Below are 57,671 nucleotides of genomic sequence, written 5' to 3'. Positions count from 1 at the left end.
GGACCTGCGCCTTGTCGGCAGCGGCATCCTTGATGAAGCCATAGCCGCGGATCTCCTGCGGCAGGGCGGCCAGTTCGCGGGCGATCTCCATCGTGGCCGGCGTCACGTTCGGCAGCACCTCGGCCATGTCGCGTTCGTAGGCGGCGATCAGGGCGCGCTCGCGCCGGCGCTCTCCCTGCCAGCCGAAGACGTCCAGCGGCGTGCCGCGCAGGCCGCGCATCGCGGCAAGGCCCCGGAACACCGGCAGCATCCACGCGCCGAACTCGCGCTTTTTCGGCCGCCCCTCTGCGTCCTTGCCGCCCATGAAGGGCGGGGCAAGGTGAAAGGTCAGCCGCGTGTCGCCGTCAAAGGTGCGGGCGACGCCCTCGGCGGTGGTCAGGTGCAGGCGCGCGACCTCGTATTCGTCCTTGATCGCCAGCAGCCGGTAATAGCTTTCGGCCACCGTCTCGCGCAGTTCCGGTGGCGCGGTCTCGACCAGCGTCAGAAAGCGCCGCTTCAGCCGCTCGCCCTGATAGCCGACCAGCCGGTTTGCGCGATAGGCGACGGGGTCGAAGATCTGCTGCAGCACGGGCGCGGGCGCGGCCTGATCGGGCAACAGCACGGCCCAGCGGCCGATGTGGAAGGCGCGCTTGTTTTCCTCGGCCTTGGCGCCGTTCAGCTCGATCGCGCGCAGGATCGCCGCCTCGGACAAGGGGATCAGCCCCTGCTGCCAGGCCGCGCCCGTCACCAGCATGTTGGAATAGATCGAGTCGCCCAGATAGCGTTCCGCCAGCCTGGACGCGTCAAGAAAGGCCACCCGGTCGCCCAGCCGCGCCTGCAGCGACAGCTTCAGCCGGTCGGACGGCACGTGAAAGTTGCGGTTGCGCGTGAACTCGCCGGTGATGATCTCGTGGTCGTTGACCACCGCGCCGGTGCGGCCGTTCGTCATCAGGCCGATGGTCTTGGCGCCCGCCGTCACCACCAGGTCGCCGCCGATGATGGCGTCGGCCTCGCCGACCGCGACGCGGATGGCGCTGATGTCGGCGGGGTCGTTCGCCAGCCGCAGGTGGATGTGGACCGCGCCGCCTTTTTGCGCCAGGCCCGCCATCTCCATCATCCCCGCGCCCTTGCCGTCCAGTTGGGCGGCCTGCGCCAGCACCGCGCCGATGGTCACGACGCCGGTCCCCCCGACGCCGGTGATGACGAGGTTGTGGGTGCCGTCGATCACGGGCAGCGCGGGCGCCGGCAGGTCGGGCAGGTGCAGCGCCTCGGCGGCGGGCTTGCGCAGCGTGCCGCCCGAAACGCTGACAAAGCTGGGGCAGAAGCCCTTGACGCAGCTGTAATCCTTGTTGCACGACGACTGGTCGATGGCCCGCTTGCGGCCCAGTTTCGTGTCGAAGGGCACGACAGACACGCAGTTCGACTGCACCGAGCAGTCGCCGCAAGCCTCGCAGACCTCGGGGTTGATCCAGACGCGGCGATCGGGATCGGGGAACTTGCCCTTCTTGCGGCGGCGGCGCTTTTCGGCGGCGCAGGTCTGGACATAGACGATGGCCGTGACGCCGGGCTGCTGGGACAGTTCGCGCTGCACCGCCATCAGGTTGGCGCGTTCCTCGAAACGCAGGCCCGACGGGAACAGATTGCGGTCGATCTCTTCCTTTTCGTCATAGACCAGCACCACCGGCACGCCGATCGCCTGCAATTCGCGCACGATCTGGGGCGCGGTCAGCTCGCCCTCGTTCGGCTGGCCGCCGGTCATCGCGACGGCGTCGTTGAACAGGATCTTGTAGGTGATGTTGGTGCCAGCCGCCTTGGCCGCCCGGATCGCGAGAGAGCCCGAATGGTTGTAGGTTCCGTCGCCAAGATTTTGAAATACATGGGGACGGTTGGAAAACGGCGCCTCGCCGATCCAGTTCGCGCCCTCGCCGCCCATCTGGGTGAAGCCGGTGGTTTCCCGGTCCATCCACTGGACCATGTAGTGGCAGCCGATCCCCGCATAGGCACGGCTGCCCTCGGGCACCTTGGTCGAGGAGTTGTGCGGGCAGCCCGAGCAGAACCACGGCGTCCTGACCGCAATCTCGGGGGCATTGTCGTTGCGCCGGGTTTCCGTCAGGCGCGTCATCGCGGCCTCAAGCCGGTCGGTGCGGCGGCCTTCCTCGATCAGGATGTCGCCTAGGCGCTGTGCGATCAGCACCGGGTCCAGCGCATAGCGGGTCGGGAACAGCTCCAGCCGCCGCCCGTGTTCCCAGGTGTCGCCCTTGTGCCAGCCATAGACGCGGCGGCCGCGGCGGTCGTCGAAGATCGCCTCCTTGACCTGCACCTCGATCAGCTTGCGCTTTTCCTCGACCACGATGATCAGGTCCAGCCCCTCGGCCCATTCGTGAAAGCTGGTCATGTCCAAGGGCCAGGTCTGGCCGATCTTGTAGGTGGTGATGCCCAGCCGCTCGGCCTCGGCCTGGTCAAGCCCCAGCAGCGACAGCGCATGAACCACGTCCAGCCAGTTCTTGCCCGCGGCGCAGATGCCGATCCGTGCGCCCGGCTTGCCCCAGACGCGGCGGTCGATGCGGTTCGCGCGGGCAAAGGCCTCGGCCGCGAACCGCTTGAAGTCGATCATCCGCGCCTCTTGCGCGACCGGCGTGTCGCCCAGGCGGATGTTCAGCCCGCCGTCCGGCATCACGAAGTCGTCGGGGATGACGAAGTTCATGCGGAAGGGGTCGCCGTCCACGACGCTGGTCGCCTCGACCGTGTCCTTCATGGTCTTGAGGCCCGTCCAGACGCCCGCGAAACGGCTCAGCGCCCAGCCATAAAGGCCGAAGTCCAGAATCTCCTGCACGCCCGCGGGCGACAGCACGGGGATATAGGCGTCCACCATCGCCCAGTCCGACTGGTGCAGCACGGTCGAGGATTCGCCGGTGTGGTCGTCGCCCATCGCCATGACGACGCCGCCATGTTTCGATGACCCCGCCATGTTGGCGTGGCGCATCACGTCGCCGGTGCGGTCCACGCCCGGACCCTTGCCATACCACAGGGCGAAGACGCCGTCGTATTTCCCCTCGCCGCGCAGTTCGGCCTGCTGGCTGCCCCAGATGGCGGTCGCGGCCAGATCCTCGTTCAGGCCCGGCTGGAACAGGATGTTCGCAGGCTCCAGCAGCGTTCTTGATTTCATCATCTGCAGGTCGACCCCACCCAGGGGCGAGCCGCGATAGCCGGTGCACAGACCGGCGGTGTTCAGCCCCGCGGCCTTGTCGCGCGCCGCCTGCATCAGCATCAGACGGACCAGCGCCTGCGTCCCGTTCAGCAGGACGTGGCGCTTGGACAGGTCGAAACGATCGGTCAGCGAAATATCCTGGACGCTCATCTGATCCCTCCCGAGGCGGCTGGTGCAGTATAGGTCAGAATTGCTGACCGATAAAGCATTTTGTTTTATGCCCTCACGCCTGTATGCGCTGCGTCGAATGCATGGCTGGCCCGCGCCGGCCGAATGGCGGGGTTCGAGAATGGACTGGGACAAGCTGCGGATATTCCACGCGGTTGCGGATGCAGGCAGCCTGACCCATGCTGGCGATGTCTTGCACCTGTCGCAATCCGCCGTCAGCCGGCAGGTCCGCGGGCTGGAGGAGTCGCTGGGAACGACCCTGTTCCACCGCCATGCGCGCGGCCTGATCCTGACCGAACAGGGCGAGATGCTGTTCGAGGCCACAAAGGCCATGGCCCGCAAGCTGGACACGACCGCCGCGCGAATCAAGGACAGCGAAGAGCATGTCTTCGGCGAGCTGAAGGTCACGACGACCACCGGCTTCGGCACGCTGTGGCTGGTGCCGCGCCTGGCCAAGCTTTACGCGCGCTATCCCGATCTCAAGATCGACCTGCTGCTGGAGGAGCGCGTCCTGGACCTTCCGATGCGAGAGGCGGACATCGCCATCCGCATGAAGGAGCCCAGCCAGGCCGACCTGATCCGGCGACGGCTGCTGAACATCCGCATCCGGCTGTTCGCATCGAAAGAATATCTCGACCGGGTCGGCACGCCCCGGACCATGGCGGACCTGTCCCCCCACCGGCTTATCTGCCAGAACCCGGCCACGCCCCAGGTCTCGGCCGGCGCGGTGCTTGCACAGACGCTGCTGGCGCAGAACATGGCCTCGACCCTGCTGATCAACAGCTATTTCGGGGTGCTGCAAGGGGTGCTGAACCACGTCGGAATCGGCATCCTGCCCGACTATCTGGTGACGGACTTTCCCCATCTGGTCAGGGTCCTGCCCGACATCGAAAGCGCCGAGGTGCCGGTGTTCCTGGCCTTCCCGGAAGAGTTGCGCAGTTCACGCCGCGTCGCGGCATTCCGCGACTTCGTTCTGGAGGAAATCCAGTCACTTCGGCGCAATCTGGGCGAATGAGCCTGCCTCGCCGCGCATCAATCCGTTGCACCCATGCAACATCTGCATGGCCGGAATGCTGCACCCGCATCATGTTCGCGCTTGCACGATGGGCAGCTTGCCCATATTTCCGATCTCGAAGGGTGACGGCAAGGCAACTTCCGTTCCTTCAACCTCCCTGTTGGACTTGAGCCGGGCATATGCCCGGCTTTTTTTTGCCCGGCGGCGCGAATGGCCCGGCGCGCGGGTGCGCTCGCATCCTCCCTTCCCTCGTGCCCCCCCAAGCCGTAAAAGCCGGGCATCACGGGCAGGGCAAAGGCGCAGGATCATGCAGGAACCGACCATCACCGACGATCTGATCGCCGCCCACGGTCTGAAGCCCGACGAATACCAGCGCATCCTTGACCTGCTGGGACGCGAGCCGACCTTCACCGAACTCGGCATCTTCTCGGCGATGTGGAACGAGCATTGTTCCTACAAGTCGTCCAAGAAATGGCTGCGGACCCTGCCCACCACCGGCCCGCAGGTGATCTGCGGCCCCGGAGAGAATGCGGGCGTCGTGGACATCGGCGACGGGCCCGATGGCCAAAAGCTGGCCGTCGTCTTCAAGATGGAAAGCCACAATCACCCCAGCTATATCGAGCCGCATCAGGGCGCCGCAACCGGCGTCGGCGGCATCCTGCGCGACGTGTTCACCATGGGCGCGCGCCCGATCGCGGCGATGGACGCGCTGTCGTTCGGTCGTCCCGAACATCCCCGCACCGCCCATCTGGTCAAGGGCGTGGTCGAGGGGATCGGCGCCTATGGCAACGCCTTCGGCGTGCCGAACGTCGGCGGAGAGGTGCGGTTCCACCGCGCCTATGACGGCAACTGCCTGGTCAACGCCTTTGCCGCCGGGCTGGCGCAGGCCGACCGCATCTTCTATTCCGCCGCGTCTGGCGTCGGGATGCCGGTCGTCTATCTCGGCGCCAAGACCGGCCGCGACGGCGTGGGCGGGGCCACCATGGCCAGCGCCGAGTTCGACGACACGATCGAGGACAAGCGTCCCACCGTGCAGGCCGGCGACCCCTTCACCGAGAAATGCCTGCTCGAAGCCTGCCTCGAGCTGATGCAGACCGACGCGGTGATCTCGATCCAGGACATGGGCGCTGCGGGACTGACCTGCTCGGCGGTCGAGATGGGCGACAAGGGCGGTCTCGGCATCCGGCTGGACCTGGACCGGGTGCCCACCCGCGAGACGGCGATGACGGCCTATGAGATGATGCTGTCGGAGTCCCAGGAACGGATGCTGATGGTCCTCAAGCCCGAGAAGGAGGCCGAGGCGCGCGCGATCTTCGAGAAATGGGACCTTGATTTCGCAATCGTGGGCGAAACCATCGCCGAGGACCGTTTCCTGATCCTGCACGGCAACCACGTCAAGGCCGACCTGCCGCTGTCGAAGCTGTCGTCGAGCGCGCCGGAATACAACCGTCCCTGGGTCGAAACCCCTGCTGCCGCCCCGATGCCCGCCCTGCCCGACATGGCGCCGATCGCGGCCCTGCGGACGCTGATCGGCTCGCCCAGCTACGCCCACAAAGCCTGGGTCTGGGAACAGTATGACAGCCAGGTCGGCGGCGACACGATCCGCAAGCCGGGCCTTGGCGCGGGCGTCGTGCGCGTCCACGGCACGAACAAGGCGCTGGCCTTCACCAGCGACGTGACCCCCCGCTATGTCAAGGCGAACCCCGTGCAGGGCGGACGCCAGGCCGTGGCCGAGGCGTGGCGCAACCTTGTCGCGGTGGGCGCCCGGCCGCTGGCCGCGACCGACAACCTGAACTTCGGCAATCCCGAAAAGCCCGAGATCATGGGCCAACTGGTCGGCGCGATCCGGGGGATCGGGCAGGCCTGCGAGGCGCTGGACATGCCGATCGTGTCCGGCAACGTCAGCCTTTACAACGAAACCGACGGCCAGGCGATCCTGCCCACCCCCACCATCGGCGCGGTCGGGCTGATCGAGGATCTCGACCACCTGATCGCAGGCCGGCCCGGCCCGGGCGACGTCGCGGTGATGATCGGGGCGGCCGCCGGGCACCTGGGCCAGTCGGCGCTGGCCGCCGAGGCCTGGGGGATCGAGGCCGGAGACGCCCCGCCCGTGGACCTCGAGGCCGAGCGCCGCAACGGCACGTTCCTGCTGTCCAATCGCCGCCAGGTCCATGCGGCCTGCGACCTGTCCGACGGCGGGCTGGCGCTGGCGGCCTTTGAAATGGCCGAGGCGGCGGGCATCGGCGTCACGCTGGACAGCAGCGACATCGCTCAGCTCTTCGGCGAGGACCAGGCCCGCTATCTGGTCGCCTGCCCTGCCGCGAACGCCGAGACGCTGGCGGCCCATGCCGCAGCAGAGGGCGTGCCGGTCGCCGTGGTCGGCCGCTTCGGGGGCGAGGCCGTGGACCTGGGGGGCGACCGGGCGCCGCTGGCCCAGCTTTCGCAGCTTTACCGGACGGCCTTTGCCGCGGCGATCCGCGGCGATCTGCCCGACCACGCCTGACGCGCTGGCCGCGGCGGCCGCGGTCTCAGCCGGCCTGCCCGCCGCTCGACGGCGCCTCAATGCCCGGACCGCCGGCGCCCGGTGCCGCCCTGCCGGGGGCGGCCTCGGGCAGGATCACGGTGAAGCGGCTGCCCCGGCCCTTTTCGCTGTCGATCTTCAGCCGGCCGCGATGACGGGCGACGATGTGCTTGACGATCGCCAGTCCCAGCCCCGTGCCGCCCTTTTCACGCGACCGGTGCGTGTCCACGCGATAGAAGCGTTCGGTCAGCCGCGGCAGGTGCAGCGCCTCGATCCCGTCGCCGTTGTCGGCCACCTCGGTCGCCCAGCCGGGACCGCGCAGGGCGGGTTCATGCGGAATGCGGGTCAGCGTCACCGTGACCTGGCCGCCGCCGTACTTGATCGCGTTCTCGAACAGATTGTGGAACACCTGCATGATCTGGTCGGCGTCGCCCGGCAGGCGGACGGGCTGGGCCGTGCCGCGCAGCGTCAGCGTGACGCCGCTTTCGCGCGCCGCGGGTCCGGTCGTCGCTGCGACGCTGCGGATCAGTCCGGCAAGATCGACGATCTCGGCCGGGCGGCGACGCTCCTCGCCCTCGACCCGGCTCAGCGACAGAAGGTCGGCGATCAGGCGGTTCATGCGCCCGGCCTCGCGCGCCATGATGTCCAGAAACCGTTCCTGCGCGGCCGCGTCGTTGCGCGCCGGGCCGCGCAGCGTGTCGATGAAGCCCATCAGCGCGGTCAGGGGCGTGCGCAGCTCATGGCTGACGTTGGCGACGAAGTCGCGGCGCATCTGCTCGGCGTGCTCGACGCCCGTGCTGTCCTCGATCACCACGGCCGCGCCGTGCCCGCCCTGGACGGCCAGCGGCGACACGGTCACGACGGTGCTCAGATCGCGCCCCTGCGCGCTGATCGTGGCTGCCAGCCGGGCAGCCCCCGCACGCGCGGGCAGGCCCGCGGGTGGGGGTCCTTCGGGCTTCAGCACCCAGTCCAGCGCCCGGTTCACCGCGGGCTGGCGCACCACCGTCACGAACGGCCGGCCGATCGGGTCGTTGCCGAACATCGCCGTGCTTGCGGCGTTCGCCGCGGCGACCCAACCGGCGGGGTCCACGACCAGCATGGCCACCGGCACGACCTCGCAAATCTGTTGCAGCCGGTCGCTGTCCACCAGCCGCGCCCCGTCAGCCCACCGACCGCAGGCCGGCGCGATAGCGCGCGGCGTTGGCTCGATAATGGGCGGCCGATCCGCGCAGGCGCGCGACCGCGTCGGCGTCCAGCATCCGCACCACCTTGCCGGGCGCGCCCATCACCAGCGCGCCGGGCGGGATCTCCTTGCCTTCGGCGATCAGCGCGCCCGCCCCGATCAGCGCGCCCGCCCCGATCACCGCACCGTTCAGGATCGTGGCGCCCATGCCGACCAAGGCCCCGTCCCCGATCGTGCAGCCGTGCAGCATGGCGCGATGGCCCACCGTCACATCCTGCCCGATGGTCAGCGGGCAACCGGGGTCGGTGTGAAAGACGCACAGGTCCTGCACGTTCGATCCGCGGCCCACGCGGATGGGCTCGTTGTCGGCGCGCAGCACGGCGCCCCACCAGACGCTGGCCTCGTCCTCCAGCTCGACGCGGCCGATCAGCTGCGCGTCCGGCGCCACCCAGGCGTCCGGGGCGATCCGCGGCGCGACTCCGTCCAGTTCCCAGATCATGCCTGTTCCTCCATCAGGGCCTTGACGAACGGGCCCAGCGCGGGGCGCCGGTCGCGCCGCAGCCGCTCGGCCGTCAGGATGGCGCGCAGGTCGCCCTCGGTTGCGTCCAGGTCGTCGTTGACCAGCACATAGTCGTATTCCGCCCAGTGGCTGATCTCGTCGCGGCTCTTGCGCATCCGGTCGCGGATCACCGCCTCGTCGTCCTGGCCGCGCCCGCGCAGGCGCCGCTCCAGCTCGGCCAGGCTGGGGGGCAGGATGAACACCGACACCACATGCGGCCCCAGCGCCGAGGCGCGGATCTGCTGTCCGCCCTGCCAGTCCACGTCGAACAGCGTGTCGCGCCCCTCGGCCATCGCCGCCTCGACGGGGCCGCGGGGGCTGCCGTAGAAATTGCCGAACACCTCGGCGTGCTCGAGCATCTGCCCGGCCTCGACCATGGCGCGAAAGGCCGCGCGATCGGTGAAATGATAGTGCCGGCCGTCCACCTCGCCGGGGCGCGGGGGCCGCGTCGTGGCCGACACCGAAAACCGAAGCGTGGGGTCCCACTCCATCAGCCGCCGCGCCAGCGTGGACTTGCCCGCCCCCGAGGGCGAGGACACGATGATCAACAATCCCCTGCGCTGCATTCCATTCCCTTTGCCGGCCCGCCCCACTTGGCCGAGACGACGGGGGCAGGTCAACCCGTGGCGCGCCACAACCCCTTGGTGTATCGCGGTCATTCACTCGCGCTTTAACCAGCCGTAAACTTGTTGCTCACGTTCGCAGGCCGGCTGCGCTAGACTGGGGGTGTTCCCGGCCGCCCGCGCGCAGCCGGTCAGGCCAGGATGACGGAATGGACGAGCGCAACGACAGAACCGACAGCCCCTCCGGTCCCGAGATCCCGGGACCGGCCTGCATTCGCCCCCTTGCCCAGGGGGACGGCGCAGGCGGCGACCGGGTCCTGCGGCTGGCCGATTTCGACCCTGTCCAGCCCGCCCGCATCGTCGCGGACCTGCGCGATTACTGGCAGTCGCTGCGCGTCGGCCGCGCCATTCCCACGCGCGCCGATGTCGAGCCGCGCGGCCTGCGCCGGGCGCTGGACTTTGCCTTCGTGCTGGAACGGGTCGCACCGGGCGCCGCGCGGTTTCGTCTGGCGGGGCGGCACCTGATCGACCTGATGGGGATGGAGGTCCGGGGCATGCCGCTGTGCGCGTTCCTGTCGCCCTCGTCGCGGGGGCGGCTTTCGGACGTGCTGGAAACCGTCTTCAAGGGGCCGCAGATCGTCCAGCTGGGCCTGACGGCCGCCGCAGGCTATGGCCGCCCCGCCCTGTCGGGACAGATGCTGCTGTTGCCGCTGCGCTCGGATCTCGGGGACGTGACACGCGCGCTCGGCTGCCTTGTCAGCACCGGAGAGATCGGGTCCGCGCCCCGCCGTTTCGACCTGATCGCCGAGACGCTGATCCCGGTGATCGAGGGGGCGCGGGTGCTCGACCCCTGGCCCTCGGCTGCCGGCTTTGCCGAACAGCCGGCGCCGTGGCAGGCCGCGCCGCTGTCAAAGGCGCCGACGCCGCTGATCGACCGGCCCGCCGACACGCCGCAATCCCGGCGCGCGGCCTTTCGCGTCATCCCGCGCAACGGCGACTGACCGCGGCCCCCTTTGGGGGCGTCGCCTTGACGTCACCCGTGGCGCGCCTGCCGGGGCCGACGCCACCTGGAGGCCGTGACCCCGATCAGACCGCGTCGCGCAGGCCCGCAGCGGTGCCGGTCCGGCGGGCGCGCAGTTCCTCGGCGACCAGGAAGGCCAGCTCCAGCGACTGGCTGGCGTTCAGGCGCGGGTCGCAGGCGGTGTGATAGCGGCTCGACAGGTCCTCGTCCGTCACGGCGCGCACGCCGCCGGTGCATTCGGTCACGTCCTGGCCGGTCATCTCGAAATGCACGCCGGCGGGAATCGTGCCCTCGGCGGCGTGGACGGCGAAGAACTCGCGCACCTCGCGCAGCACCGAATCGAACGGCCGCGTCTTGTAGCCCGAGGCCGACTTGACCGTGTTGCCGTGCATGGGGTCGCACGACCACACGACCTGCGCCCCCTCTTGCTGCACGGTGCGGATCAGGCGCGGCAGGTGGTCGCCCACCTGCCCCGCGCCAAAGCGCGCGATCAGCGTCAGGCGGCCGGCCTCGTTGGCGGGGTTGAGCCGCGCCATCAGCCTTTTCAGGTCGTCGGCGCTGATCGAGGGTCCGCATTTCAGACCGATCGGGTTCTGCACGCCGCGGCAGAATTCGACGTGCGCGCCGTCCACCTGACGCGTGCGATCGCCGATCCACAGCATGTGGCCCGACCCCGCGACCGGCAGGCCGGTGGTCGAATCGATGCGCGCCAGCGCCTCCTCGTACTCCAGCAGCAACGCCTCGTGGCTGGTGTAGAACTCGACGCTGCCAAGCTCATGCGCGGTTTCGGCGGTGACGCCCGCCGCCTGCATGAAGGCCATGGCGTCGCTGATCCGGTCGGCGATGTCGCGATAGCGCGCGGCCTCGGGCCCGTCGGTGAAATCGCCGATCCAGCTTTGCACGCGGTGGATGTCGGCGTAGCCGCCGGTGGAAAAGGCCCGCAACAGGTTCAGGCTGGCGGCGGCCTGGGTATAGGCCTGCAGCATGCGGACGGGATCGGGGACCCGCGCGGCCTCGGTGAAGTCAAAGCCGTTGATGATGTCGCCGCGATAGCTGGGCAGTTCGCGCCCGGCGATCACCTCGGTGGGCGCGCTGCGCGGCTTGGCGAACTGGCCCGCCATGCGGCCGACCTTGATGACGGGCATCTGCGCCCCCCAGGTCAGCACGACGGCCATCTGCAGCATCACCTTGAAGGTGTCGCGGATGTTGTCGGCGCTGAACTCGGCAAAGCTTTCGGCGCAGTCGCCGCCCTGCAACAGGAATGCCCGCCCCTGCGCCGCGTCGGCCAGGTGCGCGCGCAGGCGGCGCGCCTCGCCGGCAAAGACCAGCGGGGGGAAACGGGCAAGCTGCGCCTCGACCGCGTTCAGGGCGGACGTGTCGGGATAATCCGGCATCTGGACGCGCGGATAGGCCCGCCAGCCGCCGCGCTGCCAGTCGGACGGCGCGGCAGCACCGGACAGGGCACGAGGGGCTTGGGTGGTCTGGGCCATGAGATCCTCCTTGGAACCCCGTGGTTATAGGCGACCGGGGGCCAAAGGGAAAGGCCGGGGACCAGCCGGCCCCCGCAAAGGGCGGCGCCCCGCGCGGGATCGCCCCTGCCCGCCCGCGCGGATCGCCAGCGCCCCTGCCGCACGCGCGCGGCCTCGCCACCCGCCCGGGGCGCCCACCCGCATGGGGGGCTTGTCCCGCCGCCGCGCCTCCGCTGTCCCGCGCGCGCCGCTGCCCTGCGGCGTGCCATATGGCTTGCATGGTCCGGCCCGTTCTCATTATCTCCGCCGGTCGCCAGGATGCCGCCATGCCCAGCCCCGCCGCCCTCTTGCCCCCCCACCCTGCCCGGCCGCGGCGGTTTCTGTTCCTGTTGCTCGACCGCTTCACGCTGATCTCGTTTGCCGCGGCAGTCGAGCCGCTCAGGCTGGCCAACCGGGTCAGCGGGCGCACCCTCTACGACTGGCGGCTGGTCGGCGCGGGCGGGGTGGATGCCACCTGTTCGGCCGGCGCGCGCATGGCGCTGGATCACGGGCTGGACGTCGCGGCCCAGCCCGGGGATGTCGTGCTGGTCTGCGGCGGACTGGATGTCGCGCAGGCGGTCACGCCGCCGGTCCTGTCCTGGTTGCGCCGCAGTGCGCGCCAGGCCGCGGCGGTGGGCGGGCTTTGCACCGGGGCCTGGGCGCTGGCGCAGGCGGGGCTGCTGGACGGCAGGCGGGCCACCATCCACTGGGAAAACCATGACGGCTTTGCCGAGGCGTTCGACGGGGTGGACCTTTATCGCACGGTCTTCGTGGACGACGGATCGCGCCTGACGGCGGCGGGGGGCACCTCGCCCATCGACCTGATGCTGCGGCTGATCGGGCGCGAGCATGGTCCCGACCTGGCGGCCCTGGTGGCCGACCAGCTGATCACCACCCAGGTCCGGGCCGAGGACGACAGCCAGCGCCCGTCCATCCCCTCGCGCATCGGGGTGCGCCATCCGCGGCTTGCGGCCGTCATCGCCCGGATCGAGGCCAACCTCGAGGACCCGATCAGCCCGGCCGTGCTGGCCCGCGACGCGGGCATGTCGATGCGCCAGCTGGAACGGCTGTTTGCGCGCTATCTGAACCGCACGCCGAAACGCTATTACATGGAAACGCGGCTGGCGCGGGCGCGCAACCTGCTGGCCCAGACGGACATGCCGGTGATCGAGGTGGCGCTGGCCTGCGGCTTTTCCTCGACGGCGCATTTCTCGAAATGCTTCCGCGCGCAGTATGGCGCCACGCCGTTCCGGGCGCGGGGCCTGTCCCCGGCCACGGCCCCAGGCGTCCCGGCCGCGTCCGGGTAACGCGGCGGACGGCGCAGGGCGCCACCCACACGACACTTTCTTTTCGCACAGGGCGACTCTAGGTTCGCGCAGGACTCCGGTCCAACATGGGAGAGAACGAATGAAAAAACTGCTTCTGGCCACCGCCGCCGCCGCCCTGACCGCAGGCGCCGCCGCGGCCGAGGACATCAAGATCGGCATCTCGATGGGGTTCACGGGGCCGCTGGAATCGATGTCGCCGAACATGGCCAAGGGCGCTGAGCTGGCGATGAAGGAGGCCAGCGAGTCCGGCAAGCTGCTGGGCGGATCGACCGTCACCTCCGTTCAGGCCGACAACACCTGCGCCGACGCGGCTGCGGCCGTCGCGGCGGTCGAGCGGCTGGTGAGGTCCGAAAAGGTGAACGGCATCGTGGGCGGCATGTGTTCGGGCGAGACGATCGCCAGCCTGGAAAAGGTGGCGGTGCCCAACGGCATGGTGATGATCTCGCCGTCGGCCACGTCGCCCGCGCTGACCGACATCGACGACAAGGGGTTCTTCTTCCGCACCTCGCCGTCCGACGCCCGCCAGGGCGAGGTGATGACCGACGTCATCCTGGACCGGGGCCTCAAGTCCGTCGCCGTGACCTACACCAACAACGACTACGGCAAGGGCCTGGCCGAGGCGTTCAAGTCCTCGTTCGAGGCCAAGGGCGGCACCGTCACGAGCATCACCTCCCATGACGACGGCAAGGCCGACTACTCGGCCGAGGTCGGCGCGCTGGCCGCCGCGGGCGGCGAGGCGCTGGTCGTCGCCGGCTACGTCGATCAGGGCGGCTCGGGCATCGTGCGCGGGGCGCTGGACGCGGGCGCGTTCGACACCTTCGTCTTCCCCGACGGGATGGTGAGCGAGTCGCTTGTCACCAGGTTCGGCAGCGAGCTGGAAACCTCGTTCGGCCAGAACCCCTCGTCCGAGGGGCCGGGCCGCGATGCCTTCGTGGCCCTGGCCACCGCGAACGGGTTTGACGGCACCACCGCCTTTGCCGCCGAATCCTACGATTCGGCCGCGCTGATCCTGCTGGCCATGCAGGCGGCCCAGTCCGCCGACCCCAAGGTCTACAAGGACAAGGTGCTGGACGTGGCCAACGCGCCGGGCGAAAAGATCGGCGCGGGCGAACTGGCCAAGGCGCTGGACCTGCTCGCCGCGGGGACCGACATCGACTATGACGGCGCAACCTCGGTCGAGCTGGTCGGACCGGGCGAAAGCGCCGGCGTCTTCCGCGAGGTGGACTTCAAGGGCGGCAAGATGAACGTCGTGGGCATGCGCTGAGGCGCGGTGGACGAGGCGACCCGGCGCCAGCCGCGCCGGGTTGCGCAACGATGACGGCCCCTTCAGGGGCGGCGCCCGCCAGGGCCGCCAATCCGAAGGGCCACCCGGCCAAGGGGCGCGCCGCCCGGCCGGGCCACAGGGGGTAAGGCAATGATCCGGGTCCATGACCTGCACCGGCATTTCGGCGGCTTTCGCGCCGTCGACGGGGCCAGCCTGAGCATCCGCACCGGCTCGATCACCGGGCTGATCGGCCCCAACGGCGCGGGCAAGTCCACGCTGTTCAACGTGATCGCGGGCGTGCTGCCGCCGACCTCGGGGCGGGTCGAGATGGACGGCGAGGACATCACCGGCCTGGCCCCGCACCAGCTGTTCCACAAGGGCCTGCTGCGGACCTTTCAGATGGCGCACGAGTTCGCGTCGATGACGGTGCGCGAGAACCTGATGATGGTTCCGTCCCGCCAGACCGGCGAGACGCTGGTGAACGCCTGGATCAAGCGCGGCGCCATCCGCGCCGAGGAGGCGGCCCTGCGCGCCCGCGCCGACGAGGTGCTGGACTTCCTGACCATCAGCCATGTCGCCGAGGAAAAGGCCGGCAACCTGTCGGGTGGGCAGAAAAAGCTGCTGGAACTGGGCCGCTGCATGATGGTGGACGCCAAGATCGTCTTTCTGGACGAAGTGGGCGCGGGCGTGAACCGCACCCTTCTGGGTACCATCGCCGACGCGATCATCCGCCTGAACCGCGAGCGCGGCTATACCTTCTGCGTGATCGAGCATGACATGGATTTCATCGGCAAGCTGTGCGACCCGGTGATCGTCATGGCCGAAGGCAAGGTGCTGGCCGAGGGTCCGGCCGCCCACATCATGGAAAACGAGGCCGTGATCGAGGCTTATCTGGGCCGCGGCCTGAAGAACAAGGCGATGGTGGGGGCATGAGCGATCCGTTCGCCAACCGCGGCAACCGCGACGCCTCGATCGTGAACCCGCGCCCGGCCGGCACCGCCGATGGAACGCGGGGCAGCGGTCCCGTCCAGCCCGGCCGCGCCGGCGATCCGTTCCTGATCGGCGAGGCGATGCGCGGCGGCTATGGCAAGGCCGACATCCTGAACGGCTGCACGCTGGCCGTGGAAAAGGGCCAGATCGCCGTGATCGTGGGCCCCAACGGCGCGGGCAAGTCTACCGCGATGAAGGCCATCTTCGGGATGCTGACCCTGCGCGAGGGCAGCGTCCGGCTGGACGGGCAGGACATCTCGGCGCTGAACCCGCAGGACCGCGTGCGCGCCGGCATGGGGTTCGTGCCGCAGGTCGCCAATGTCTTCCCGACCATGACGGTCGAGGAGAACCTGGAGATGGGCGCCTATATCCGCAACGACGATGTCCGGGCGACGATGGCGCAGGTCTATGACCTGTTTCCCGCCGTTGCCGACAAGCGCCGCCAGAACGCGGGCGAGCTGTCGGGCGGCCAGCGCCAGCAGGTCGCCGTGGGCCGCGCGCTGATGACCCAGCCCAAGCTGCTGATGCTGGACGAGCCGACCGCAGGCGTGTCGCCCATCGTCATGGACGAGCTGTTCGACCGCATCATCGAGATCGCGCGCAGCGGCATCTCGATCCTGATGGTGGAACAGAACGCAAAGCAGGCGCTGGACATCGCGGATGTCGGCTATGTGCTGGTGCAGGGCGCCAACCGCTATACCGGCACGGGGGCCGAGCTGATGGCCGACCCCGAGGTGCGCCGCACCTTCCTGGGGGGCTGAGGATGGCACGCCCCGCCCCATTGTCGCCCGCCCTGCGCCCTGGTGCGGCCCTGGCGTCTTGGCTCGCCGCCGCCGTCCTGTCGTCCACGATCCCTGCCGCAGCCCTGACGGCCACCGACGGCGCCGCCAGCACGGTCGCCGCCGGCGCCGGCGGCGATCCCCATCGGCCCGTGCACGATCCGGCAGACCTGCGGCCCGAGGCCCCCCTGCCCCCCGATGCACTGGTTCCCGGCGCGGCCGGCGTCACGGTGCTGGTCTGTTCGGCCGACCCGCCGCCCATGGACGCCTCGGGCGCCCTGGGGGCCGGAACTGCGGCCCCTGCCCCCGGCCCTGCTCGCATCGTGCGCGTGGACGACCCCTGGGCCGCGCACCCGGTGATGACGGGCCGGGGCGACGCCGTTCCGGCCCGGTTCTTCAAGCGCGGCCGGACGCTGATCTTCGATGCCGGGGCCGAGACGCTGTACATCGAGCGTGACCACCGCAGCTTTACCTATACCGCCAGTTTTTCCGACGGCGTCACGACGTGGCATGGTAGCTGCCGCGCCATGAGCGGCGACTGACCTCATGGCCCACCGCCGCCGCCCCGCACCGACCCCGCCCCGGCGAGCCGCCGATTGCGCCCCGCGCGCCCGCATCTGCCCCAGAGAGGACTGATGGACCTGCTCAACGCGCTTGTCGCGATCCTGAACTTCGTCGTGATTCCGGCCTCGGCCTATGGGGCGCAGCTGGCGCTGGGCGCGCTGGGGGTCACGCTGATCTACGGCATCCTGCGGTTTTCCAACTTTGCCCACGGCGACACCATGGCCTTTGGCACCGGGATCACGATCCTGCTGACCTGGGGCCTGCAAGCGCTTGGGATCAGTCTTGGACCGTTGCCTAGCGCGCTGCTGGCGCTGCCCCTGGCCATTGCGCTGACGGCGGTTCTGGTGCTGGTCACCGATCGGCTGGTCTATCGCCATTACCGCCGGGTCAAGGCCGCGCCGATCGTGGTCGTCATGGCGTCGGTCGGCGTGATGTTCGTGATGAACGGGCTGACCCGCCTTCTGATCGGGGTGGACGAGATCCAGTTCGCGGACGGCGCACGGTTCGTCGTGTCGGTCCCGCAGTTCAAGGCGATGACCGGACTGGACGAAGGGCTGGCCCTGCGGACCACGCAGGCGATCACGCTGGTTCTGACCGCGGCCGCGGTGTGGGCGCTGTTTGCCTTCCTGAACCGCACGCGGTCGGGAAAGGCGATGCGGGCCTATGCCGACAACGAGGATCTGGCTCTGCTGTCGGGGATCGATCCCGAACGGGTCGTGCGCCTGACCTGGATCATCGCCACCGCGTTGGCGGTCACCGCCGGGGTTCTGTACGGCCTTGATAAGTCCTTCAAGGCCTTCAACTATTTCCAGATCCTTCTGCCGATCTTCGCGGCCGCCATCGTGGGGGGCCTGGGCAACCCGCTGGGGGCGGTGGCGGGCGGTTTCGTCATCGCGTTCTCCGAGGTGGCGCTGACCTATCCCTGGAAGAAGATCGCCGAGTACCTGGGGTTCGAGCCTGCGAGCCTGCTGCAACTGCTGTCCACGGAATACAAGTTCGCCGTCAGTTTCGTCATCCTGATCGTGGTGCTGCTGGTCAAGCCGACCGGCCTGTTCCGCGGCAAGTCGTACTAAGGGGCCGCCGATGTCATCCACCCGCCGGGCCGATGCGCCTGCCAGCCCGCTGCGCGCGCCGCTGCTGTTTGCCGCCGTGGCGCTGCTCTATGTGCTGGAGGGAACGCTGTCGAACGCCTGGTTTTCCGGGTCGTGGAACAGCGCGCTGACGATCCTGAACATGGGCCTGATCTCGGCCGTGACGGCGCTGGGCGTCAACATGATCTGGGGGTATGGCGGGCTGTTCAACGCGGGCGTCGTAGGGTTCCTGGCGCTGGGCGGGCTGGCGCCGGTGCTGATCGCGACCCCGGCGGTTCCGGGGGCCTGGGCAGCGGGGGGACCGCGCGTCCTGCTGGCGCTGGCCGCGGGGCTGGGCGCCCTCGCCCTGGCCGCGGCGGTCGCCCGGCGCACCCCGCCGGTCTGGCGCGTGCCGGCGGCCGCGGTCGTCGTTCTGGCCGGCTATGTGCTGTTCCGCGCGGTCCTGGACCCCGCTGTCGCCGCGATCGAATCCAACAACCCGGCCAAGGCCGGCAACATCGGCGGACTGGGCCTGCCGGTGCTGCTGTCCTGGCCCGTGGGCGCGCTGTTCGCCGCCGCCGCCGCCTGGGCGGTGGGCAAGGTCGCGCTGGGGCTGCGGTCGGATTATCTGGCCATCGCCACCCTGGGCATCGGCGAGATCATCATCGCCGTCCTCAAGAACGAAGGCTGGCTGGCGCGCGGCGTTCTGAACATGACGGGCGTGCCCCGGCCCGTGCCGTACGAGCTGGACCTGCAGGCCGACCCCGCGTTCGTCGCCCGCGCGGCCGGCTGGGGCATGGACGTGGCCACCGCGTCCGGCATCTGGGTCAAGCTGTGCTACGCCGGGCTGTTCGTGGTGGTGCTGGTCGCGCTGATCGCGCTGTCGGAACTGGCGCTGCGCTCGCCCTGGGGGCGCATGATGCGCGCCATCCGCGACAACGAAATCGCGGCCTCGGCCATGGGCAAGGATGTCACGCGCCGCCACCTGCAGCTGTTCGTCATCGGCTCTGCCGTGATCGGGCTAGCGGGCGCGATGATGATCACCCTGGACGGGCTCATGGCGCCCGGCGGCTATAACCCGCTGCGCTATACCTTCCTGATCTGGGTGATGGTGATTGTCGGCGGGTCGGGCAACAACTGGGGCGCGGTGCTGGGCGCGTTGCTGATCTGGTTCCTGTGGATCAAGGCCGAGGTCTGGGGGCCGGCCGCGATGGCGCTGCTGACCGCGCCCCTGCCCGATGGCCCCATCCGCACCCACCTGATCGACAGCGCCCCGCAGATGCGGTTCATCGCCATGGGCGCGGTGCTGCTGCTGGTGCTGCGGTTCGCCCCGCGCGGCCTGCTGCCGGAACGCTAGGAACCGGGGGGCGCGGCCCCCGCGCCCCCGACGATGTCGGCCAGGAAAGCTCTAGAGATCGACGCGGTCGGTCTGCCCCGCGGCGAAGCGGCGCAGCACGGCCGGGTAAAGCCTGTGTTCGGCCGCAAGCACGCGGGCCGCCAGCGTCTCCGGCGTGTCGCCCGGATGGACCGGCACCCGCGCCTGTCCCAGGATCGGGCCGTCGTCCAGCGCCGAGGTGACCAGATGCACGCTGGCCCCCGCCTGCACGTCACCGGCCGCCAAGGCGCGGGCATGGGTGTTCAGGCCCGGATACAGCGGCAGCAGCGAGGGGTGGATGTTCAGCATTCGTCCGGCAAAGCGGTCCACGAACCCGGGCGTCAGGATCCGCATGAAGCCCGCCAGGCAGATGATGTCGGGCCGTGCGTCAAGCAGCGGTCCCAGCAGGGCGGCCTCGAAGCCCCCGCGGTTGCCGCCAAAGGCACGGTGATCGACCGCCGCGACCGGAATGCCCAGTGCCGCCGCCTTGCCCAGCCCTGCGGCGCCGGGATCGTTCGAGGCCACCAGCACCGGGCGGGCCGGATGATCGCCGGTCATGCTGGCGACCAGCGCCATCATGTTCGATCCGCCGCCGGAAATCAGGATGGCGACCCGTTTCACCAGGGCTTGCCGCTGTAGCGGACGCCCTGCCCCCCGGCCACGCGACCCAGGTGGCAGACCCGCTCGCCTGCCTCGGACAGCACCGCCGCCAGCGCGTCGGCGCGATCCGGCGCAACCACCAGCACCATGCCGATCCCGCTGTTGAAGGTCTTGAGCATCTCGGCCTGCGGGATGCCTGCGACGGCGGACATCCAGCCAAAGACCGCAGGCGGGGTCCATGCGTCCAGATCGACCTCGACCCCCAGCCCCGCGGGCAGCACGCGGGGCAGGTTCTCGGTGATGCCGCCGCCGGTGATATGGGCCACGGCGTGCACGCCGCCGGCACGGATCGCGTCCAGCACCGGGCGGACGTAAAGCCGCGTGGGCGTCAGCAGTGCGCGCCCCAGCGGTCCGTCGGCAAAGGGCGCGGGGTCGTCCCAGCCCAGGCCGGCCTGCTCGACCACCTTGCGCACCAGCGAATAGCCGTTGGAATGAACCCCGTCCGACGCCAGCCCCAGCAGCACGTCGCCCGCCGCCACGCCTTGCGGCAGCTGCGTTCCCCGTTCCATGGCGCCCACCGCGAACCCCGCAAGGTCAAAGTCGCCGCCGTGGTACATGCCCGGCATCTCGGCCGTCTCGCCGCCGATCAGGGCGCAGCCGGACCGCCGGCAGCCCTCGGCGATCCCGGCGATGACGCGGGCGGCCTCGTCCACGCGCAGCTTGCCGGTCGCGAAGTAATCCAGAAAGAACAGCGGCTCGGCCCCCTGGCAGACCAGATCGTTGACGCACATGGCGACCAGGTCGATGCCGATGGCGTCCAGCTCGCCCGTGTCGATGGCGATGCGCAGCTTGGTTCCTACGCCATCGGTCGCCGCGACCAGGATCGGATCGGTGAACCCCGCCGCGCGCGGATCGAACAACGCGCCAAAGCCCCCCAGCGCGTCCATCACCCCGGTTCGGGCCGTCGCCGCCGCGGCGGGCTTGATCCGGTCGACCAGCGCATTGCCGGCATCGATATCCACCCCCGCCTGGGCATAGGTCAGGCCCTGCGGCCGGCTGTCGGTCATGGTGGGGTCCTTTGCGCTGGAATGGGGCTGACGCGCGGCAGACATAGCGCAGCCCCCGCGGCGGGGCAATCGCGCCGCCCGCCGCGGGCGCGTCCGCCGCTTGACCGCACGCGCTGCATTTGCGACAGCCTTGCCACGGCGGCCCAAGGCGGGGCCCGTAGCTCAATGGTCAGAGCAGGGCGCTCATAACGCCTTGGTTGGGGGTTCAAGTCCCTCCGGGCCTACCAACCGCCGCAGCGGGCCGCCGCTTTGCCGGCGTCGCCGGTCCGTGACCAGATGTGAACGCCGGTGGCCTCGCGTCCGGCGCGCGCAGCCTGCAAGGTGGCCGCGACATGTTCAGCAGGACAGGACCCACGATGCCGACCCGACGCCATATGCTGACCGGATTTGTGGCTTTGGCCGGATGTGCCGCCGTGCCGGCGCTGGCCCAGTCCACGCCCAAGGCGAACCCGGTCCCCCCCGTCATCCGCAAGGCGCTGGAACAGGACCCCAACGCCCCGGCGATCGGCGCGGCGCGGCCCACTGCGGTGATGGTCGAGTTCTTCGACTACAACTGCCCGCATTGCCGCGCCGGCCTGCCGACGGTTGCCCGTCTTCTGCGCACCGACACGGGGCTGCAACTGGTGCTGCGCGAATGGCCGGTGTTCGGAGAGGGGTCGGTCTATGCCGCACGGGCGGCGCTGGCCTCGCGGACGCAGGGGAAATACTGGGCGTTCCACACGGCGCTGCTGCAGATGAAAGGCAGGGCCGAGGAAGCGACGGTTCTACGCACCGCCCGCCGCGTGGGGCTGGACGAGGCGCGGCTGCGCGCCGACATGGACACGCAGCCCGTCAGCGACCACATCGCCCAGTCCGAGATGATGGCCAGCCATTTCGGCCTGATCGGCACCCCGACCTTCATCATCGGCAGCCGGTCGAGCTTCGGCCGCCCCGACGAGGCAGAACTGCGCGCCATGATCGCTGATTATCGCGCGGCCTGACGGAACACGGGGCCTCTAGGCATTCACCAGCGGCACCCCGAAGGTCGTCTCGAACCGTGCCTGGACCTCGGGCGGCAGCGGCGCCCCGCCTGCCAACCCGCTGGTCCCCAAGGTGAAGAAGGCCGGTCGCTTGATACGGCACGAACCGGCACGATCACAGCTCGACCCCCGCTGCCCGCGCGGTGTTGCGGACGTGGTCGCGCATCCTTTCAGCGGCCGCCGCGCCGTCGCCACGGTCCAGCGCCTCGACGATTCCCCAGTGCTCGGCGATGGATTGCCGCATCCGGTCGGGGTTCGTGTTCGGGATGGGATGCCGCTGGGTTTCCGTCAGAAGCTGCTGGACCGTGCGATAAAGGTTCGTCAGCATCCGGTTGGGGCAGGCCGCGGCGATGCCGAGGTGAAACGCAAGGTCCGCCTCGACATGGGCCATCAGGTCGCCCGAACCCCAGGCGTCCTCGAAGGCCTGCGCCGCAGCGTTCAGGTCCGAAAGGACCGGCGGCGTCATGGCGGTCGCGGCCAGCCGGCACAGTTCCGCCTCGATCAGCACCCGCGTCTGGAAGACGTCCCGCAGGTCATGGGCGTCGTCATACCGCCAAGGGGCTGAGGCCGGGCGGGACGCAGGGTCCAGCACGAAGGTGCCCCGCGCCGGCAGGGTCTGCACGAGGCCCAGCGTCTCCAGCGTCAGCAGCGCCTCGCGCAGCGAAGGACGCGACACGTTCAACTGCCCCGCCAGCAGGCGCTGCGAGGGAAGCTTCTGGCCCGGCTTCAGCTCGCCCGACCGGATCATCTGCTGAAGACGACGGGCGATTGCCTCGGTCAGCGGACCCTTGTCCCAGATCATGTCCGTGGCCCTTTCTTGCGGCACAGCCCGCCCCCCCCCCTGCTCGGCCCTCAACATAAATGTTGCAAAGCCCCAAGGCCCATGCGTCAATACTGGTCAGACCGGTTTGCCCGGTCAAACCAAAAACAAGCACAACGGGGATCTATCATGCACGGAAACAGAATGCGACGGCTGGGACTGGCCCTGGCCCTGCTGGCGGGATCGGTGGGGGCCGCCGCGGCCCAGGACAAGCTGACGGTCGGCGCCAACATCGGCAACGTGCCGTGGGAGTTCCAGGACGACTCGGGCAAGTTCATCGGCTTCGAGATCGACCTCGTCGCCGCCGTGGCCAAGCGCCTGGGCGCCGAGGTGGAGACCGTGAACATTCCCTTCAACGGGCTGTTCTCGGCCGTGCAGTCGGGGCGCATCGACATCGCGACCTCGTCCATCACCATCACCGACGAGCGGCTGAAGTCGGTCAGCTTCGCCCAGCCGTATTACGACAGTGACCAGTCGCTGACCGTGGTCGAGGGCGGCCCCGCCTCGCTGGAGGACATGAAGGGCAAGGTCGTCGGCGTCGATACCGGCTCGACCGGCGACATGTGGGCCAGCGCCCAGCAGGAGACCTATGGCTTTGGGGAAATCCGCCGCTATGAGGGGCTGGCCCCCGCCATGCTGGACCTGACGGCCGGGCGGATCGACGGCTACATCTCGGACATTCCGGCCCTGCTTTACTACGTCAAGGACAAGCCGAACCTGAAGGTCGTGGCGCGGATCGAGACAGGCGAGAAATACTCGATGATGTTCGCCAAGGATGCGGAACTGGCGACGCGCGTGAACGCGGCGCTGGACGAGCTGAAGACCGATGGGTCCATGGCCGAGCTGCACGAGAAATGGTTCGGCGTGGCGCCCCAGGCGGGGTCCTCGACCGTCACCGTCCTGCCGATGCCTTCGCTGAACTGATCCGGGACGCGGGTCCGGGGGGCTGCCCCGGGCCCGGCCTGCGGACCACAGGCAAGGGACGCCCATGGATCTCTTTGACACCTTCCTGAACGCCGAGGTCATGCGCCGCAGCCTGCCCATGCTGATGCAGGGCCTGTGGATCACGCTGCAGCTTGGCACCGCCAGCATCGTTGCGGGGCTGATCCTCGGGCTGGCGCTGGCGATGATCCGGCTGTATGCAACAGCCCCCTTGCGGCTGCTTGCGCGGGTCTACATCGACATCTTCCGGTCGATCCCGCTGCTGGTGCTGCTGATCATCGTCTATTACGCCCTGCCCTTTGTCGGGGTGCGCCTGTCGCCCTTCGTTTCGGCCATGGCCGCGCTGACGCTGGTGTCGGGCGCCTATACCGCCGAAATCTTCCGCGCGGGCATCGAGGCGATCCCCAAGGGCCAGTTCGAGGCCTCGGCCGCCCTCGGCCTCAGCGGGCCGCAGACCATGAAAGAGGTAGTCCTGCCCCAGGCGGTCAAGATCGTGATTCCGCCGCTGACCAACAATTCGATCAACGTGGTCAAGGACACCGCGCTGGCCTCGGTCGTGGCGATGCCGGACCTGCTGAAACAGGCGACGCAAGCGCAGGCCCTGGCCGCGAACCCGACGCCGCTGATCGTGGCCGCGGCGATCTATGTAGCCTTCCTGTGGCCGCTGGTGGCGGCCGTGTCGCGGATGGAACGCCGCTTTGCCGCAAGGAGACGCTGAGATGACGGGGTTCGTCAGCATCAGGAACCTGCGCAAATCCTATGGCAGCTTCGAGGCCCTGAAGGGCATCGACCTGGATGTCGCCAAGGGCGAGGTCGTCTGCGTGATCGGCCCCTCGGGGTCGGGCAAGTCCACGCTGATCCGCTGTATCAACCGGCTGGAAGGCTTTTCCCCCGAAAGCAAGATCCGCGTGGACGGCATCCCTGTCGCCACGGGTCGCGCCCTGGCCCGGGTCCGGGCCGAGGTGGGCATGGTCTTCCAGTCCTTCAACCTGTTTCCGCACCTGACCGTGCGCGAAAATGTCATGCTGGCCCCGCGAAAGGTGCGCGGCACCTCGCGCGCCGATGCGGCGGTGCGTGCCGACCAGCTTCTGGCCCGCGTGGGCATCGCCAACCAGGCCGACAAGTATCCCGAGCATCTGTCGGGCGGCCAGCAGCAGCGCGTGGCCATCGCCCGGGCGCTGGCCATGGACCCGCAGGTGATGCTGTTCGACGAGCCGACCAGCGCCCTCGACCCCGAGATGGTGGGCGAGGTGCTGGACGTGATGCGCGACCTGGCCCGCACCGGCGTCACCATGATCGTCGTCACCCACGAGATGGGCTTCGCCTCGCAAGTCGCGGACCGCGTGATCTTCATGGACGCGGGCCAGATCGTCGAGCAGGGCCCGCCCGCCCGGATCCTTTCCCACCCCGTCGAGCCGCGCACCCGGAACTTCCTCGGCGCCGTGCTGAACCATTGAAGGCAGAGACCAGATGACTCCTCTCGACATGGACCACGTCCGGTCCCAGTTCCCCGGGCTGCGCGACGACTGGGCCTTTTTCGACAATGCGGGCGGGTCGCAGATCTGCCAGCCCGCGCTGGACCGCGTCGTCGAGTTCCTGACCCACCGCAACGTCCAGATCGGCGGCAGCTATGCCGTGTCGCAGGCGGCGGCCGAGGCCCTTCAGATGGGGCGCGAGGCCGCGCGGACGCTGGTCAACGCCGCCCGCCCCGAGGAGATCGTCTTCGGCCCTTCGACCACGGTGCTGCTGCAGAACCTTTCTGCCGCGATGCGCAGCCAGTTCCGCCAAGGCGACGAGGTGATCGTCACCATGGCCGATCATGAAAGCAACATCGGCCCCTGGATGCGGCTCAGGGACGCCGGCGTGACGGTAAAGGTCTGGCCGCTGAACCCGCAGACGCAGGACCTGCAACTGTCCGACCTTGCGCCCCTGATGACCGACCGCACGCGGCTGGTCTGCGTGACCCATGTGTCGAACATCCTGGGCAAGGTGCACCCGGTCGCCGACTTCGCCCGTTTCGTGCATGACCGCGGCGCGCTGATCTGCGTGGATGCGGTCGCCTATGCGCCGCACCGGCTGATCGACGTGCGGGCCTGGGACGTCGATTACTACGCCTTCAGCCTCTACAAGGCCTATGGCCCGCACGGGGCGCTGATGTATGGAAAATACGACCTGCTGGCCGAGCTGGACGGGCTGTATCACTATTTCTACGGCAAGGACAAAGTTCCCGGAAAGCTGGAACCCGGCAATCCCAGCTATGAATCCGCCTACAGCACCGACGGAATCGCGGACTATCTGACCGGGCTTGCCCGGCACCACGGCGCCAGCGGCGACCGCCGCGCGCTGGTCGGCGCGGCTTACAATCTGATCACCGCGCAGGAGGATCTGCTGACCGACCGCCTGCTGTCCTGGCTGTCGTCGCGCAACGATTGCCGCATCATGGGCGAGGCAAAGAACCACGGCAGCACCCGCGTCCCCACCATCGCCTTCAAGTTCCACGGCGTCGATTCCGGCGACATCGTCCGCGCGATGGACGACCACGGCATCGCCATGCGCTTTGGCGACTTCCATTCGCGCCGCCTGGTCGAGCATCTGGGCCAGGATCACGCGGGCGGCGTCCTGCGCGTCTCGCTGGTGCATTACAACACCGTCGAACAGCTGGACCGGCTGACCGAGGCGTTGGGCGCGATCCTGGCGAAAGCGGCGGCATGACCGGACTGGACCTGGTCGTTCGGGGCGGGACGGTCGCCACCGCCGCGGACAGCTATCGCGCCGATGTCGGCATCAAGGGCGGCCGCATCGTCGCCATCGGCGAGGCGCTGTCGGGGGCCGAGGCGATCGACGCAAGCGGCCTGCTGGTGCTGCCGGGCGGGATCGACGCCCATGTCCATCTGGACCAGCCCACGTCCGACGGCACGGTCATGGCCGATGACTTTGCCAGCGGCACGCGCTCGGCCGCGGCGGGCGGCAACACGACGGTCCTGCCCTTTGCCCTGCAGATCAGGGGCCAGTCCCTGCGCGCCTGCGTCGAGGCGTATCACCGCAAGGCCCAAGGGCGCTGCCACACCGACGTGTCCTTTCACCTGATCATCAGCGACCCCACGCCGCAGGTTCTGGGGCAGGAACTGCCGGCCCTGGTGCGGGACGGATACACCTCGTTCAAGGTGTTCATGACCTACGACGACCTTGTGCTGAACGACGCCCAGCTGCTGGATGTCTCCGAGGTTGCCCGGCGCGAACGGGCGCTGGTCATGGTCCATGCCGAAGGGCACGACGCGATCAAGCACGTGACCCGCCGTCTGGAATCCGAGGGCCGCACCGCCCCCTTTTACCACGGCCAGGCCCATGCCCAGGTCGCCGAACGCGAGGCCACCCACCGCGCCATCAGCCATGCCCAGCTGATCGACGTGCCCGTCGTGATCGTCCATGTCTCGGGCCGCGAGCCGATGGAGCAGATCCAGTGGGCACGGGCGCGCGGGCTGAAGGTCCACGCCGAGACCTGCCCGCAATACATCGCGCTGACCGCCCAGGACCTGCACGGGCTGAACATGGATTTCGACGGCGCGAAATATGTCTGCTCGCCCCCGCCGCGGGATGCCGACAGCCAGGCGGCGATCTGGCAGGGGCTGCGCGACGGCACCTTCGACATCTTTTCGTCCGACCACTGCCCCTTCCGCTTCAAAGGGCCGGCGGACACCGGCAAGGACAATCCCCGCGCCCGCACCTCGTTCCGCTGGGTGCCGAACGGCATCCCCGGCGTGGAAACCCGCCTGCCGATCCTGTTCTCCGAGGGTGTCTCCAGGGGTCGCATCAGCCTGCAGCGTTTCGTGGCGCTGACCTCGACGAACCCGGCGCGGCTTTACGGCCTTTATCCGCAGAAGGGCAGCATCGCCATCGGCGCGGATGCCGACCTGACGCTGTGGGACCCGGCGCTGACCCGCCCCATCCGGCAGGCGGACCTGAACCACGGCTGCGACTACACGCCCTATGAGGGGCTGGAGGTCACCGGCTGGCCTGTTCGCACCCTTTTGCGGGGGCGCACCATCGCGATCGACGGTGCCCCGGTCGATGAACCCACCGGCACCTACCTGCCCCGCCAGACCAGCGAGGCGTTCGGGCCCGGCGGATAGACGACCCGGTGCAATCGGGTGGCCCTGCAAAAAGCACCGTTGCCGCGCCCGCCATGCCTGCCGCACGGGCACAGGAACAAGGGTCGCGCGTCATGCGGCACCAGGGCGTCCGGAGGCAGCAAAGACGAACAGGGGCTGCATCTCGTCCAGCGCAAACCACATCAGCCGCTTGCGCTTCATGACCGGATCGGGCGGGTGGCCCTATTCCGGCAAGGCTGTGGCGGGCCTGACGCTGCGATCCTCGCCTTCGAGCCATCGCGCCTGACTCCATGCCGACGCAGAAAGGAGGGTCGCCCCGGGTCAACCGGGGCCGCCAGACCACGCCCCCATCGTCCCGCCGTCGCCAGGGTTCCACGAATCGCGGGGGTCCCGACGGGAGGCAGCAATGGCCCGAAGGGTGCGGCCAGAGGGCCCGGGCCTTGGCTCCGGGCTCACCCCTGCCACGCCGTGGCCGCTGCCGCGACGTTCTGTCACATGACAGCACTTTCGCAGGAACCTGACAGACTGTCAGTTTCCGCCCCTCCGCAAACACACGGAAACCGGGTCCCGCCGCCGCCGAACCTGACATCCTGTCAGACTCCATCGCCTGAAGAGCCCCCTCAATAGTTTGCTATCATTGAGAAAAATCGACAAGCAGCGCGATTGATCTGCTAACCACGTCCCTGACAGAACCTTTGATCTGCCGCATCCGGCCAGACCGCAGGCGCGATCTCGAACGAGGGGACAAGATGAACAGGCTCGGGTTTCTCTTCGCCACGGGGCTTTGCGGCATCGCCGGGACGGCCCTGGCTCAGGATGTCTTCATCGCGGGTCTTGCCCCTTCGGTGCGGCCCGCCGGCGCGCCTGTCATCACCCAGATGCACAAGGATGCCGCCTGGTATGCCCGGGCGCTGACCGGCGTGACCGAGCCCTTCCCCGCCAGCCTTCGGTTTCTTGAAGACCAGGGGGCCTGGTTCACGCCGTTCACCCATCCGGGGATGCCGGCGCCCTATGACATTCGCGGCTGGCACAGCGGCGACGGCCCCACCCCCGGGAAGACGGGCCAGTAAGGGTTTCCGGGCGCCGCCCGGAAAGGATCGCAGGGCCGGGAAGCGACCGGTTCTGCCCAATGCAGACAGTGGGAGATATCAGGATGAAGACCTCGATGAAACTGGCCCTTGCGGTCATTCTCTGCACCGGTTCGGCGATCGCCGCCAATGCCGAAACCAAGCCCGCCACGGACGGGATGTCCGGCATGGGCGGCATGTCCGGCATGTCCGGCATGGGCGGCATGTCGGGCATGGGCGGCATGTCGGGCATGTCGGGCATGGGCGGCATGTCGGGTATGGGCGGCATGTCCGGGATGGGCGGCATGTCCGGGATGGGCGGCATGTCCGGGATGTCCGGGATGGGCGGCATGTCGGGCATGGCTGGCGGCACTTCGCCCTGGGTCTGCACGCAGTATTCCTTCGTCGGCGGCCAGTCCGGCATGGGCGGCATGTCCGGAATGGGCGGCATGTCCGGCATGGGTGGAATGTCGGGCATGGGCGGCATGGCTGGCATGGACGGGATGTCCGGCATGGGTGGTATGGCCGGCATGGGCGGCATGTCGGGTATGGGCGGCATGTCGGGTATGGGCGGTATGTCGGGTATGGGCGGTATGTCGGGCATGGGCGGTATGGCCGGCATGAACGGCATGTCCGGCATGGGCGGCATGTCTGGCATGGGCGGCATGTCCGGTATGAGCGGAATGGCGGGTAATGCCGGCAATCCCGGCTGGGCCTGCACCCAGTACACCTTCGCCGGTGGCGGTCAGTCCGGCATGGGCGGCATGTCCGGGATGGGCGGCATGGGCGGCATGTCCGGCATGTCGGGCATGGGTGGCATGGGCGGCATGTCGGGCATGGGTGGCGCCTGGACCCCGCCCAAGAACTGATCCGCACGATATCGGTCCGGGGGCGGCGGTTTCCGCCGCCCCTGCTTAACCTGCCAGCCGGGACCACATCCATGAAGACATTCGAATCGCTGATCGGTGTCCTGTTCGGCATCGCGTTCGCCACCGCCGCGCCCGCAGCCCCCGTCGCGGCCAAGCCCGCAGCCCCCGTCGCGGCCAAGCCCGCAGCCCCCGTCGCGGCCGCGCCCGCGGCCTCCGTTGCGGCCGAGGCGGCCGTCCCGGACGCCGCTGCCCCCGCAGACGCTGGCCCCTACGCCGATCTGGCCGATGATGCGGTGATCGACATCGAACCGGTGCCCTATCCCGAGGGCGTCACCTATCGCAATCCGCCCCCCGCCACCAAGGACGAGATCGCGCGCATCGGCGCCGCTCTGAAGGCGCTGACGGCCGAAATCCCGACGCTCGACTACGAGCGCGCGCGCTTTCACCCGCTGCACTTTCCGCCGATGGTGAATGGCGCCAGCAACGAGGAATGCCTTGCCTGCCACAAGGAGATCGTGACCCATACCCCACGCGAGGCCTCTCCCGCAGGGGTGCCCGCCTCGGCCACGATGGCCTGGTACCAGACGCTGGATACCTATGTCGGCCCGCAGGCGGACTTTCACTATCGTCACATGGGCAGCGACTTTGCGCGCCAGGTGATGAATCTGGAATGCACCTTTTGTCACAAGGGCAACGACCCGCGTGAGGAAAGCCCCGACATGATGCCCGGCAGGGCCAACTTCACCGCGCCCGACACGCCGGAATTCACCCTGCGCAAGATGGTCAACCCTTCGGAAACCTGCCTGCTGTGCCACGGCGCCATGCCGGACCCGGTGAACATCATGGGCCTTGGCGGCGACTGGCACGAGGTGCGCGCCGACATGGAAACCCCCGAGGCCCCGAACGGCTGCATGAGTTGCCACGCCGAAACCTTCCGCACCAACCGCCACCAGGTAGACTACCTCAACGCCGCGAACATCGAGGAACTGGCCCGCACCGGCACCTCGGACTCGTGCTTCGGCTGCCACGGAGGGCGGGCCTGGTACCGCAATGCCTTCCCCTATCCGCGCACCCCCTGGCCCGGCATGGACACCGAAACCACCCCCGACTGGGCCCTGAACCGCCCCGTGGCGTCCAAGCCCGAGCATCAGCTTCCCCCCGCCGCCGAATGAAGAGGACGATCCGATGAACCGACCTTTCCGCCCCGACCTCTTCGACCGGCTGCTGAACCCCACCCGCCGCATCTTCCTGCAATCGGCGGCGGCCACGGCGACCGTCGGCCTTGCCACCAGCGGGACCGCCCGCCCGGCCCAGGCCTTCGCCTTCGAGCCCTATCCACGCGACGACGATCTGACCACGGTCGTCACCTCCTGCGCGCATAACTGCGGCGCGCGGCACATGCTGGTGGCGCACAAGAAGGGCGACGTGATCGTGCGCCTGTCCACCGACGACGGCACCTATCAGGGCGACGCCTACGGCACCGACACCGAGGAAAAGCCGCAGCTGCGCGCCTGCCTGCGCGGCCGCAGCTACCGCGTCCGGCTGTATTCGCCCGAACGCCTGCTCTATCCGATGAAACGCGTCGGCAAGCGCGGCGAGGCCAAGTTCAAGCGCATCAGCTGGGATCAGGCCCTGACCGAGATCGCCGAACGCATGGTCCATCTGCGCGACACCTACGGCCCCACCGCGCTTCTGGATCAGGCCTATGCTGGCGCCTCTTACGGTGTGCTGCACAAGTCCGACCAGATCGAGGGGTTGCTGGCCCGCTTCATGGGCATGTTCGGCTGCCGCACCAATTCCTGGTCAGTGCCGTCCTATCAGGCCACCACCTTCTCAAGCCGGATGAACTTTGGCACCATCGAGGACGGCAACGAAGATGATGCCTTCGCCCACAGCAAGCTGATGGTGATGTGGGGCTGGAACCCGGCCTATACCTTCCATGGCGGCAACACCTTCTATTACCTGCGCATGGCCAAGCAGCGCGGCTGCAAGTTCGTGGTGGTCGACCCGCAATACACCGACAGCGCCGCCGCCTATGACGCCTGGTGGATTCCGATCAAGCCGAACACCGACGCCGCGATGATGGCGGGCATGGCCCACAATATCTTCGACAAGGGGTTGCAGGACCAGGCCTTCATCGACCGTTTCGTGCAGGGGATGGACCCGGGCACCATGCCGGATTGGGCCAAGGGGCAGGAAAGCTTCAGGGACTATATCATGGGCACCATGGATGGCGTGCCCAAGACCCCCGAATGGGCGTCCGACATCTGCGGCGTTCCGGCGGCCGACATCATCAAGCTGGCCGACCTGTACGCCACCACCAAGCCCGCCGCGCTGAAGGCAAGCTGGTCACCGGGGCGGGCGGCCTACGGCGAACAATACAGCCGCATGGCCAATGCCCTGCAGGCGATGACCGGCAACATCGGCATTCTCGGCGGCTGCGCCGAGGGGGTCGGCAAGGGCTGGCATGCCGAGGCCGTGGCCTATCCCTACGACCAGTATGCCAATATCTGGTATGCCTCGATCAAGTCCGACCGCTGGGCGCATATCGTGCTCAACTATCCCAATGTCACCCGCGAAGAGGCCGGGCTCTGGCCGCGCGCGGACAATCTCGACGGGGTGATCCCGAATATCCGGGGCATCTTCTGGCAGGGGTCGGACTGGCTGAACCAGCTGACCAACATCAACAAGGAAATCGAGGCGATCCGCAAACTCGAGGCCGAGGGCGACAGCGAAAGCCTGCTGGTCTGCATGGACAGCACCATCACGCCCACCGGGATCTGGGCCGACTATCTTCTGCCCATCGCCACCCACTTCGAACGCCACGACGCGGCCCTGCCCTGGTACAAGGGCCATTACTACATCCACCGGCCGAAGGTGATCGAGCCCTTGGGCGAATCCAAGACCGACTTTCAGGTGTTCACCGAACTGGCCTATCGGCTTGGTTTCGGGCCCGCCTACAACCCCAAGGCCGACCGCAGCTATTTCCACGACAACGATGCGGTGGACGAGGCGTATCTCATCGACTGGTGGGCCAAGGTGCAGTCCCATCAGGGCGTCACCTGGTCGTGGGAGGAGTTCAAGAAACGCGGGGTCTACAAGTTCGTCTTCCCCGAACCGCACGTCGCCTTCCGCAAACAGATCGAACAGGGCGTTCCCTTCGAAACCGCCTCGGGCAAGATCGAGATCTTTTCGGGCCAGCTGGCGCAGATCACCGACTGGACGCGCACGCAATACGGCTATTACATCCCGCCGATCCCGAAATGGATCGAGCCCTGGGAAAGCCTCAACAGCGAGGCGACGAAAACCTTTCCCTTCCACATGATCACGCCGCACCCGCGCTGGCGCACCCATTCGATCTTCAACAACATCGCGTGGCTGCGCGAAACCTTCAGCCAGGAAACCACGATGAACGCCTCGGATGCCAAGCGCCTCGGCATCGCCAACGGCGACACCATCGAGATCTGGAATGACCGCGGCCGGGTCGTCACGCCGGTCTATGTCACCGAACGGTGCATGCCCGGGGTGGTGGTGCTGCACGAAGGCTCGTGGATGGATATCGACAAGGACGGGATCGACCGGTCCGGCAACCCTGACTTCCTGACCCTCGACAACCCCAGCCCGGCAGGGGCCTTTGCCTACAACACCATTCTGGTTGACCTGAAAAAGACCGACCTCGCGCACCGGCCCGGCTGGGATCAGCTTGCAACCGCGCGCAGCCACGTCTTCCGGCGCGACATGTGACCGTCAGAGGGGAAACAAACCATGGCAAACACCACTGACAAGGCCACGATCAAGGCCGCCGTCCTGAAGAAAAGGCGCGAGGTCTACACGCCCGTCGTGCCGGACATGCAGCTGGGCTTCATCCACAACAACGTGGACTGCATCGGCTGCCGCGCCTGCGAAATCGCCTGCAAGGACAAGAATGGCCTTGCTGCCGGTCCGCGCTTTCGGCGGGTGCAATACATCGAAGGCGGCATTTACCCGGACGTGTTCGCCTTCAAGATCAACATGTCCTGCAACCACTGCGCCGAACCGGCCTGCCTGCCGACCTGTCCGACAGGGGCGATCTTCAAGCGGGCCGACAACGGCGTGGTGGATATCGACACCACGCTCTGCATCGGGTGCCGCAAATGCGAGGCGGCCTGCCCCTATGGCGCCCCGCAATTCGTGCCCGAGGAAAACGTCGTCAAGAAATGCAACATGTGCATCGACGAACTGGAAGCCGGTCGCAAACCCTACTGCGTCTCGGCCTGCATGATGCGCGTGCTCGACATCGGCCCGATCGACCAGCTGCGCGAAGGCACCTACGACACCAAGGCGCGCGGCCCGAACGACGAGGTGGTCAGGCAGGTCCGGTCGATGGCCGACCCGGAATTGACCGATCCCTCGATCGTGTTCGTTCCCCATTCCAAGGGGCGGGTCGACAATGGCTGACACCCTCGCCGTCCCCGCCGCCCTGCCCCAGGCGCCGCCCGCCACCTTCCCCGATGGCTCGCCTGCGCCGGCCCAACTGGCGGTCTGGTCGCAGGTTCTGGGCCTGATCGTGCGGCTGCACGACCGCGAGGCCGATGCCGACCTGATCGCGGGCCTGCGTGCCGCCCGCGTGACCGAGCTCTTTGCCACGCTGCTGCCCTCGGACGAGGGCACGCAGGTCGCCGCGGCCTTTGCCGCGATGCTCGACCAGCTTCCGGCCTGGCCGGATGACGCCTGCCTGGACGAACTGGCCGCCGATTATGCCGACATCTACCTCAACCACGGCTTCCGCACCTCGCCCAACGGGTCGGTCTGGCTGACCGACGATCACATCGAACGCCAGCAGCCGATGTTCGACGTGCGCGAATGGTATGAGCACTACGGCATCTCGGTGCCGAACTGGCGCCTGCGGTCGGACGATCATGTCGTCCACGAACTGCAATTCGTTCAGCACCTGCTGGCCCTGGCCTCGCCCGCGGCCGCCTATGACGCGGCGCGGTTCCTTGACCGCCATGTGCTGCCCTGGGTGCCGGATTTCTGCGCCCAGGTCGCGCAGCGCACGCGCGAGCCGTTCCACGCGGTCGCCTGCCTGCTGACCCGCGCTGTGCTGATGGAAGTGCGCGACGTGCTGGCCGACCTCACCGGCCTGCCGCAAGACGTCATCCCCCACGCCTGGATGCGCGAGGCGGAACGCGACCGGCGAGCCGCCGAGGCCGCCGAACAGGACCGCCCCTTCGTTCCCGGCCTTGCCGAAAGCTGGTAACGCACGATGGCCACGCAGTCGCCATTGCCGCAATTCGACGGCGACGCCTGCAGCCTCGGGTGGCTTGCCCTGTCCGAATGCGGTGCCTGCGCCCGGTCCTGCCCCACCTCTGCCCTTGTGTCCGGGGAAGATGGCCTGATGCTGGACGCAGCGATTTGCACCGGCTGCGGGGCTTGCGCCGCCGCCTGCCCGCAGCGCGCCGTCGCCATCGAGGGCGTGTCGCCCCTGCCACCCATTGCCCCCGACCGCGCCGGCCGGATGCTGCTGGTCTGCCCCGCCCGCGTCCCCGGCGGCGTCTGCCTGCAGGCGCTGGGCCTTGAGGCGCTGGCCGCGCTGTGGCTTTCCGGCCTGCGCAGCCTGCACCTCGACACCGGCGATTGTGCCAGCTGTCCCTCGGGCAGGGCGCTGCCTTTCACGCAAACCCTGCAGACGCTGAACGCGATTCTCTCCGACCGCGCGCTTCCCCCCCTGCACACGGCCCCTGTCACCGGCACCCGCCTCCCCCGCCTCTCGGATGGCCGCGACCGCGTGGACCCCTCGCGCCGCGCGCTGTTCGGCAGCCTTGCCCGCGGCCTTGCCCCTGAAACCCGGCCGGCCCTTGCCCACCTGCAGGCGTACCCCGGCCCGGCCCCCCGCCACGCCCATTCCCCCCGAATCGACCCCGCGCTCTGCACCGGCTGCAATGCCTGCCTGCGCATTTGCCCCGCCTCGGCAATGACCCTGATCAATACGGCCGACGGCAACCCCGCCTACCATATGGCTTCGTCTGATTGTTCCGGGTGCAGCCAATGCACCGAGGTGTGCGAGTCCGATGCCATCACCATCGACACCCTTGCGCCCGCAGCCCCGGATCTGGCCCTGCGCCGGTTCCAGTGTCGCGCCTGCGGCACGCCCGGCCACCTTCCGGCAGATCACCTGCGCGCCGATGGCCTGTGTCCGATCTGCGCCCGCACCCGCCACCACGCGAAACTGCATCAGGTGATCGCGTGATCCTGCCGCACCTGCGCGTCAGGCCCACTCTGCGCGCGTGGCTCAATCCGCGGTCCCCGCCCGGTCTGCGCGCGTCCCCCAGTCTGCGCGCTTGGGCCGATCTGCATGAATGGATCGGCGCCAGCCTGCAACGGCGCTTCATCGCCACCCTGGCCGCCGTTCTGCTGGCGGCCTCCGCGCTGTTTCTCTTGCTGATCGCCGACCTCTACCGCGCCCGCATCACCGACGAACACGCCCGGGCCTCGCTGCAGATCAACACCCTGCTGCAGGCCGCGCTCGAAAACGCCATGCTCAAGCGCGACCTGCCCGGCCTGCACGGCATTCTCGACGATCTCGGTCGCCAACCCGACATCGCCGCCGTGCGCATCCTCAATCCCGGCTTCGACGTGCGCTTCGCCTCGGACCGTGCGCTGGAAAGCACCCGCCTCGACACCACGGAAACCCGGGCCGCGCTTGCCGACCGCCAGCCGCGCACCCTGCTGGTCGCCGACGCCCCGGGCGGCCCGGTGCTGCGGTCCATCAATCCGGTCCACAACCAGCCGCCCTGTCAGGTCTGCCACGGTCCGATCGCCGAACACCCGGTCAACGGCCTGCTGGTGGTCGACTATTCCGCGGGGGGCATCACCACCGATACCCGGCGCGGCGTCCTGTTCCTGGCGCTCAGCGGCCTTGCGGTGATCCTGGCGCTGTCGTTGGCCGCCTGGGCCGTCATCGCCCGCACCGTTCTCGCCCCGCTGGCCCTGCTTGGTGCGGGGACCGAGGCGCTGGCCCAGGGCGATTTCAGCCACCGCATCCCTGTCACCGGCACCGATGAACCCGCCCGCCTTGCCACCGGATTCAATGCCATGGCCGACCTTCTGCAATCCTCGGTCGCCCGCCTGCACAATTCTGAACGGACCTTGCAGGCGGTGATCGACGCCATTCCCGACGGCATCCGCGTCATCGGCCCGGATTACCGCATCCTCATGGCCAATGCCGCCTATGCCGCCCATGTCGGCAAGCCCCTGGCCGAGGTCGTGGGCGCCCTTTGCCACACGTCCTCGCATCGCCGCGACCGGCCCTGCCCCGACACCCTGACCTGCTGTCCGCTGGCCGAACTGCGCATCGCCCGCGCGCCGCTCACCTGCCGCCAGATCCACCTCGGACCGGCGGGCGAGGATATCCACGTCGAAGTCGCCGCGGCCCCCGTCACCCTGATGCACGACGGTCAGCCCGTGGATTGCGTGGTCGAGGCGATCCGCGATCTGGAACAGCAGGCCCGCCTGACCCAGGAACACCGCCTGTCGGAACTCGGCCTGCTCGCCGCCGGCATGGCGCACGAGATCTTCAATCCCCTGTCCTCGGTCGTTCTGCTCGTCTCGGCGCTGCAGGCAGACACCGCCGCCGGGCGGCACGAGGCAACGCCGGCCCGTCTTGCCACACTCCACGATGAAATCGCCCGCACCCTGGCGATCACCGACAGCCTGCTGCTGCTCTGCGCCCCGCCCTCGCCCGAACCCCTGCTGATCGACCTTGACCGGGTGATCCCCGAGGCGCTGGCGCTTCTGTCCTTCCAGGCCCGGTCCACCGGCGCCGGGATTCGCTGCGACATCGATCCCGGCCTGCGGATGCTGGGCTCGGATGGCGACATCCGCATGCTGATCACCAATCTGGTGCTCAACGCCCTGCACGCCATGCCCAAGGGCGGCACCGTCACCGTGACCGGCCGCGCCAGCGGCGGCGAGGTTCTCCTGCGCGTCGAAGACACCGGCCACGGCATCGCCCCCCGCGATCTCGACCGCATCTTCCTGCCGTTCTGGACCCGCCGCGCCGATGGCAGTTCCGGGCGCGGCCTTGGCCTGTCGATCGCCCAGGCGGTGGTCGACCGGGCCGGGGGCCGCATCGCCGTCGAAAGCACGGTCGGGGTCGGCACCCGCTTTACCATCCGCTTCCCCGATCCCGACCATCCCTCCGCAGAGGCTTCGGCATGACCCAGCCCGCCCCGGAACGCATCCTGGTGATCGAGGATGACCGCGCGCTCAACCGCCTGCTGATCGAGCAACTCGAACGCCTGGGCTATGCCGCGCAGGGGGCAGGCGGGCGGGCCGAGGCGCTGGCCGCGCTTGCAGGGTTCCGCCCGGCGCTGGCGCTGCTTGACCTGCGGCTGCCCGATACGGACGGGCTGCAATTCCTGCCGGAACTGCGCGAATATTGCCCGGTGATCATCCTGACCGCCTATGGCTCGATCGATCAGGCCGTCCAGGTGGTGCGGGCCGGGGCCGCCGATTATCTGGTCAAGCCGGTCTCGGCGCAAAGCCTTGAACTGGCACTGAAACGGTTTTTCGATACGGCGTCGCTCCTGCGCGATCTGGCGTTCTGGCAGGCGCAGGCCCGGCGGGGCCGGGACGCCGAACTGGTCGGCACCAGTCCCGAGATGAACGACGTGCGCAGCCTGATCTCGTTGTTCGCGGGAACCGAGGCACCGATCCTGATCCTGGGCGAAGGCGGTTCGGGCAAGGAACTGGTGGCCCATGCGCTGCACGCGCGGTCCAGGCGATCGAATGGCCGGATGATCTCGGTCGATTGCGATGGCGGGCTGCCCGCCGCCGAGCTTTTCGGCGAGATGCGCGAATCCTCCGGCCACCAGATCAGCCGCCACGAGGGGCTGATCGCCGCTGCCGAAGACGGCACGGTCTTTCTGTCGGGGGTGGACCGGCTTGCGCCCGACGTTCAGGCCAAGCTCTTGCGCACCATCGAAACCTCGACCTATCGGCCGGTCGGATCCTCTGTTTCGCTGCCTTCGGCGGCGCGCTTCATCCTGTCGTCCAACCTTGCGCCGGAAGACATCGCGCCCGAGGGCGGGGCGCGCAACGAACTGCTGTTCAGGCTGTCGGCCTTCACCATCACGATGCCGCCCCTGCGCGCCAGGCCGGGTGACGTCGCGGTGCTGGCCGAAAGCTTTCTTGCCCATCGCAGCTTCCAACGCTCGATCCCCAAGCGGTTCAGCCCCGCCGCGCTGAGCGCGCTGACCGCCCATGACTGGCCCGGCAATGTACGCGAGTTGCGCAATGCCATCGAGCGCGGCATCATCATGTCGGCCGGCGAAGAGGTGATCGAACCCGGCCACCTCGGCCTTGCGGCGCCCAAGAGCAAATCCGCCCCCGGGCGCGAGGGGGCCCAGGTCACGCTCACCTTCGCGCTTCCGCCCGGGATGGACGAATTGCGCGACGCCTATCTGCAACTCCTGCTCGACCGCTACGGCGGCAACCGCCGCCGCATTGCCGAAATCCTGCAGATCAGCGAACGCAACACCTACCGCCTGATTCAGAAACTGCCCCCCTCGCAGGATGCGTCCTGACAGCCCGACCCCCGGCGCGGGGCGCAAGATCACCGGGCAGGCCGCCTTTCGTCTGTGTCCCGGTATCCTCGGGGGGAACGGGCCACCGGCACAAAGCGGGGCAGACGGCGGATAAGGTCGCAGCCGGTGCGGATTCAGGCTTTGGCGAGATGACTGGGGAACTTGCGGGGCGGGGATCGGTGGCGCAGGCGGTCGGCGGCGATGCGAGAGGATGTCGCCGCGGGTCGCCCCATGGTCGTGAGCCGGACGAATGGCCTGCCGCAGCGCGGTTTCTTCGATCCTGCAGGCGCGCACAGGCGCCGGGGCCAAGTCCTTGCAGCACAGATTTCGATCGCAGGCGCGAAGGAAAGGGAGCAGCGCGCTGCACAGGGAAGAGTCGAGTCCTGATCAGGTCGCCCGAGAGAGGGAGGTTCTCCGGCAACCTGAAGCCGGCCGTATGATCGCGCAGCGGCGCATCGTCACCGAGCCCGCCGGCCGGGTGCTAGCCTGCCGGCAAAGGACCGGGAAACAAGCAACAAGTCCATAGATTTACAGAAAGGTAATGGCGGAGAGGAAGGCCGCCTCATTAGCCTAATGCCGACAAATGCCGACTATTTTTTGCCTGTTTTTTCATACGGTTGCAAAAAAGGTCGTCGGGAACAGTCGGCTTGAATCCTGTCCAATCGCCCCCCTATTTGTGGGGAAGGGCGCTGATTGTGGGGAAGGCTGATGGCCCAAACGAAGGAATTGACGGCGCTGGACGTGAAGCGGTTGCCCGCGCCTGACAAGCCCAAGATGGTCGCGGTTGGCGGCGTCACGGGCCTGTATCTGAACCTGACGCCAACCGGGGGGCGGTCGTGGATCATGCGCGCCACCATCGGGGGCAAGCGCCGGGACGTAGGCTTGGGCAGCTATCCCAGCACGTCCTTGGCTGCGGCGCGCGAGGCGGCGCGGGACATGCTGGCGAAGGCCCGCCTTGGCATCGATCCGGCGAAGGAACGGCAAGAGGCAAAGGCCGAGCTTACCAAGGGACAGACATTCCGCGCCGCCGCCGAGGACTACCTGTCGCGCAAGCTGGTGGAATTCGATCATCCCAAATCGAGGCAACAGTGGCGCAACACCCTGGAAACCTATGCTTACCCCAAGTTGGGCAGCATGGACGTTGCCGCGATCACCTTGCGCGACGTGCTGGCCGTGCTGGAACCGATCTGGGCCAGCAAGACGGAAACCGCGTCCCGGCTGCGGGGCAGGATCGAGCGCGTCCTTGATGCGGCAGCGGTGGCCGGGCACCGGCCCGAGGACGCGCCAAACCCTGCTAGGTGGCGGGGCGGGCTTGAATTTCTGCTGGCGCGGCCCTCGAAAATTGCGGCGGTGGAGCATCACCCTGCCCTGCCGGTCGAGCGGATGCCGGACTTCTGGCGGGCGCTGGCGCGGCGCAAGGGGGTTGGCGCGGACGCGCTGCGGTTCGCCCTGCTGACTTGGGCGCGGTCGGGCGAGGTTAGAGGGGCCACGTTTGAAGAACTGGACCTAGAGCGGGCGGTCTGGGTCGTGCCACCGAGCCGGACCAAGCAGCGGCGGGAACATCGCGTTCCCCTGTCGCGGCAGGCCGTGGCGCTGCTGACCGCTTCCCCCCGGCGAGAAGGGCTGATCTTCCCGGCCCCGCGCGGCAAGCAGTTGACGGACATGGTTTTCACCACGCTGCTAAGGAAGATGGATGCCACGGAGATTGCGGCCGACCGGCCCGGCTGGCGCGATCCGCGCGCGGGGGGGCGCATTGCCACCCAACATGGCATTTCCCGAAGCACGGCGCGTGATTGGGCGGGCGACCATACCGAATTCCCCGTGATCTGGTCGAAGCCAGCTTGGCGCATAGCCTGGGCGCGGTGGAAGCGGCCTATCGCCGTTCTGACGCCTTGGAGCGCCGCCGCGAGATGATGCAGGCTTGCGCCGATTTTCTAACCGGCTGAAAATTACCCCATATTGCAAAGATGAATTGCGGCGGGCGAAAAAAGCTCGCCGTTTTCTTTTTGCTGAATGCGGGAATTAAGTTATGCGTCCCGTGTCCGCTTAACATTCCGAAATAGCAAGGCTGGATTGGTCAATACCTATTGACCGGTATTAGCCGGGCCCTGACATAATGGGGTATGAAGTCAGCTACGGAGAAATGTTATGGCGAATGAAAGCGCGATCCCGGTCCACCCGGAATGGCTGACCGACAAGCAGGTTGCGGCGTGGCTGTCGTGCCACAAATCGACCGTGTGGGATTTGGCGAAAGCAGGCCGCATCCCCAAGCCGCACAAATTCACCAATGGCATGAGCCGGTGGAATTGGGAAGAATTGCAACAGTGGAAAAACGAAATGGTGGCGTGATGGGAAAGAACATCGAAGCGACTGCGCAATACTGCGCCGAACAGGCGAGTGACCTTTTCAGCGGCGAAAAGGCGCTGATGCCCGAAGTGCAAGAAATCCTGCAAAGGCGGTTTGCCCTGGCAATCGGGCATAAGGTCCGGGTTCATTCGGGAACAATGACGCGCGCCGAGGTTGAAGTCTTCGCCGGGGCGGCGATCCCCCCGAACCTGATCCCGGTCTTCTGCCTTGCGGTCGGTGTGACGCCAGAGGGCTTCCCCGCCTTTGCCGCGCAGGGGTTTCTTGCCGACCATGAGCCGACGCCCGAGGAAATCAAGCGGGCGGAAAGAGGCGCGCTTGACGCGTTCGGCTATGGGAATGATGTGCCACGCTTCACGATTGAACAAGGCACCCGGCATTGAAGCAAAAGGCCCCGGCGAGGGTGAAACGCCGGGGCCAGTGTCGAGAACGCGAAGCCAATCGCGCGCCTTGAATATAGGCGCATCTGCCCCGCCAAGGCAACACCTAATTCGAGGCCATGCCCAATGAACGCCCAAACACCTATTTTTCCAGAACTCGACATTTCCGTGCTTGAACTATTCTGTGCGCTGGTCGCCGCTGACGGGCAGAAAGAGCATCTTTTTTACACATACCCGGACAACAAGCAGAAATTCCGGGAAGTGGAAAAAGCGGGCCTGGACCCTTACCGATTTTATTGGGGCAAACCGTCCGATTTTTCTGCCCAACTGACCGCCGATCAACTCGAAGGCCGCGCGGTTTCCGTTTTTCCGATTAGTAGTGAAATCCTGTTCACCGATCAGGACGGCGATCCGAGGGCATATCGGCTTGCCGAGCGTATCCCCCATGCTGACCTGACGCCCACGACGACTTACCAAACGTCCCTGCTGGGCGAGGTCTTTCTATGGCGCTTGCGGGGGCCGTTGTCAGACTTGGGCATCCCTTCCGAGGTCCGGGCCGCATGGCAGCCGGAGATTGAGCGTTACCTGCAATCGCCCTGGTTCCAGCGGCTCAAGGCGACCATTCCCCCTGAGTGGCATGAGACGCTTGCACGGCGCGTGTCGTTGGAATGGTTCGTCACCGCCGCTGATCTGGCCGAACTGACGGGGGGCGACGACAGCATCATCTGGCGCGGCATCCGCGCGCCCGGCTTCTGGCACCGCAAGGTGCAGCCGGAGAAAGGCCGCGACGGAGCCGCCTTTCAGGTAAAATTCAACAGTCCCGAAAATGCGCGCGCAACGCTGACGCAATTGAGGCAAGGCGCGTCACTGTTTCAGAATAAGCTGCGAAAAGCGATCATGAGAAAGCGCGAGCGTGAAAGTCGCGCGGCGGTTCCATCAGGAGAAGCAGGTGAACTGGCGGCATGGGAATATCTGCTGCAATTCGTTCCAGTTGGAAACTATAGCACGGCGGCAAAGGCAGGCTTTGCGCTGGACGAAGCTTTTGGAGACGACGCGCAAGAAATTTGGGAAAGCTGGGTGGACGAAAACACAAGCCTGAACAATCCTGAATGGGGCAACTGGAAGCATTATGAGGCGGGATTGGGTTTTATCCACGCGGTCGCAAAAAACGAGGGCGCAGACATGACGCAATTTTACGACTTGAAGAAAGAGCGCGAGAAGCGCAACGCAAAAGTGTCACAACGAAAACTGTCTTTGTTGAGGCTGGACAAGATCGAAGCCCCCCTTTCGTCAAATTACGTCGTGAAAGGCTTCTTGGGTGAAGGCGAGCTATCGGTGATGTATGCCGCCCCCGGATCGAAAAAGACGTTTCTTGCGCTGGACATGGCCTTGCATGTTACCAGCGGCACGCCTTGGTTCGGAATGCGTGTCAGGAAAGAGCCGGGCGCGGTTGTTTTCGTGGCGGCGGAAGGCGGCGAAGGCTTCAAGAGACGCATTGCCGCGTTCAAAAATGAACGCCCTGAAATTGCCGAGGCGGCGCTGAGCCGGTTCTTCCTTTATCCGGGGGTGATCGATCTGGGGCCGGGCGGCGCAGGGGCCGAGGAATTGCTGGACGCGATCAGGCGCGACGTGAACGGGCCGGTTTCCATGATTATCATTGACACGCTGGCGCGAACAATGGGCGCGGGCGACGAGAATGCACAAAAGGATATGGGAATTTACATCGCATCGGCTGATGCCTTGCGCGAGGAAACGGGCGCGCATGTGATGATCATTCATCACAGCGGCAAGGACGTGTCCAAGGGGGCGCTAGGGTCCAGCGCATTGCGCGGCGCGGCCGATACCGAGATCGAGCTTGCCCCCGATGATGACGTGCAAGGACTGGTCATCATCAAGAACACGAAGCAGCGGGACATGGCCGCCGGGCGTGAACTTGGGTTCATGCTGCATGACGTGGACTTGGGCCGGGATGACGATGGCGACCCGGTAAAAAGTGCGGTTGTCCTGCAATACGACATGACGCGGAAGCCCCCCGCCTCGGTGAAGCTGGCAGCACAGCATCAGCTTGCGCTGGACCTATTGCACAGGCTGGAAGCCGATGCGGATGGCTGGTCCAGCATGTCCGAGTGGGATGATGCCTGCGAGGATGCGGGATTGTCGCAGGCCGATACGCGCCACAGCCGCCGTAAGGCATTCACGCGGGCCGTGGCCGCGCTGGTGAAGGCGGGCCGGATCGAGAGCAACGGCGAGCGCGTGCGGATCGTGAGAACCCCCGATGATGACGTTATTTGAAGCGGGACAAGCGGGACATGTCCGGGACATGTCTGGACATGTCTGCAAGCCCCCCAGACGGGACAGACAGGGACACACCCCTATAGGGGTGTCCTGTCCTGTCCCGGTAGGGCCGGGACATGGGAAAGGTGGGGGCGTTCCGCCTTCTGGTTCCCGCTTCCCGACGCCCGATCTGGTGCCAATGCCCCGGACCCCTCGGGGGGTGCCGACGCGCAGGGGGGAGTTTCCCCCTCACATTTCCGAACGCGATCTGAAAAATTACGAGGTTGAAAATGGCACGTCCTGTCAGTGAGGCGACCCTCGCCCTGGACTTCCTCGCCACGCTGAAAATTCCCGAAGGCAAGCTTGCGGGCAAGCCGATGAAGCTGGCGACGTATCAGAAAGAGTTTGTGCGCGGCGCGCTGACAAAGAACGTCAATACCGGCGTGCTGTCCATCGGACGCGGCAACGCCAAGACGGCGCTGTCCGCCGGGCTGGCGCTGGGGCATCTGGTGGGAGCCTTCGATCCGCAGCCCCGCCGCGAAATCATCTTGGCCGCCCGCAACCGCGATCAGGCGAAAATCGCATTCGGGTTCGTGCTGGGCTTCATCGCGGGGCTGCCCGAGGATGAACAAGCCCTGTTCAAGATCAGGCGCGGGCAGGTTCTCGAAATCGAGTATCCCGGCAGCGGCGGGGGCCTGCTGCGCTGCATCGCGGCCGACGCAAAGACCGTGCTGGGGGGAAGCCCGACCTTTATCGTCATGGACGAGCGTGCCGCCTGGGAACCCGAGAAAGGGGACGCGCTGGAAAACGCGCTGCTGTCCGGCATGGGCAAGCGCGATGGACGCGCGCTGATCATCAGCACAAGCGCGCCGGATGACGCGAACACCTTTAGCCGCTGGATCGATGAACCCCCGCCCGGAACCTATGTGCAGGAAAACCGGCCCGAATTCGGGCTTCCCGCCGACGATCTGCCGTCGTTGCTGATTGCCAACCCCGGCGCGAAGGAAGGCATCGGGTCCACGCCCGAATGGCTACAGGCGCAGGCGCAGCGGGCGATTGCACGCGGCGGGCACGCGCTGTCGAGCTTCCGCAACCTGAACCGCAACGAGCGCGTGAGCGTGGAGAACCGTTCGGTGCTGGTGACGGTGGACGAATGGATGACGGCCGAGGTCACGCCCGACGCCCTGCCGCCGCGTGAAGGGCCGTGCGTCCTTGGCGTGGACTTGGGGGGCAGCCGCAGCATGTCCGCAGCGGCGCTGTATTGGCCGCTGACAGGCCGTCTCGAAACGGTCGGGGCCTTCCCGTCCGTTCCCGGCTTGGGCGACCGTGGAGCCGCTGACGGCGTTTCCGAGCGTTACTTGACAATGGCCGAACGGCGCGAGCTGGTCACGCTGGGGGAGAACACGGTTCCGCCGGCCGCATGGCTGGCCGATCTGCACCGCCGCGCGGCCGGTCATCCCGTTTCCGCAATCACGGGGGACCGCTTCCGCTGGGCCGAATTCAGCGAGGCGCTGCAAAAGAGCGGGTTGGCGCGGGTGCCATTCGTGAGCCGGGGCATGGGCTGGAAGGATGGAAGCGAGGACGTGGAACGCTTCCGCCGTGCGCTGTTTGACGGGCAGGTGAAAACCGTGCCGTCGCTGTTGCTGCGATCCGCCTTTGCCGATGCGATTGTGCTGATTGATCCGGCGGGCAACGCCAAGCTGGCAAAGGCGCGCTCGAAAGGCCGGATCGATGCCGCCGCCGCAACGATCTTGGCGGTTGCCGAAGGGCAGCGGATGATTGCGCGCCCGCAATCCACCGGGGCGCGGGTGGGGTTCGGATGAGCCGCAGCCGTTACCCCGATTATTCCGTCAAGGTGCGGCAATCCGCGCAATGGAAGCGGCTGCGTTGGGAAATCCTGAAACGCGACGGGTTCCGCTGCAAAATCTGCGGCGCGGTCGGCCGGCTGGAAATTGATCACATCAAGCCGGTGCGCAATCACCCCGAATTGTCGTTTGGCGCAGAAAACCTGCAAGCCCTGTGCGTCCCCTGCCATTCGCGCAAGACGCAATCCGAGACGGGGGACCGCAATTCCTGTTCCCCCGAGCGGAAGCAATGGCTGACCCTATTGCGGAACGGGATTTGACGCGGCATTTATCGGTATGGCCCCTGATACCCCGTGAAGGTTATGTCCAATGCTGAATTCCGTCAAAATCGCCAAGCGGCAATCTGAAATTCGCCAGCAACTCGCAATTCTTGCGGCGAAAGAAAACCCAGACGAAAACGAAACGCGGCAAATGGAAACGCTGGATGCGGAGTATCGATCCAACGAAACCCGCTACCGCGCCGCGCTGACGGCCGAAGATGAAACCCGCAATGCCGCGCGCGAGGAACTGGAAACGCGCGAGGGGCGCGAATGGGATGAACTGGTGTCGCGTTTCGAGGCGCGCCAGATTGTCGCCGCGCTGGATCACGGGGCGCAACTGACCGGCGAAACCGCCGAGATTGTGCAGGAAATGCGGTCGCAAGGGAACTATCGCGGCTTCCCCGTGCCGCTGGCGGCGCTGGAACGGCGCGAGCTTGTGACCGGCACCACGGTTGCCGCTGACGTGCCCCGCCCGGTGGCGAGCCGCCCCCTCATTGACCGCGTGTTCCCCGCCAGCGTGGCGGGGCGACTGGGGGCCGAGGTCGTCAACATTACCCAAGGCAACCTGCTGTTCCCCGTCGCTACGGGGGGCGCGGTGGCGGGCTGGGCACCGACCGAGGGCGCAGACGTGCCGGGGCCGTTCCCGTTCAAATATGCCGAGCGCGCCCTGACCCCCGATCACACGCTGGGGGCGCATATGCGTATCACGCGCCGCGCGCTGAAACAGGCGGGGGCGGGCCTTGAAGCCGCGATCCGGCGAGACATGAGCGCGGCAATCGAAGCCGAGCTTGACCGCACGATCATCAACGGCAAGGGCGCGGATGGCGAACCGCTGGGCATCATCCCCGGCGCGTCCGAATACGGGATTGCCTCAACCCCCGTGGGGACCGTGCCAAGCTGGGCCGCGTTCCGCGCCGCCGCTGTCCGCTTCATGCAAGGCAACATGGCGAAAAGCCCGTCCGAAATCCGCGTGGCCTTCGATCCCCTGGTTTGGGGCGATCTGGACGCCGCGCTGATCGAAGGCACCGCCGTTTCGGAATTCGACCGGCTGACGAAGAACATTCCGGCAAGCCAGATTGCGCTGACCAATGTTCTGCCGGACGGCACCGCGATCCTGACGACGAACGCGGGTGGCGTGGCCCCGATCTATGTGGGGATTTACGGCGGGCTTGACGTGATCCGCGATCCGTATTCGGACGCGCAATCGGGCACGCTGCGCCTGACCGCGCTTGTGACCGCCGATGTGACCGTGGCGCGCGGGTCGCAACTGCTGATCCTCACCGGCCTTTCGGGAACCCCCTGATGACCGCACATGCGCAACAGGCAGCCAGCGTGATCCGCCGTCATGGAACGGTTGGCTATCTGTTGCGCGCGGTCGAGGTCGCGGGCGAATTCCCGTGGGAACCGGGTTCAACGCAAATGACGGCTTATCCCTGCCGCATCCTGATTGGCAGCTTTCGCGGGCTGGAACTGGCAAACACGCTTATTCAGGTGAACGATGTGCGCGTGCTGATTTCCGCCGAGGGGCTGCAAATCACGCCGGAAACATCGGACGTGCTGCAACTGTCCAACATGGACCGCACGTTTCAAATCCTCGCCACGCGCGAGGCGATGCCTGCGGGCGTGCCGCTGTATTACGAGGTTCACGCCCGATGATGCCGCTGGAAATCCGCGCCGCAACCGGCGGTTCATCGATCCTGACCGCGCGCTTTCCGTATGGCGACCGTGCGACCATCAGCGACGGGGGGAAATCCGGCCGTCCCCGCAAAGAACAATTCCGGCCTGGGGCCTTCACGCATTCGATCAATTCCCCCAATCAGGAAATCAATCTGCTGGTGGGGCATGATTTCTCGCGCCCGCTGGCAAGCAAGAATGCGGGAACGCTGCAAGTCGATGACCGCAAGGATGCGCTGATCATTGAAGCGGAAATGCTGCCCGCCATGAAACAAACGAGCCATTGGCAGGATTTCTTCGCGGGCTATTCGTCCGGGCTGATCACCGGCATTTCCCCCGGTTTCCGCATCCCCCCGCCGTCCGCCGTTCCGGTGGCGGAAATCTTCGAGGAAGAACCGCCGTCGCTGGGCCGGGCGATCATCCGCACGATCCTTGCGGCGATCCTGTTTGAATTCAGCCTTGTGACGCGGCCCGCCTATCGCAAGACAAGCGTGAGCATCCGCGATTATGTGCCGCCGTCTGAGGTCAGCCCCGACGACGCGGCGAATGATCCCTATGCCATGCCGTCGCAATTCCGCAATCCGCAGAACAGGTGGCGCTGATGACGGTTGTTCGATTTGCCGCATGGTCGCGTGAGGAACAACCGCTGCACGGCTGGTTGCCGGTGCCCACGTCCAACCCGGATGCGGCTGCAATCCCCCCGGCCGCGATCTGGCGGCGCTTGGAGCATTGGGCAGGCCGGTATTTCATCAAGCGGCCGATCACGTTCGAGTTTGAGGGGCCGGGCTTTGTCCAAAAACAGGACGTTGCCTTTGAGGGCGCGGAATATCAGGTCATGGATTGGAATTCCGGCGAAATCGTGACCATTCCCGCACCGATGCCGCGCAACGCGGGAAAGCAATACGTCCCTGCCGGACGTTACCGCGCCACCGGGCTTGCCGGTCTTGAATTGGCGCTATTCCCTGAAATCACCTATGCGGCGGGCATGTTCGCCAACTATCTGGCCGAGGTCCAGAAAGCCCCCGAGGGCGCGCATATCGCCGCTGAAAGCTATTCGATCAGCTTGGGCGGTGACGTGACCGAAAGCTGGCGCAAGGGCCGCAACCCGGTTGCCAACGCGCTGTTTGCGTCCGGCGCGGCGTCCATCCTGCTGCCGTTCAAAAAGACGAAAGGCAAATACCTGTGAAATTGCTTGACCGTCTGTTGCGCCGTGATGCGCCCCCCGTTGAAAAGCGCGCCGAATATGTCGGCGTGACACATCAGATTGTCGCGGCGCGGGCGGAATACCTGTTCGGCCGGTCCAACTTGGCCGAACTGACCGCGACGGTGCAAACCTGCGTGACCTTGTGGGAAAACGGCATGGCCCTCGCGGACGTATCGGGCACTGACTTGTTCGGCCCGGCCCAGCTTGCCATGACGGCGCGGTCCTTGGCCCTGACCGGCGAAGCCCTGTGGATCGTGCGCGAGGATGGCACGCTTGCGCCCGCGACCGACTGGACCATCAGCACGCGCGGGGGGCAGCCGGTGGCCTACCGCGTGACCGTGCCGGACGTGAACGGGGGGCGGGCCGAGACGCGGCTTGCGGCCGAGGTTTTGCACGTCCGCATCGGGGCTGCGCCGTCCGCGCCGTGGGCTGGGCGGTCCCCCCTGGCGCGGTCCAGCCTGTCGGCCGAGTTGCTGGCGGCGGTCGAGGTCGCGTTGCGCGACGTGTATCGGGATGCCCCCTTCGGGTCGTCCGTGATCCCTTTCCCCGAAGCGGCCGAGCTTGATCTGGACGACATATCGCGGGGCCTGCAAGGCTACCGGGGTCGCGTGCTTGTGCGCGAGAGCGTGCAGGTCCAAGCCGCCGGGGGGCCTGCCCCTGCCGCTGACTGGCGGCCGTCCGACCTGTCCCCCGACCTGTCGCGTTCGGGCTTCCCCGACGCCCTGCAAGCGGCCCGTGGCGCGATCTGCACCGCCTTCGGCGTCCTGCCCTGCCTGCTGGTGCCGAACGGACAGGGACCGGCGATCCGCGAAGCGCAGCGGCATCTGGCCGTGTGGCAGTTGCAGCCGATGGCGGCGCTGATGGCGCAGGAACTCACCGCCAAGCTGGGCGCATCGGTGGAAATCGACGTGGGCCGTCCGCTGCAAGCCTTCGACGTGTCGGGCCGCGCGCGGGCGCTGGCGACGATCATCGGCGCGCTGGCGCAGGCCAAAGAGGCGGGCCTGTCCGATGACGTGGTGCAGGCCACACTGGAAAAGGTGAACTGGTCAGAGGGCGACGGCATCGCCTGACGGGAAGCTTGACAGAGCAGGGAATGGGATGGTGTGGTTCACTAAAAATCTTCCCACCGTTCTATGAGTATGCAATATGAACATATTGTTAGCTTTGTGTTTCGTCGGTTTTGCTGTGTTTTCGGTAGTGCAGCTAATTATGACAGTTTTCCAGAAGCCCCGGTTGCTGCACTTGAAAAGGTCGGGGTTAGGACTTCTAGGAGCTTTCCTGTGCCTTATAGGCGGCGCTGTGATCTCCTTTGATTCTGACGTTGTTAGCGTCTCGGATACGTCAACAGGGACTACGGTTGAACCTTCTGGTGATATACAGGAAGGTAGCAGTGCAACTCAGAACAAGGTAGCACCGGCGGCGCCAACAGTTGCAGCTCTCGACACCGTCCCTGCGCTAAATGCACAAACTGGAAATCCGCGACCGCGACCTCGACCAGCCGACCACGCTGACAAAGTGCCAGAAACGGAAGCACCTAGAAAAAACGCTGAGAACACAACAGAGATACTTCCTGGGCAGTGGGCGCGGGCGTTCTGTAAAATGGTTGATAGAACCGGCCTAACTTCCTCTCCTTGCGAAGTTAGCTTATGGAATAGTGAAATTATCATATCAATTGATATGATAGCAAGCGAAGCTCGTGCGCTTTGCCCTGATTTAGTCAAAATGATGAAGGGACAAGGAGCGACGTTCGATCCGGGTTGGACCTTGCAGATACGAAGCCCCTACAGCGGCGATCAGTCGATAGCCTTCTGTCGTATCAGCTAGTCCGTGACGCCCTCGGCCTTCTCGTGCGCACTATGGCCGCGTTCGTCGGGGGATGGGGCGACCGGCGGGCACGAGCTTCAAAGCCGGGTTGTGCTTAACATCACGCGATTGTGTGGGGAAGCCCGTGGGGAAACCGGAGCGAACACGGAAACCCTCAATGAAAACAATGTCTTGCAGGGATGTCTGGCGGAGACGAAGAAACCGAGAACATGGTTTCAAGCGCCTTCATCGAACCTCACGAATGGCAACCAAGTAGCTGTGATAAATAACCTTTATCCGTCAGAAGCCCTCATCGGGCCTCATGCGGATTTAGACCAGCTCAGTGCCGTTCGCTACCTTTGCCGTGTCCGGGTAGCGCATAACGGAGACCATGATGGCACTGACCGTGAAACACATCGAAGCCGCGAAGCACGGCATCGCGAAGGAGCGCATGAGCGACGGCTCGGGCCTTTATCTGCGCCTCTATCCTTCTGGCAAAAAGGTTTTCCAGGTGCAGGTCGGCAAGGAGCCCGGCTCCTCTTCCAGGGTGTGGGTGAGCCTTGGGGTCTTTCCGGAACTCAGCCTCAAGGAAGCCCGTGACGTCGCGGGTTGGGTGCGCCTCCAGTCCTCGCGCGGCTGGACTGCCGATCGGATCCGCACCGCGCTGCGTTCGGATAACGGCGCAACCGGCGATGCACCTGCGAACGCGCCTACCCGTCAGGTCACTTTCCGCGAGGTTGCGGAGGTCTGGTTCAAGCGTAAGCGCGCCGGACTGAAGAACGGCAAGCACATCGACCAGAACTGGAACACGATGGTGGCCTATGCCTTCCCAACGCTGGGCAACCGTCCGATTTGCGAGGTCGCGCGGCTCGAGGTGGTGGAGGCACTCCGTCCGATCTGGCACAGCAAGAACGAGACGGCGCGCCGGACGCTCGGCCGGATCCGCGAGGTCTTCGAGGTCGCCAAGCTCGAGCATGATGTCGGGATCAGTCCTGCCGATTTCGACCCCAAGATCGCCTATGGCCATGTGCGGCGTCGGACCAAGCACTTCGGCGCGCTGGTCTGGGAGCGCGTCCCGGAGTTCTGGGCCTGGCTGCAGGAGGCTCCCTGCGACGAGCAGACGCGACAGTTCGTCATGCTGCTGGTGCTGAGCGCCAAGCGCACGGGCGAGGTTCGCTTCGCCCGCCCCGGGTTCCGGAATGCCCGGGCATCAACCTGGACCACGCCCGCCGAGTTGATGAAGCGGGGGCGGGAGCATCGCGTGCCTCTGAGCCCGCAGGCCGAGATCGTCTGGGAGAATGCGCTGCTGCTGACCCAGGATCCCGCCTTTGTGTTCGGCAAGCCACGGAACCGGTCCGGCGTCATCTGCGAGAACACCGCCCTGAAACTGGTGAAGGGTTTCGATCCTTCGATTACCGGACATGGCTTCCGGTCAAGCTTCAAGGGCTGGGCGCGGGCACAGCGCCGCTATGAGCACGACGCCATCGAGTTCGCTCTTGCGCATCGTCTGCCGCCGCTCGAAGAGGCCTATCTTCGGGAGGACCTTCTCACCGAACGAAGAATCCTCATGCGCGACTGGGCGGACTACGTGACAGCTGGAAATCTGCCGGCGCGCTTGCTTGAGCAGATCTGATCACGCCGGAAGCCGGTCTGCTGTTCATTTCCTTCAGCAGACCGGCTCCGCCACTGCTCAGCGGTTTCAAGAGCCGTGTCGGCCGAGATGACCGCCATAAGGCCAGCTATCATACGGTCCGCATCCTGGATTGGACGCCCCGTCCCAGCCAGCACCGACGCCAGCACCAGGTCCGTTCCGCGTGAAGGTCGGTGCTCAGTCAGCAGGCGCGCCGAGGCGACCGGTCGCACGATGCGTCTGCGGGCCTTCACGGCGGCAAGCACGTCCCTTGAGAGGTTCCGCCCGAATTGGAGCCATGCCGACGACACCGGCAAGTGGCCCGGCAAGCGGCGTTGCCTGGACGGAAGGGCGCGCTTAGGATCGCATGACGGCTGCGCGCGCAGGATCACGTCCGTCAATGTGGTGTAATTCCCCAGATGGCCTGAGTGTTGATTTTCACCTGAAACTGACCCGGGTTTTCCATCGAGAAGTGACCCACCTTCAGGTTATGTTTCGTGGGTCAGGCTTGGGTCAAGGCATGGCCGGCCTCCTTGGTTTTCCTGGCTGCTGCCGCTGAGCTTGCCTTGAAGCGGAAGCTGTCGTTTCCGGTCTCCAGGATGTGGCAGCGGTGGGTGAGGCGATCGAGCAGCGCGGTGGTCATTTTGGCGTCGGCGAAGACCGAGGCCCATTCGCTGAAGCCGAGGTTGGTGGTAATCACGACGCTGGTGCGCTCATAAAGCTTGCTCAGGAGATGGAAGAGCAGCGCACCGCCCGAGGCGCTAAACGGCAAGTAGCCCAGTTCGTCCAGGATCACGAGATCGAGCCGGGTCAGGCTTTCAGCGATCTGTCCGGCCTTGCCCCTGGCCTTTTCCTGCTCGAGCGCGTTGACCAGTTCGATGGTGGAGAAGAACCGGACCTTTCGCCGGTGATGCTCGATGGCCTGGATGCCGAGAGCGGTTGCGACATGGGTCTTGCCGGTGCCGGGGCCGCCGATCAGCACGACGTTCTGCGCGCCGTCGATGAACTCGCAGCGGTGGAGCTGGCGCACCGTGGCCTCGTTGATCTCGCTGGCAGCGAAGTCGAAGCCCGAGAGATCCTTGTAGGCCGGGAAGCGCGCGGCCTTCATGTGATAGGCAATGGAGCGCACTTCGCGTTCCGCCAGTTCGGCCTTCAGCAGCTGGGACAGGATCGGCACGGCCGCCTCGAATGCCGGCGCCCCCTGTTCGATCAGGTCGGCGACGGCCTGGGCCATTCCGTGCATCTTCAGGCTGCGAAGCATGATGACGATGGCAGCACTGGCGGGATCATGACGCATGGCGGTCTCCGATCTGCGCCCGCAGGTCGTCATAGCGTTCGACGTTCGCCTTTGGCTCGTGGCGCAGGACCAGCGCCTGCGGAGTATCGATACCAGGACCCCCGCTGGTCTTGCCGTCGATCAGCCTGTGCAGCAGATTCAGCACATGGGTCTTGGTCGCGACGCCTTCGGCCAGAGCCATTTCCACAGCAACCAGCACGGCCTGCTCATCGTGGTGCAGGACCAGCGCCAGGATATCGACCATCTCCCGATCGCCACCGGGTCGTCGCAGCATCTGGTCCTGCAATTGCCGGAAAGCCGGGGGCAGTTCCGCGAAGGGCGCACCGTTCCTGAGGGCACCCGGCTTGCGCTGGATGACGGCCAGATAATGCCGCCAGTCATAGATCGTGCGCGACGGCAGGTGATGGGACCGCTGGATCACCCGCTCATGTTCGCACAGGATCTGTCCCTCGGCAGCAACCACCAGCCGATCCGGGTAGACCCTCAGGCTGACGGGCCGGTTGGCGAAGGGCGCCGGCACGCTGTAGCGATTGCGTTCGAAGCTGATCAGACAGGTGGGCGAGACACGCTTGCTCCGCTCGACGAAGCCGTCGAAGGCAGGCGGCAGCGGCATCAGCGCAGTTTGCTCCTCAGCCCAGGCGTCGGCGACCGTTCCGGGCAAAACCCCGTGCGGGATCTCGCGCCACAACTCCAGGCAGCGCCGTTCCAGCCAGGCGTTCAGCGCCGCCAGGTCAGGAAAGTTCGGCATCGGCTGCCACAAACGAGGGCGTGCATCCTGGACGTTCTTCTCGACCTGCCCCTTCTCCCACCCTGACGCAGGATTGCAGAACTCAGGCTCGAAGACATAGTGGTTGGTCATGGCGAGGAAGCGGATGTTGACCTGCCGTTCCTTCCCGCGACCGACGCGATCGACCGCCGTCTTCATGTTGTCGTAGATGCCGCGGCCCGGCACGCCGCCGAAGACGCGGAACCCGTGCCAGTGGGCATCGAACAGCATCTCGTGGGTTTGCAGCAGATAGGCCCGGACCAGGAAGGCCCGGCTGTGCGCCAGCTTGATGTGGGCGACCTGAAGCTTCGTGCGCTCGCCCCCCAGCACCGCGTAATCCTCGCTCCAGTCGAACTGGAAGGCCTCGCCCGGGCGGAAGATCAGCGGAACGAAGGTGCCGCGCCCTGTGGTCTGCTGCTCGCGCTGCCGGTCCACCCGCCATTGCCGGGCAAAGGCCGCGACCCGGCCGTAGGAGCCGGTGAAGCCGAGTGCCACAAGGTCGGCATGGAGCTGCTTCAGCGTCCGGCGCTGCTTGCGTGACTTGCCGGCTTCCGTCTTCAGCCACGCCGCCAGCTTCTCGGCAAACGGATCGAGCTTGCTCGGCCGCTCAGGCGTTGCGAACCTCGGCTCGATGGTGCCAGCGTTCAGATACTTCCTGATGGTGTTGCGCGACAGACCGGTCCGCCGTGCGATCTCCCGGATCGGCAGCTTCTCCCGCAACGCCATGCGTCGAATGATGTTCAAAAGTCCCATGTGGATCACTCCGTTACCCCGCCGCGCTCCGCTTTGGGGAAGGGTCACATGGGTCAGTTCTCAGTGGAAATTACGCGCCTACCCGGGTCAGTTCCGGATGAAAATCAACAGTCCGGGGTTGAAGCGTCGAAACTCCACCTCGACCATACACCTCGATGGCCACCTCGGGTTACACCGGCAGCGCCAGCGAAATTACACCACCTGCGCGGACACTACCGCGCGCAGAACGGCGCGCTTCAGGCACTGCCCCGACCGGAGGAAGACCCATGACCGGCAAGACCCTGTTCATCACCGGCGCCTCCAGCGGCCATGCTGATCTTTCCCGCCATCGCCCCGCCGCCCGCCACTGACCCTGATCGCGGTCGCCGAACGGTCAGCTGCCGGGCATCCTTCGGTCACCTTTCATGCGAGGCAATGCGCCAGTCCAGTTCCTGATGTCGTTTGACAGGGAACAGCAAGGCCGCCGAACTCTGGGCCGTGCAGGCGGCGGTTCATCCCCGCGCCTGCGGGGAACAGGGGCGGCGCAACTCGTTCGCCTCATCCGAGGACGGTTCATCCCCGCGCCTGCGGGGAACAGTTGCGGCGCTGTCGGCGATATAGGGCACGCCGCGGTTCATCCCCGCGCCTGCGGGGAACAGACGATGATGCAGCCCACCTGCGTGGACGGGTCCGGTTCATCCCCGCGCCTGCGGGGAACAGCCGCGGAACGGGACGATCTGGCCCACCGCGACCGGTTCATCCCCGCGCCTGCGGGGAACAGCGCATCCGCGCCGCCGTCCAGCGCGGCGCCGCCGGTTCATCCCCGCGCCTGCGGGGAACAGGAGCCAGCCCCCGGACATCTTCACCGCCGTGGCGGTTCATCCCCGCGCCTGCGGGGAACAGAGGGTATCGATGTCCCCGCTGCGGATGCGCGCCGGTTCATCCCCGCGCCTGCGGGGAACAGCTCGTTTCGGGGCACCCTCGCCGGCGGTCACACGGTTCATCCCCGCGCCTGCGGGGAACAGCCGCGCCGCAGCGGCCGGTTCCAAAGCCCGCCCGGTTCATCCCCGCGCCTGCGGGGAACAGGATCACCCAGGTGGGCTTTTTCGTCTTGGCCGGGGTTCATCCCCGCGCCTGCGGGGAACAGCGATTGACGAAATGCCCCATCACGATGCTGCGCGGTTCATCCCCGCGCCTGCGGGGAACAGGGTCTCGTCGTAGTCGTATTCGATGCCAGCGACGGTTCATCCCCGCGCCTGCGGGGAACAGAAATCGACCTGGGCGCGCTAGGGATTGAGCGTCGGTTCATCCCCGCGCCTGCGGGGAACAGGCCCCCTGCCGCCTCTGCACCGCAGGCGAGATCGGTTCATCCCCGCGCCTGCGGGGAACAGTCGCCGAACGCCACGAGGAAAAGCTGCTGGCCCGGTTCATCCCCGCGCCTGCGGGGAACAGTCCCAGTCGTCGGCGCTGATCTGGCGGGTGCGCGGTTCATCCCCGCGCCTGCGGGGAACAGCGAGCAGTTGCCGAGCCGTCACCCCGCCGTGGCGGTTCATCCCCGCGCCTGCGGGGAACAGGGCCTCGACCAGCTGCTGCGCGAAGACCATGGCGGTTCATCCCCGCGCCTGCGGGGAACAGAGCTGGATGGAGGCGTCGATCCACTCGCCGGGCGGTTCATCCCCGCGCCTGCGGGGAACAGTATTTGAATGGGATGACGCCGCCGGTCCCGCCCGGTTCATCCCCGCGCCTGCGGGGAACAGTGGATGCCGCCGAATGACACGTCCCGCCCTCTCAGTTCATCCCCGCGCCTGCGGGGAACAGAGATGGTCGAACTCGCCCTCCTCCTCGCTCACCGGTTCATCCCCGCGCCTGCGGGGAACAGCGCATCACCTGCGGCCCGGCGAAAATGCCCACAGGTTCATCCCCGCGCCTGCGGGGAACAGGCCTGCGCCTTGCGTGCCGTCTCGGCATCTGCCGGTTCATCCCCGCGCCTGCGGGGAACAGAGCGGTGCCCCGGTGGTCGCCCATCCATGCGATGGTTCATCCCCGCGCCTGCGGGGAACAGTGATTCACATAGATCGGCAACCGCTCAAACCCCGGTTCATCCCCGCGCCTGCGGGGAACAGGCCTTGATGCCGAGCGAGTTGATGCGCGTGATCGGTTCATCCCCGCGCCGGTCGTGTCTCGGAAGTGGTGGAAATTGGAAGGCGGCGTAATCTCCGGGTGAAGTCTCACCCACCCAACCGGCGGCGGCAACCGCCAGGGAGATCA

At 67.1% G+C, this 57,671-nt stretch carries 47 protein-coding genes, 1 tRNA gene and 1 CRISPR repeat array (1 of these 49 running past the window's edge); of the genes, 38 read left to right on the top strand and 10 right to left on the bottom strand.

Translation table 11 applies throughout. From position 1 onward, the window contains the following. Positions 1–3,337: the 5' portion of an indolepyruvate ferredoxin oxidoreductase family protein gene (locus tag DPQ23_RS11685; RefSeq protein WP_112874973.1), read on the bottom strand. The gene continues 86 nt to the left of window position 1, outside the view; only the first 3,337 of its 3,423 coding nucleotides appear in the window; it begins with the start codon at positions 3,335–3,337; the stop codon falls past the left edge of the window. 139 nt (positions 3,338–3,476) lie between these two features. Here DPQ23_RS11685 and DPQ23_RS11680 point away from each other — a divergent pair, with 139 nt between their 5' ends. Both DPQ23_RS11680 and purL read left to right on the top strand, forming a co-directional pair. After that, positions 3,477–4,370, top strand: coding sequence for a LysR family transcriptional regulator (locus DPQ23_RS11680; RefSeq protein ID WP_112874972.1), 894 nt, complete (start codon positions 3,477–3,479; stop codon positions 4,368–4,370). A 307-nt stretch (positions 4,371–4,677) separates the two neighbouring features. Beyond that, positions 4,678–6,873, top strand: coding sequence for a phosphoribosylformylglycinamidine synthase subunit PurL (gene purL / locus DPQ23_RS11675; RefSeq protein WP_112874971.1), 2,196 nt, complete (start codon positions 4,678–4,680; stop codon positions 6,871–6,873). A 25-nt stretch (positions 6,874–6,898) separates the two neighbouring features. Here the strand turns inward: purL and DPQ23_RS11670 are convergent, their stop codons facing one another. Genes DPQ23_RS11670 through gmk form a run of 3 tightly spaced genes read right to left on the bottom strand, consistent with a single transcriptional unit; the run spans position 6,899 to position 9,199 of the window. After that, positions 6,899–8,038 carry a sensor histidine kinase gene (locus DPQ23_RS11670; protein ID WP_338067055.1) on the bottom strand — a complete coding sequence of 380 codons (1,140 nt, stop codon included), beginning with the start codon at positions 8,036–8,038 and terminating at the stop codon, positions 6,899–6,901. Between the two features lie 13 nt (positions 8,039–8,051). Continuing rightward, positions 8,052–8,573 carry a gamma carbonic anhydrase family protein gene (locus tag DPQ23_RS11665; RefSeq protein ID WP_112874969.1) on the bottom strand — a complete coding sequence of 174 codons (522 nt, stop codon included), beginning with the start codon at positions 8,571–8,573 and terminating at the stop codon, positions 8,052–8,054. Beyond that, complete coding sequence (gmk, locus tag DPQ23_RS11660; RefSeq protein WP_112874968.1) at positions 8,570–9,199, bottom strand: guanylate kinase; 630 nt, start codon at positions 9,197–9,199, stop codon at positions 8,570–8,572. Before gmk ends, DPQ23_RS11665 begins: the two co-directional genes overlap by 4 nt. 206 nt (positions 9,200–9,405) lie before the next feature. Between gmk and DPQ23_RS11655 the strand changes: the two genes are divergently transcribed. Beyond that, on the top strand, positions 9,406–10,197 hold the full coding sequence (locus tag DPQ23_RS11655) for a PAS domain-containing protein (protein WP_112874967.1): 792 nt from the start codon (positions 9,406–9,408) through the stop codon (positions 10,195–10,197). Positions 10,198–10,282: 85 nt separating this feature from the next. On the opposite strand, the gene DPQ23_RS11650 is transcribed toward DPQ23_RS11655, so the two are convergent. Next, complete coding sequence (locus DPQ23_RS11650) at positions 10,283–11,707, bottom strand: class II 3-deoxy-7-phosphoheptulonate synthase (protein WP_112874966.1); 1,425 nt, start codon at positions 11,705–11,707, stop codon at positions 10,283–10,285. Positions 11,708–12,012: 305 nt separating this feature from the next. Between DPQ23_RS11650 and DPQ23_RS11645 the strand changes: the two genes are divergently transcribed. The 7 genes from DPQ23_RS11645 (at position 12,013) to DPQ23_RS11615 (ending at position 19,077) form a co-directional block, all read left to right on the top strand. Next, complete coding sequence (locus DPQ23_RS11645; protein ID WP_112874965.1) at positions 12,013–13,032, top strand: GlxA family transcriptional regulator; 1,020 nt, start codon at positions 12,013–12,015, stop codon at positions 13,030–13,032. Positions 13,033–13,132: 100 nt separating this feature from the next. After that, positions 13,133–14,317 carry an ABC transporter substrate-binding protein gene (locus tag DPQ23_RS11640; protein ID WP_112874964.1) on the top strand — a complete coding sequence of 395 codons (1,185 nt, stop codon included), beginning with the start codon at positions 13,133–13,135 and terminating at the stop codon, positions 14,315–14,317. A 150-nt stretch (positions 14,318–14,467) separates the two neighbouring features. After that, complete coding sequence (locus DPQ23_RS11635) at positions 14,468–15,250, top strand: ABC transporter ATP-binding protein (protein ID WP_112874963.1); 783 nt, start codon at positions 14,468–14,470, stop codon at positions 15,248–15,250. Further along, on the top strand, positions 15,247–16,068 hold the full coding sequence (locus DPQ23_RS11630) for an ABC transporter ATP-binding protein (protein ID WP_112874962.1): 822 nt from the start codon (positions 15,247–15,249) through the stop codon (positions 16,066–16,068). Before DPQ23_RS11635 ends, DPQ23_RS11630 begins: the two co-directional genes overlap by 4 nt. 2 nt (positions 16,069–16,070) lie before the next feature. Then, complete coding sequence (locus DPQ23_RS11625) at positions 16,071–16,628, top strand: hypothetical protein (RefSeq protein ID WP_162630728.1); 558 nt, start codon at positions 16,071–16,073, stop codon at positions 16,626–16,628. 93 nt (positions 16,629–16,721) lie between these two features. After that, entirely contained in the window at positions 16,722–17,723 is a 1,002-nt protein-coding gene (locus DPQ23_RS11620) for a branched-chain amino acid ABC transporter permease (RefSeq protein WP_112874960.1), read from the top strand. A 10-nt stretch (positions 17,724–17,733) separates the two neighbouring features. Then, entirely contained in the window at positions 17,734–19,077 is a 1,344-nt protein-coding gene (locus tag DPQ23_RS11615) for a branched-chain amino acid ABC transporter permease (protein ID WP_112874959.1), read from the top strand. A gap of 51 nt (positions 19,078–19,128) precedes the next feature. On the opposite strand, the gene purN is transcribed toward DPQ23_RS11615, so the two are convergent. Continuing rightward, positions 19,129–19,716, bottom strand: a complete 588-nt coding sequence (gene purN, locus DPQ23_RS11610; protein WP_112874958.1) for a phosphoribosylglycinamide formyltransferase — start codon at positions 19,714–19,716, stop codon at positions 19,129–19,131. Then, on the bottom strand, positions 19,713–20,762 hold the full coding sequence (gene purM / locus DPQ23_RS11605; RefSeq protein WP_112874957.1) for a phosphoribosylformylglycinamidine cyclo-ligase: 1,050 nt from the start codon (positions 20,760–20,762) through the stop codon (positions 19,713–19,715). The genes purN and purM overlap by 4 nt, the downstream gene beginning before the upstream one ends. A 151-nt stretch (positions 20,763–20,913) precedes the next feature. Here purM and DPQ23_RS11600 point away from each other — a divergent pair. Next, a tRNA-Ile gene (locus tag DPQ23_RS11600) sits at positions 20,914–20,989 on the top strand. Positions 20,990–21,118: 129 nt separating this feature from the next. Further along, complete coding sequence (locus DPQ23_RS11595) at positions 21,119–21,742, top strand: DsbA family protein (protein WP_162630727.1); 624 nt, start codon at positions 21,119–21,121, stop codon at positions 21,740–21,742. Positions 21,743–21,896: 154 nt separating this feature from the next. Here DPQ23_RS11595 and DPQ23_RS11590 read toward each other — a convergent pair whose 3' ends face one another. Then, positions 21,897–22,583: a FadR/GntR family transcriptional regulator gene (locus tag DPQ23_RS11590; RefSeq protein ID WP_205961452.1), complete on the bottom strand. Its 687-nt coding sequence runs from the start codon at positions 22,581–22,583 to the stop codon at positions 21,897–21,899. Positions 22,584–22,745: 162 nt separating this feature from the next. On the opposite strand from DPQ23_RS11590, the gene DPQ23_RS11585 reads away from it, so the two are divergent. The 26 genes from DPQ23_RS11585 to DPQ23_RS11450 all read left to right on the top strand — a co-directional run bounded on the left by DPQ23_RS11585 (position 22,746) and on the right by DPQ23_RS11450 (position 52,611). Further along, positions 22,746–23,525: a basic amino acid ABC transporter substrate-binding protein gene (locus tag DPQ23_RS11585; protein WP_112874955.1), complete on the top strand. Its 780-nt coding sequence runs from the start codon at positions 22,746–22,748 to the stop codon at positions 23,523–23,525. A 64-nt stretch (positions 23,526–23,589) separates the two neighbouring features. After that, positions 23,590–24,261, top strand: a complete 672-nt coding sequence (locus DPQ23_RS11580; protein ID WP_112874954.1) for an amino acid ABC transporter permease — start codon at positions 23,590–23,592, stop codon at positions 24,259–24,261. A 1-nt stretch (position 24,262) separates the two neighbouring features. Continuing rightward, entirely contained in the window at positions 24,263–25,000 is a 738-nt protein-coding gene (locus tag DPQ23_RS11575; RefSeq protein WP_112874953.1) for an amino acid ABC transporter ATP-binding protein, read from the top strand. 13 nt (positions 25,001–25,013) lie between these two features. Next, the gene (locus tag DPQ23_RS11570) at positions 25,014–26,255 is read left to right on the top strand and encodes a cysteine desulfurase-like protein (RefSeq protein ID WP_240602653.1); all 1,242 of its coding nucleotides are present in this window, start codon (positions 25,014–25,016) and stop codon (positions 26,253–26,255) included. After that, positions 26,252–27,673 (top strand): dihydropyrimidinase, encoded by a 1,422-nt coding sequence (gene hydA / locus DPQ23_RS11565; protein WP_112874951.1) that lies wholly within the window; start codon positions 26,252–26,254, stop codon positions 27,671–27,673. The genes DPQ23_RS11570 and hydA overlap by 4 nt, the downstream gene beginning before the upstream one ends. A 728-nt stretch (positions 27,674–28,401) precedes the next feature. Further along, positions 28,402–28,722, top strand: a complete 321-nt coding sequence (locus DPQ23_RS11555; protein ID WP_112874950.1) for a hypothetical protein — start codon at positions 28,402–28,404, stop codon at positions 28,720–28,722. 95 nt (positions 28,723–28,817) lie between these two features. Next, positions 28,818–29,588, top strand: a complete 771-nt coding sequence (locus DPQ23_RS15740) for a hypothetical protein (RefSeq protein ID WP_205961450.1) — start codon at positions 28,818–28,820, stop codon at positions 29,586–29,588. A gap of 71 nt (positions 29,589–29,659) precedes the next feature. After that, the gene (locus DPQ23_RS15450) at positions 29,660–30,760 is read left to right on the top strand and encodes a hypothetical protein (RefSeq protein WP_162630726.1); all 1,101 of its coding nucleotides are present in this window, start codon (positions 29,660–29,662) and stop codon (positions 30,758–30,760) included. 13 nt (positions 30,761–30,773) lie between these two features. Then, entirely contained in the window at positions 30,774–33,332 is a 2,559-nt protein-coding gene (locus DPQ23_RS11535; RefSeq protein WP_112874948.1) for a molybdopterin-dependent oxidoreductase, read from the top strand. A 21-nt stretch (positions 33,333–33,353) separates the two neighbouring features. Then, on the top strand, positions 33,354–34,025 hold the full coding sequence (locus DPQ23_RS11530; protein ID WP_112874947.1) for a 4Fe-4S dicluster domain-containing protein: 672 nt from the start codon (positions 33,354–33,356) through the stop codon (positions 34,023–34,025). Continuing rightward, positions 34,018–34,827 (top strand): TorD/DmsD family molecular chaperone, encoded by an 810-nt coding sequence (locus tag DPQ23_RS11525; RefSeq protein WP_112874946.1) that lies wholly within the window; start codon positions 34,018–34,020, stop codon positions 34,825–34,827. The genes DPQ23_RS11530 and DPQ23_RS11525 overlap by 8 nt, the downstream gene beginning before the upstream one ends. A gap of 6 nt (positions 34,828–34,833) precedes the next feature. Then, positions 34,834–35,817, top strand: coding sequence for a 4Fe-4S dicluster domain-containing protein (locus tag DPQ23_RS11520; RefSeq protein WP_112874945.1), 984 nt, complete (start codon positions 34,834–34,836; stop codon positions 35,815–35,817). Continuing rightward, on the top strand, positions 35,814–37,787 hold the full coding sequence (locus tag DPQ23_RS11515; RefSeq protein ID WP_162630725.1) for a sensor histidine kinase: 1,974 nt from the start codon (positions 35,814–35,816) through the stop codon (positions 37,785–37,787). The genes DPQ23_RS11520 and DPQ23_RS11515 overlap by 4 nt, the downstream gene beginning before the upstream one ends. Next, positions 37,784–39,154 carry a sigma-54-dependent transcriptional regulator gene (locus tag DPQ23_RS11510; protein ID WP_112874943.1) on the top strand — a complete coding sequence of 457 codons (1,371 nt, stop codon included), beginning with the start codon at positions 37,784–37,786 and terminating at the stop codon, positions 39,152–39,154. Before DPQ23_RS11515 ends, DPQ23_RS11510 begins: the two co-directional genes overlap by 4 nt. A 708-nt stretch (positions 39,155–39,862) precedes the next feature. Next, positions 39,863–41,068, top strand: a complete 1,206-nt coding sequence (locus DPQ23_RS11505) for a tyrosine-type recombinase/integrase (RefSeq protein ID WP_338067054.1) — start codon at positions 39,863–39,865, stop codon at positions 41,066–41,068. Between the two features lie 234 nt (positions 41,069–41,302). Further along, positions 41,303–41,503, top strand: coding sequence for a helix-turn-helix transcriptional regulator (locus DPQ23_RS11500; protein WP_112874942.1), 201 nt, complete (start codon positions 41,303–41,305; stop codon positions 41,501–41,503). Next, complete coding sequence (locus DPQ23_RS11495) at positions 41,503–41,901, top strand: hypothetical protein (RefSeq protein WP_112874941.1); 399 nt, start codon at positions 41,503–41,505, stop codon at positions 41,899–41,901. Before DPQ23_RS11500 ends, DPQ23_RS11495 begins: the two co-directional genes overlap by 1 nt. A gap of 123 nt (positions 41,902–42,024) precedes the next feature. Then, positions 42,025–44,190: an AAA family ATPase gene (locus tag DPQ23_RS11490; protein WP_112874940.1), complete on the top strand. Its 2,166-nt coding sequence runs from the start codon at positions 42,025–42,027 to the stop codon at positions 44,188–44,190. Positions 44,191–44,462: 272 nt separating this feature from the next. Beyond that, complete coding sequence (locus DPQ23_RS11485; RefSeq protein WP_170310786.1) at positions 44,463–45,995, top strand: terminase large subunit domain-containing protein; 1,533 nt, start codon at positions 44,463–44,465, stop codon at positions 45,993–45,995. Beyond that, positions 45,992–46,297, top strand: a complete 306-nt coding sequence (locus DPQ23_RS11480; protein ID WP_112874939.1) for an HNH endonuclease — start codon at positions 45,992–45,994, stop codon at positions 46,295–46,297. Before DPQ23_RS11485 ends, DPQ23_RS11480 begins: the two co-directional genes overlap by 4 nt. 49 nt (positions 46,298–46,346) lie before the next feature. Next, a complete protein-coding gene (locus tag DPQ23_RS11475) occupies positions 46,347–47,600 on the top strand; it encodes a phage major capsid protein (RefSeq protein ID WP_112874938.1) in 1,254 nt (417 codons plus the stop codon). Then, positions 47,600–47,953 carry a hypothetical protein gene (locus tag DPQ23_RS11470; protein ID WP_112874937.1) on the top strand — a complete coding sequence of 118 codons (354 nt, stop codon included), beginning with the start codon at positions 47,600–47,602 and terminating at the stop codon, positions 47,951–47,953. The genes DPQ23_RS11475 and DPQ23_RS11470 overlap by 1 nt, the downstream gene beginning before the upstream one ends. Then, entirely contained in the window at positions 47,950–48,573 is a 624-nt protein-coding gene (locus DPQ23_RS11465) for an HK97 family phage prohead protease (RefSeq protein WP_112874936.1), read from the top strand. Before DPQ23_RS11470 ends, DPQ23_RS11465 begins: the two co-directional genes overlap by 4 nt. Beyond that, positions 48,573–49,157: a hypothetical protein gene (locus DPQ23_RS11460; RefSeq protein ID WP_112874935.1), complete on the top strand. Its 585-nt coding sequence runs from the start codon at positions 48,573–48,575 to the stop codon at positions 49,155–49,157. The genes DPQ23_RS11465 and DPQ23_RS11460 overlap by 1 nt, the downstream gene beginning before the upstream one ends. A 65-nt stretch (positions 49,158–49,222) precedes the next feature. Beyond that, positions 49,223–50,245, top strand: coding sequence for a phage portal protein (locus DPQ23_RS11455; protein WP_240602651.1), 1,023 nt, complete (start codon positions 49,223–49,225; stop codon positions 50,243–50,245). A 1,124-nt stretch (positions 50,246–51,369) separates the two neighbouring features. Next, the gene (locus tag DPQ23_RS11450; protein ID WP_112874933.1) at positions 51,370–52,611 is read left to right on the top strand and encodes a tyrosine-type recombinase/integrase; all 1,242 of its coding nucleotides are present in this window, start codon (positions 51,370–51,372) and stop codon (positions 52,609–52,611) included. A 499-nt stretch (positions 52,612–53,110) separates the two neighbouring features. Here DPQ23_RS11450 and istB read toward each other — a convergent pair whose 3' ends face one another. After that, positions 53,111–53,905: an IS21-like element helper ATPase IstB gene (gene istB, locus DPQ23_RS11445; protein ID WP_112875032.1), complete on the bottom strand. Its 795-nt coding sequence runs from the start codon at positions 53,903–53,905 to the stop codon at positions 53,111–53,113. Beyond that, entirely contained in the window at positions 53,895–55,424 is a 1,530-nt protein-coding gene (istA, locus tag DPQ23_RS11440) for an IS21 family transposase (protein WP_112874931.1), read from the bottom strand. Before istA ends, istB begins: the two co-directional genes overlap by 11 nt. Positions 55,425–55,911: 487 nt before the next feature. Next, positions 55,912–57,526: direct repeats of the CRISPR family, unit length 29 nt; unit sequence CGGTTCATCCCCGCGCCTGCGGGGAACAG. Positions 57,527–57,671: the final 145 nt, after the last annotated feature.

Origin of the sequence: Paracoccus endophyticus (assembly GCF_003286075.1) — a bacterium.
Taxonomy (GTDB): Bacteria; Pseudomonadota; Alphaproteobacteria; order Rhodobacterales; family Rhodobacteraceae; genus Paracoccus; species Paracoccus endophyticus.
Note: the sequence above shows the minus strand (reverse complement) of the source record. Positions and strands in the feature narration are given on the sequence as shown.

Coding starts and splice junctions, on each gene's coding strand:
- purM (WP_112874957.1), bottom strand. CDS start 20,762: ATGACCGACAGCCGGCCGCAGGGCCTGACCTATGCCCAGGCGGGGGTG.
- DPQ23_RS15740 (WP_205961450.1), top strand. CDS start 28,818: ATGAAACTGGCCCTTGCGGTCATTCTCTGCACCGGTTCGGCGATCGCC.
- DPQ23_RS11490 (WP_112874940.1), top strand. CDS start 42,025: ATGAACGCCCAAACACCTATTTTTCCAGAACTCGACATTTCCGTGCTT.
- istB (WP_112875032.1), bottom strand. CDS start 53,905: ATGCGTCATGATCCCGCCAGTGCTGCCATCGTCATCATGCTTCGCAGC.
- DPQ23_RS11655 (WP_112874967.1), top strand. CDS start 9,406: ATGGACGAGCGCAACGACAGAACCGACAGCCCCTCCGGTCCCGAGATC.
- DPQ23_RS11450 (WP_112874933.1), top strand. CDS start 51,370: ATGATGGCACTGACCGTGAAACACATCGAAGCCGCGAAGCACGGCATC.
- DPQ23_RS11460 (WP_112874935.1), top strand. CDS start 48,573: ATGACGGTTGTTCGATTTGCCGCATGGTCGCGTGAGGAACAACCGCTG.
- DPQ23_RS11580 (WP_112874954.1), top strand. CDS start 23,590: ATGGATCTCTTTGACACCTTCCTGAACGCCGAGGTCATGCGCCGCAGC.
- DPQ23_RS11480 (WP_112874939.1), top strand. CDS start 45,992: ATGAGCCGCAGCCGTTACCCCGATTATTCCGTCAAGGTGCGGCAATCC.
- istA (WP_112874931.1), bottom strand. CDS start 55,424: ATGGGACTTTTGAACATCATTCGACGCATGGCGTTGCGGGAGAAGCTG.
- gmk (WP_112874968.1), bottom strand. CDS start 9,199: ATGCAGCGCAGGGGATTGTTGATCATCGTGTCCTCGCCCTCGGGGGCG.
- DPQ23_RS11470 (WP_112874937.1), top strand. CDS start 47,600: ATGACCGCACATGCGCAACAGGCAGCCAGCGTGATCCGCCGTCATGGA.
- DPQ23_RS11620 (WP_112874960.1), top strand. CDS start 16,722: ATGGACCTGCTCAACGCGCTTGTCGCGATCCTGAACTTCGTCGTGATT.
- DPQ23_RS15450 (WP_162630726.1), top strand. CDS start 29,660: ATGAAGACATTCGAATCGCTGATCGGTGTCCTGTTCGGCATCGCGTTC.
- DPQ23_RS11625 (WP_162630728.1), top strand. CDS start 16,071: ATGGCACGCCCCGCCCCATTGTCGCCCGCCCTGCGCCCTGGTGCGGCC.
- DPQ23_RS11510 (WP_112874943.1), top strand. CDS start 37,784: ATGACCCAGCCCGCCCCGGAACGCATCCTGGTGATCGAGGATGACCGC.
- purL (WP_112874971.1), top strand. CDS start 4,678: ATGCAGGAACCGACCATCACCGACGATCTGATCGCCGCCCACGGTCTG.
- DPQ23_RS11495 (WP_112874941.1), top strand. CDS start 41,503: ATGGGAAAGAACATCGAAGCGACTGCGCAATACTGCGCCGAACAGGCG.
- DPQ23_RS11505 (WP_338067054.1), top strand. CDS start 39,863: ATGGCCCAAACGAAGGAATTGACGGCGCTGGACGTGAAGCGGTTGCCC.
- DPQ23_RS11570 (WP_240602653.1), top strand. CDS start 25,014: ATGACTCCTCTCGACATGGACCACGTCCGGTCCCAGTTCCCCGGGCTG.
- DPQ23_RS11530 (WP_112874947.1), top strand. CDS start 33,354: ATGGCAAACACCACTGACAAGGCCACGATCAAGGCCGCCGTCCTGAAG.
- DPQ23_RS11635 (WP_112874963.1), top strand. CDS start 14,468: ATGATCCGGGTCCATGACCTGCACCGGCATTTCGGCGGCTTTCGCGCC.
- DPQ23_RS11535 (WP_112874948.1), top strand. CDS start 30,774: ATGAACCGACCTTTCCGCCCCGACCTCTTCGACCGGCTGCTGAACCCC.
- DPQ23_RS11475 (WP_112874938.1), top strand. CDS start 46,347: ATGCTGAATTCCGTCAAAATCGCCAAGCGGCAATCTGAAATTCGCCAG.
- DPQ23_RS11585 (WP_112874955.1), top strand. CDS start 22,746: ATGCGACGGCTGGGACTGGCCCTGGCCCTGCTGGCGGGATCGGTGGGG.
- DPQ23_RS11500 (WP_112874942.1), top strand. CDS start 41,303: ATGGCGAATGAAAGCGCGATCCCGGTCCACCCGGAATGGCTGACCGAC.
- DPQ23_RS11640 (WP_112874964.1), top strand. CDS start 13,133: ATGAAAAAACTGCTTCTGGCCACCGCCGCCGCCGCCCTGACCGCAGGC.
- DPQ23_RS11595 (WP_162630727.1), top strand. CDS start 21,119: ATGCCGACCCGACGCCATATGCTGACCGGATTTGTGGCTTTGGCCGGA.
- DPQ23_RS11520 (WP_112874945.1), top strand. CDS start 34,834: ATGGCCACGCAGTCGCCATTGCCGCAATTCGACGGCGACGCCTGCAGC.
- DPQ23_RS11615 (WP_112874959.1), top strand. CDS start 17,734: ATGTCATCCACCCGCCGGGCCGATGCGCCTGCCAGCCCGCTGCGCGCG.
- DPQ23_RS11590 (WP_205961452.1), bottom strand. CDS start 22,583: ATGATCTGGGACAAGGGTCCGCTGACCGAGGCAATCGCCCGTCGTCTT.
- DPQ23_RS11555 (WP_112874950.1), top strand. CDS start 28,402: ATGAACAGGCTCGGGTTTCTCTTCGCCACGGGGCTTTGCGGCATCGCC.
- DPQ23_RS11485 (WP_170310786.1), top strand. CDS start 44,463: ATGGCACGTCCTGTCAGTGAGGCGACCCTCGCCCTGGACTTCCTCGCC.
- DPQ23_RS11465 (WP_112874936.1), top strand. CDS start 47,950: ATGATGCCGCTGGAAATCCGCGCCGCAACCGGCGGTTCATCGATCCTG.
- DPQ23_RS11665 (WP_112874969.1), bottom strand. CDS start 8,573: ATGATCTGGGAACTGGACGGAGTCGCGCCGCGGATCGCCCCGGACGCC.
- hydA (WP_112874951.1), top strand. CDS start 26,252: ATGACCGGACTGGACCTGGTCGTTCGGGGCGGGACGGTCGCCACCGCC.
- DPQ23_RS11575 (WP_112874953.1), top strand. CDS start 24,263: ATGACGGGGTTCGTCAGCATCAGGAACCTGCGCAAATCCTATGGCAGC.
- DPQ23_RS11630 (WP_112874962.1), top strand. CDS start 15,247: ATGAGCGATCCGTTCGCCAACCGCGGCAACCGCGACGCCTCGATCGTG.
- DPQ23_RS11680 (WP_112874972.1), top strand. CDS start 3,477: ATGGACTGGGACAAGCTGCGGATATTCCACGCGGTTGCGGATGCAGGC.
- DPQ23_RS11525 (WP_112874946.1), top strand. CDS start 34,018: ATGGCTGACACCCTCGCCGTCCCCGCCGCCCTGCCCCAGGCGCCGCCC.
- DPQ23_RS11645 (WP_112874965.1), top strand. CDS start 12,013: ATGCCCAGCCCCGCCGCCCTCTTGCCCCCCCACCCTGCCCGGCCGCGG.
- DPQ23_RS11650 (WP_112874966.1), bottom strand. CDS start 11,707: ATGGCCCAGACCACCCAAGCCCCTCGTGCCCTGTCCGGTGCTGCCGCG.